The 56,858-nt window shown below is 71.2% G+C and carries 51 protein-coding genes (1 of these 51 only partly in view); 31 read left to right on the top strand and 20 right to left on the bottom strand.

Going from position 1 to position 56,858, the window contains the following annotated elements:
• Positions 1 to 374 precede the first annotated feature (374 nt).
• From ACIBX3_RS17625 to ACIBX3_RS17610, 4 genes are read right to left on the bottom strand one after another with little or no spacing between them, the layout of a single operon-like run.
• On the bottom strand, positions 375 to 2,033 hold the full coding sequence (locus ACIBX3_RS17625; protein ID WP_397118029.1) for a cytochrome bc complex cytochrome b subunit: 1,659 nt from the start codon (positions 2,031 to 2,033) through the stop codon (positions 375 to 377).
• Positions 2,030 to 3,139, bottom strand: coding sequence for a Rieske 2Fe-2S domain-containing protein (locus ACIBX3_RS17620; protein ID WP_397118027.1), 1,110 nt, complete (start codon positions 3,137 to 3,139; stop codon positions 2,030 to 2,032). The genes ACIBX3_RS17625 and ACIBX3_RS17620 overlap by 4 nt, the downstream gene beginning before the upstream one ends.
• The gene (locus ACIBX3_RS17615) at positions 3,136 to 3,945 is read right to left on the bottom strand and encodes a c-type cytochrome (protein ID WP_397118025.1); all 810 of its coding nucleotides are present in this window, start codon (positions 3,943 to 3,945) and stop codon (positions 3,136 to 3,138) included. Before ACIBX3_RS17615 ends, ACIBX3_RS17620 begins: the two co-directional genes overlap by 4 nt.
• A 14-nt stretch (positions 3,946 to 3,959) precedes the next feature.
• Positions 3,960 to 4,616, bottom strand: a complete 657-nt coding sequence (locus ACIBX3_RS17610) for a heme-copper oxidase subunit III (RefSeq protein ID WP_397118023.1) — start codon at positions 4,614 to 4,616, stop codon at positions 3,960 to 3,962.
• 196 nt (positions 4,617 to 4,812) lie between these two features.
• Between ACIBX3_RS17610 and ACIBX3_RS17605 the strand changes: the two genes are divergently transcribed.
• Positions 4,813 to 5,211 carry a hypothetical protein gene (locus tag ACIBX3_RS17605; RefSeq protein WP_397118394.1) on the top strand — a complete coding sequence of 133 codons (399 nt, stop codon included), beginning with the start codon at positions 4,813 to 4,815 and terminating at the stop codon, positions 5,209 to 5,211.
• Between the two features lie 6 nt (positions 5,212 to 5,217).
• Positions 5,218 to 6,264: an anthranilate phosphoribosyltransferase gene (gene trpD, locus ACIBX3_RS17600; RefSeq protein WP_397118021.1), complete on the top strand. Its 1,047-nt coding sequence runs from the start codon at positions 5,218 to 5,220 to the stop codon at positions 6,262 to 6,264.
• Between the two features lie 192 nt (positions 6,265 to 6,456).
• On the opposite strand, the gene ACIBX3_RS17595 is transcribed toward trpD, so the two are convergent.
• The 4 genes from ACIBX3_RS17595 to ACIBX3_RS17580 all read right to left on the bottom strand — a co-directional run bounded on the left by ACIBX3_RS17595 (position 6,457) and on the right by ACIBX3_RS17580 (position 10,710).
• The gene (locus ACIBX3_RS17595) at positions 6,457 to 7,668 is read right to left on the bottom strand and encodes an Ig-like domain-containing protein (RefSeq protein WP_397118019.1); all 1,212 of its coding nucleotides are present in this window, start codon (positions 7,666 to 7,668) and stop codon (positions 6,457 to 6,459) included.
• Between the two features lie 143 nt (positions 7,669 to 7,811).
• Positions 7,812 to 8,225, bottom strand: a complete 414-nt coding sequence (locus ACIBX3_RS17590; protein WP_397118017.1) for a cytochrome c oxidase subunit 4 — start codon at positions 8,223 to 8,225, stop codon at positions 7,812 to 7,814.
• Entirely contained in the window at positions 8,225 to 9,886 is a 1,662-nt protein-coding gene (ctaD, locus tag ACIBX3_RS17585) for a cytochrome c oxidase subunit I (protein WP_397118015.1), read from the bottom strand. The genes ACIBX3_RS17590 and ctaD overlap by 1 nt, the downstream gene beginning before the upstream one ends.
• Complete coding sequence (locus ACIBX3_RS17580) at positions 9,883 to 10,710, bottom strand: cytochrome c oxidase subunit II (RefSeq protein ID WP_397118013.1); 828 nt, start codon at positions 10,708 to 10,710, stop codon at positions 9,883 to 9,885. The genes ctaD and ACIBX3_RS17580 overlap by 4 nt, the downstream gene beginning before the upstream one ends.
• Before the next feature lie 141 nt (positions 10,711 to 10,851).
• Here ACIBX3_RS17580 and ACIBX3_RS17575 point away from each other — a divergent pair, with 141 nt between their 5' ends.
• Complete coding sequence (locus ACIBX3_RS17575) at positions 10,852 to 11,994, top strand: cysteine desulfurase family protein (protein ID WP_397118011.1); 1,143 nt, start codon at positions 10,852 to 10,854, stop codon at positions 11,992 to 11,994.
• Positions 11,991 to 12,236, top strand: a complete 246-nt coding sequence (locus tag ACIBX3_RS17570) for a sulfurtransferase TusA family protein (protein ID WP_090930531.1) — start codon at positions 11,991 to 11,993, stop codon at positions 12,234 to 12,236. The genes ACIBX3_RS17575 and ACIBX3_RS17570 overlap by 4 nt, the downstream gene beginning before the upstream one ends.
• A 90-nt stretch (positions 12,237 to 12,326) precedes the next feature.
• On the opposite strand, the gene ACIBX3_RS17565 is transcribed toward ACIBX3_RS17570, so the two are convergent.
• Together ACIBX3_RS17565 and erpA are read right to left on the bottom strand one after the other, a co-directional pair.
• Entirely contained in the window at positions 12,327 to 13,313 is a 987-nt protein-coding gene (locus tag ACIBX3_RS17565; protein ID WP_397118008.1) for a carbohydrate kinase family protein, read from the bottom strand.
• A 102-nt stretch (positions 13,314 to 13,415) separates the two neighbouring features.
• Positions 13,416 to 13,769, bottom strand: a complete 354-nt coding sequence (erpA, locus tag ACIBX3_RS17560; RefSeq protein WP_125630793.1) for an iron-sulfur cluster insertion protein ErpA — start codon at positions 13,767 to 13,769, stop codon at positions 13,416 to 13,418.
• Between the two features lie 158 nt (positions 13,770 to 13,927).
• Here erpA and nadA point away from each other — a divergent pair, with 158 nt between their 5' ends.
• From nadA to ACIBX3_RS17520, 8 genes are all read left to right on the top strand, one after another.
• Positions 13,928 to 15,085 carry a quinolinate synthase NadA gene (nadA, locus tag ACIBX3_RS17555; RefSeq protein ID WP_397118006.1) on the top strand — a complete coding sequence of 386 codons (1,158 nt, stop codon included), beginning with the start codon at positions 13,928 to 13,930 and terminating at the stop codon, positions 15,083 to 15,085.
• 300 nt (positions 15,086 to 15,385) lie between these two features.
• Positions 15,386 to 16,621 carry a Dyp-type peroxidase gene (locus ACIBX3_RS17550; RefSeq protein ID WP_397118004.1) on the top strand — a complete coding sequence of 412 codons (1,236 nt, stop codon included), beginning with the start codon at positions 15,386 to 15,388 and terminating at the stop codon, positions 16,619 to 16,621.
• Between the two features lie 13 nt (positions 16,622 to 16,634).
• Positions 16,635 to 18,242: an FAD-binding oxidoreductase gene (locus ACIBX3_RS17545; protein ID WP_397118002.1), complete on the top strand. Its 1,608-nt coding sequence runs from the start codon at positions 16,635 to 16,637 to the stop codon at positions 18,240 to 18,242.
• A gap of 120 nt (positions 18,243 to 18,362) precedes the next feature.
• Positions 18,363 to 19,055 carry an EthD family reductase gene (locus tag ACIBX3_RS17540; RefSeq protein WP_397118000.1) on the top strand — a complete coding sequence of 231 codons (693 nt, stop codon included), beginning with the start codon at positions 18,363 to 18,365 and terminating at the stop codon, positions 19,053 to 19,055.
• Positions 19,055 to 20,563, top strand: coding sequence for a GMC family oxidoreductase (locus ACIBX3_RS17535; protein ID WP_397117998.1), 1,509 nt, complete (start codon positions 19,055 to 19,057; stop codon positions 20,561 to 20,563). Before ACIBX3_RS17540 ends, ACIBX3_RS17535 begins: the two co-directional genes overlap by 1 nt.
• 11 nt (positions 20,564 to 20,574) lie before the next feature.
• On the top strand, positions 20,575 to 22,158 hold the full coding sequence (locus tag ACIBX3_RS17530; protein WP_397117996.1) for a GMC family oxidoreductase: 1,584 nt from the start codon (positions 20,575 to 20,577) through the stop codon (positions 22,156 to 22,158).
• Between the two features lie 121 nt (positions 22,159 to 22,279).
• Positions 22,280 to 23,350: an IS701 family transposase gene (locus ACIBX3_RS17525; RefSeq protein ID WP_397117994.1), complete on the top strand. Its 1,071-nt coding sequence runs from the start codon at positions 22,280 to 22,282 to the stop codon at positions 23,348 to 23,350.
• Entirely contained in the window at positions 23,329 to 24,735 is a 1,407-nt protein-coding gene (locus ACIBX3_RS17520) for an ATP-binding protein (protein ID WP_397117992.1), read from the top strand. Before ACIBX3_RS17525 ends, ACIBX3_RS17520 begins: the two co-directional genes overlap by 22 nt.
• Here the strand turns inward: ACIBX3_RS17520 and ACIBX3_RS17515 are convergent.
• The gene (locus ACIBX3_RS17515; RefSeq protein ID WP_397117990.1) at positions 24,717 to 26,345 is read right to left on the bottom strand and encodes an FAD-dependent oxidoreductase; all 1,629 of its coding nucleotides are present in this window, start codon (positions 26,343 to 26,345) and stop codon (positions 24,717 to 24,719) included. The two genes, ACIBX3_RS17520 and ACIBX3_RS17515, sit on opposite strands and share 19 nt — an antisense overlap.
• 150 nt (positions 26,346 to 26,495) lie before the next feature.
• Here ACIBX3_RS17515 and ACIBX3_RS17510 point away from each other — a divergent pair, with 150 nt between their 5' ends.
• Genes ACIBX3_RS17510 through ACIBX3_RS17475 form a run of 8 tightly spaced genes read left to right on the top strand, consistent with a single transcriptional unit; the run spans position 26,496 to position 35,648 of the window.
• The gene (locus ACIBX3_RS17510) at positions 26,496 to 27,320 is read left to right on the top strand and encodes a type 1 glutamine amidotransferase domain-containing protein (protein ID WP_397117988.1); all 825 of its coding nucleotides are present in this window, start codon (positions 26,496 to 26,498) and stop codon (positions 27,318 to 27,320) included.
• A gap of 2 nt (positions 27,321 to 27,322) precedes the next feature.
• Positions 27,323 to 28,912, top strand: coding sequence for a thiamine pyrophosphate-binding protein (locus ACIBX3_RS17505; protein WP_397118392.1), 1,590 nt, complete (start codon positions 27,323 to 27,325; stop codon positions 28,910 to 28,912).
• Positions 28,913 to 28,922: 10 nt separating this feature from the next.
• The gene (locus ACIBX3_RS17500; protein ID WP_397117986.1) at positions 28,923 to 31,319 is read left to right on the top strand and encodes an AGE family epimerase/isomerase; all 2,397 of its coding nucleotides are present in this window, start codon (positions 28,923 to 28,925) and stop codon (positions 31,317 to 31,319) included.
• 1 nt (position 31,320) lies between these two features.
• Positions 31,321 to 31,662, top strand: coding sequence for an STAS domain-containing protein (locus ACIBX3_RS17495; RefSeq protein ID WP_397117984.1), 342 nt, complete (start codon positions 31,321 to 31,323; stop codon positions 31,660 to 31,662).
• Positions 31,659 to 33,674, top strand: a complete 2,016-nt coding sequence (locus ACIBX3_RS17490) for a glycogen debranching protein (RefSeq protein WP_397117982.1) — start codon at positions 31,659 to 31,661, stop codon at positions 33,672 to 33,674. Before ACIBX3_RS17495 ends, ACIBX3_RS17490 begins: the two co-directional genes overlap by 4 nt.
• A 15-nt stretch (positions 33,675 to 33,689) precedes the next feature.
• Complete coding sequence (locus ACIBX3_RS17485) at positions 33,690 to 33,995, top strand: anti-sigma factor antagonist (RefSeq protein ID WP_397117980.1); 306 nt, start codon at positions 33,690 to 33,692, stop codon at positions 33,993 to 33,995.
• Complete coding sequence (locus ACIBX3_RS17480) at positions 33,995 to 34,453, top strand: ATP-binding protein (RefSeq protein ID WP_397118390.1); 459 nt, start codon at positions 33,995 to 33,997, stop codon at positions 34,451 to 34,453. Before ACIBX3_RS17485 ends, ACIBX3_RS17480 begins: the two co-directional genes overlap by 1 nt.
• Entirely contained in the window at positions 34,419 to 35,648 is a 1,230-nt protein-coding gene (locus tag ACIBX3_RS17475; RefSeq protein ID WP_397117978.1) for a PP2C family protein-serine/threonine phosphatase, read from the top strand. Before ACIBX3_RS17480 ends, ACIBX3_RS17475 begins: the two co-directional genes overlap by 35 nt.
• Before the next feature lie 72 nt (positions 35,649 to 35,720).
• On the opposite strand, the gene ACIBX3_RS17470 is transcribed toward ACIBX3_RS17475, so the two are convergent.
• Positions 35,721 to 37,049: an ATP-binding protein gene (locus ACIBX3_RS17470; protein WP_397117976.1), complete on the bottom strand. Its 1,329-nt coding sequence runs from the start codon at positions 37,047 to 37,049 to the stop codon at positions 35,721 to 35,723.
• 169 nt (positions 37,050 to 37,218) lie between these two features.
• Here ACIBX3_RS17470 and ACIBX3_RS17465 point away from each other — a divergent pair, with 169 nt between their 5' ends.
• The 3 genes from ACIBX3_RS17465 (at position 37,219) to ACIBX3_RS17455 (ending at position 42,215) form a co-directional block, all read left to right on the top strand.
• Complete coding sequence (locus ACIBX3_RS17465; protein WP_397117974.1) at positions 37,219 to 38,028, top strand: helix-turn-helix transcriptional regulator; 810 nt, start codon at positions 37,219 to 37,221, stop codon at positions 38,026 to 38,028.
• A gap of 158 nt (positions 38,029 to 38,186) precedes the next feature.
• Entirely contained in the window at positions 38,187 to 41,135 is a 2,949-nt protein-coding gene (locus ACIBX3_RS17460) for a type I polyketide synthase (protein WP_397117972.1), read from the top strand.
• Positions 41,136 to 41,279: 144 nt separating this feature from the next.
• Complete coding sequence (locus ACIBX3_RS17455; protein ID WP_397117970.1) at positions 41,280 to 42,215, top strand: hypothetical protein; 936 nt, start codon at positions 41,280 to 41,282, stop codon at positions 42,213 to 42,215.
• Here the strand turns inward: ACIBX3_RS17455 and ACIBX3_RS17450 are convergent.
• Complete coding sequence (locus ACIBX3_RS17450; protein WP_397117968.1) at positions 42,176 to 43,486, bottom strand: sugar phosphate nucleotidyltransferase; 1,311 nt, start codon at positions 43,484 to 43,486, stop codon at positions 42,176 to 42,178. The two genes, ACIBX3_RS17455 and ACIBX3_RS17450, sit on opposite strands and share 40 nt — an antisense overlap.
• A gap of 199 nt (positions 43,487 to 43,685) precedes the next feature.
• Here ACIBX3_RS17450 and ACIBX3_RS17445 point away from each other — a divergent pair, with 199 nt between their 5' ends.
• From ACIBX3_RS17445 to ACIBX3_RS17410, 8 genes are all read left to right on the top strand, one after another.
• A complete protein-coding gene (locus ACIBX3_RS17445; protein WP_397117966.1) occupies positions 43,686 to 44,684 on the top strand; it encodes an alcohol dehydrogenase catalytic domain-containing protein in 999 nt (332 codons plus the stop codon).
• 13 nt (positions 44,685 to 44,697) lie between these two features.
• Entirely contained in the window at positions 44,698 to 45,981 is a 1,284-nt protein-coding gene (locus ACIBX3_RS17440) for a ferritin-like protein (RefSeq protein WP_397117964.1), read from the top strand.
• Between the two features lie 94 nt (positions 45,982 to 46,075).
• Positions 46,076 to 46,753, top strand: a complete 678-nt coding sequence (locus ACIBX3_RS17435) for a hypothetical protein (RefSeq protein ID WP_397117962.1) — start codon at positions 46,076 to 46,078, stop codon at positions 46,751 to 46,753.
• Positions 46,750 to 47,859, top strand: coding sequence for an NAD(P)-dependent alcohol dehydrogenase (locus ACIBX3_RS17430; RefSeq protein WP_397117960.1), 1,110 nt, complete (start codon positions 46,750 to 46,752; stop codon positions 47,857 to 47,859). The genes ACIBX3_RS17435 and ACIBX3_RS17430 overlap by 4 nt, the downstream gene beginning before the upstream one ends.
• An 18-nt stretch (positions 47,860 to 47,877) precedes the next feature.
• Entirely contained in the window at positions 47,878 to 48,870 is a 993-nt protein-coding gene (locus ACIBX3_RS17425; RefSeq protein WP_397117958.1) for an alpha/beta fold hydrolase, read from the top strand.
• A gap of 2 nt (positions 48,871 to 48,872) precedes the next feature.
• Positions 48,873 to 49,175 carry a Nif11 family protein gene (locus ACIBX3_RS17420; protein ID WP_397117956.1) on the top strand — a complete coding sequence of 101 codons (303 nt, stop codon included), beginning with the start codon at positions 48,873 to 48,875 and terminating at the stop codon, positions 49,173 to 49,175.
• On the top strand, positions 49,172 to 49,492 hold the full coding sequence (locus ACIBX3_RS17415; protein WP_397117954.1) for a Nif11-like leader peptide family natural product precursor: 321 nt from the start codon (positions 49,172 to 49,174) through the stop codon (positions 49,490 to 49,492). The genes ACIBX3_RS17420 and ACIBX3_RS17415 overlap by 4 nt, the downstream gene beginning before the upstream one ends.
• Entirely contained in the window at positions 49,489 to 50,379 is an 891-nt protein-coding gene (locus ACIBX3_RS17410) for an alpha/beta fold hydrolase (RefSeq protein ID WP_397117952.1), read from the top strand. The genes ACIBX3_RS17415 and ACIBX3_RS17410 overlap by 4 nt, the downstream gene beginning before the upstream one ends.
• A gap of 78 nt (positions 50,380 to 50,457) precedes the next feature.
• Here ACIBX3_RS17410 and ACIBX3_RS17405 read toward each other — a convergent pair whose 3' ends face one another.
• The 7 genes in view from ACIBX3_RS17405 to ACIBX3_RS17375 are tightly spaced (at most 58 nt apart) and all read right to left on the bottom strand, a layout consistent with a single transcriptional unit that may run on beyond the window.
• Positions 50,458 to 51,060 (bottom strand): SIMPL domain-containing protein, encoded by a 603-nt coding sequence (locus ACIBX3_RS17405; RefSeq protein ID WP_397117950.1) that lies wholly within the window; start codon positions 51,058 to 51,060, stop codon positions 50,458 to 50,460.
• A gap of 13 nt (positions 51,061 to 51,073) precedes the next feature.
• The gene (locus ACIBX3_RS17400; RefSeq protein ID WP_397117948.1) at positions 51,074 to 53,212 is read right to left on the bottom strand and encodes a serine/threonine protein kinase; all 2,139 of its coding nucleotides are present in this window, start codon (positions 53,210 to 53,212) and stop codon (positions 51,074 to 51,076) included.
• Between the two features lie 58 nt (positions 53,213 to 53,270).
• A complete protein-coding gene (locus ACIBX3_RS17395; RefSeq protein WP_397117946.1) occupies positions 53,271 to 54,641 on the bottom strand; it encodes an alpha/beta fold hydrolase in 1,371 nt (456 codons plus the stop codon).
• A 25-nt stretch (positions 54,642 to 54,666) separates the two neighbouring features.
• Positions 54,667 to 55,224, bottom strand: coding sequence for a hypothetical protein (locus ACIBX3_RS17390; protein WP_397117944.1), 558 nt, complete (start codon positions 55,222 to 55,224; stop codon positions 54,667 to 54,669).
• A gap of 5 nt (positions 55,225 to 55,229) precedes the next feature.
• On the bottom strand, positions 55,230 to 56,087 hold the full coding sequence (gene htpX, locus ACIBX3_RS17385) for a zinc metalloprotease HtpX (RefSeq protein ID WP_397118388.1): 858 nt from the start codon (positions 56,085 to 56,087) through the stop codon (positions 55,230 to 55,232).
• Between the two features lie 45 nt (positions 56,088 to 56,132).
• Positions 56,133 to 56,411, bottom strand: coding sequence for a hypothetical protein (locus ACIBX3_RS17380; protein WP_397117942.1), 279 nt, complete (start codon positions 56,409 to 56,411; stop codon positions 56,133 to 56,135).
• Positions 56,408 to 56,858 carry the 3' portion of a PspA/IM30 family protein gene (locus ACIBX3_RS17375; protein WP_397117940.1) on the bottom strand. It continues 386 nt past the right edge of the window, so the window shows 451 of its 837 coding nt (coding positions 387-837); its start codon lies off the right edge, out of view; the stop codon is at positions 56,408 to 56,410. The genes ACIBX3_RS17380 and ACIBX3_RS17375 overlap by 4 nt, the downstream gene beginning before the upstream one ends.

The raw sequence follows: 56,858 nt of genomic DNA, 5'->3' as shown, positions 1-56,858 counted from the left end.
GTGTGCCGCCGTGATCACCAAGCCTCCCGGGTGGCCTTTCCCGACCGTGGTGTCCGCCGCGGCCGCGGTGATCCTTCGTCCGGCCGGCGTCCCCCTCTGGTGTGCCATCGCCGGGCTGGTCGTCGTGCTGGTCGCCGCATCTCGTGAGCAACTGGCACGGCCGGCACGGCTGGGACCAGTCGTGATCGGTTCGCCACGGAGCCGGTCCAGGATGCGCTCCGTCACGGCGAGCGGCCCGTGAGCCTTCACGACCGGCCATGACGGACGGCCACGGTCTACGGCGTGTGCGGGCAACCCCGGCGAAGCCGTAAGAGATGGCCGGGCAGCAAGCGGACCCGGACGGAAAGATCCGTCCGGGTCCCTTTTACTCACTCTCAGTGGGTGAGGGTGCGATCGTCGTCACCACTGGCGATGGCGGCGTGCTCGTCCTCATGCCCATGCCCGTGCCCGTCGTCCAGCGGGATCTTCTCCCCGCCGTACGCCTTCGACATGCGGGCGCGCAGCTTCCCGAGCGGCCCGCGCATGCCCTTCGGCGGGATGCCCGCGGTGTCCTCGGCCACCGGCAGCATCAGCACCGGCTCCTTGCCCCGCATGTGGGCCTCGATGTCCTCCGCCGGCACCGTGTGGACCTCGATGAACTCACCGTGCGGCAGCCGCTTGATCACGCCGGACTCCACGCCGTGCGAGATGACCGCCGAGTCGGAGCGCTGCAGGCCGAGGCAGATGCGGTAGGTGATCACATACGCCAGCGCCGGCGCCAGGAAGATCAGCACCCGACCGGCGTAGGTCGTCACGTTGAGGCTGATGTGGAAGTTCGCCGAGATCTCGTCGTTGGCGCCGAGCAGCCACAGAACGCCGTAGAACGTGATGGCCGACATGCCGATCGAGGTGCGGTGCGGGTTGTTGCGGGGGCGGTCCGCGACGTGGTGCTCGCGGTTGTCGCCCGTCACCCAGCGTTCCAGGAACGGATAGAGCGCCAAGCCCGTCATGATGATGCCCATCGGCACCAGCGCCGGGATGATCACGCTCAGCGGCAGGGTGCCGGCGTGGGCCGTGCCGAAGAGGTTGATCTCCCACGGCACCATGATGCGCAGCGCGCCTTCGAGGAAGCCCATGTACCAGTCGGGCTGCGAGCCCGCCGAGATGTCGGCCGGCGTGTAGGGGCCGAACAGCCAGATCGGGTTGATCTGGGTGAACGTCGCCAGGCCCGCGACCACGCCGAGCGTGAACAGGAAGTACGCGCCCGCCTTGGCCATGAAGGCCGGGTAGAACGGCGCGCCCACCACGTTGTGGTTGTCGCGTCCCTTGCCCGGCATCTGGGTGTGCTTCTGCACCCACATGAGAACCATGTGCGCCGTGATCAGCGCCAGCAGGATGCCCGGGATGAGCAGGATGTGCAGCGAGTAGAACCGGGAGATGACGTCCTCGCCCGGGTACTCCCCGCCGAACAGGAAGAACGTGATGTACGTGCCGACCAGCGGCAGCGAGATCGCCACGCCCTCGGTGATCCGCAGACCGGCGCCGGACAGCAGGTCGTCGGGGAGCGAGTAGCCGGTCAGGCCCTCGGCCAGCGCCAGCGTCAGCAGCAGCACGCCGATGATCCAGTTGAGCTCGCGCGGCTTGCGGTAGGCGCCCGTGAAGAACACCCGCAACATGTGGACCGTCATGCCGGCCACGAACAGCAGGGCCGCCCAGTGGTGCATCTGCCGCATGAGCAGACCACCCCGGACGTCGAAGCTGAGCTCCAGCGACGACGCGTAGGCCTCCGACATCATGACGCCCTTGAGCGGCGCGTACGAGCCGTCGTAGGCGATCTCCATCATGCTGGGCTTGAACCAGAACGTCAGGAACGTGCCGGTCAGCAGCAGGATGATGAACGAGTAGAGCGCGATCTCGCCCAGCAGGAACGACCAATGGTCCGGGAAGATCTTGCGCAGGTTGCGCTTGAGGGCGTTGGCCCCGCCGAGCCGGTCGTCGAGGAAGGTCGACGGGCCGGAGATCGCCTTGGGAACCGTCTTGAGTTCGGCGCTCATGCCTGGCCTCCCTGCCTGGCCTCGGCCTCGGCGTCACCGCGTTCCCAGTAGCTGGGGCCGACCGGCACGTCGAAGTCTCCCTGGGCGATGAGGTAGCCCTGCTCGTCGACGGAGATCGGCAGCTGCGGCAGCGGCCGCGCGGCCGGGCCGAAGATGACCTTGGCGCCGTCCGCGGCGTCGAACGTCGACTGGTGGCAGGGGCAGAGGATGTGGTGGGTGTTCTGCTCGTAGAGGGCCGCCGGGCAGCCCACGTGAGTGCAGATCTTGGAGTACGCGACGATGCCGTCGTGCGTCCAGTTCTGCCTGACCCCGGACTTGATCTCCTCGGGGCGGAACTTGATGAGGATGAGCGTGGCCTTGGCCAGGGCGTTCAGGTCGTGCTCATAGCCCTCGGGGACCACCGAGAGGATGCCGCCGGGCGAGTTGAAGTCGGCGGCGCGGATCGGCTGCCCGGTGCCCTCGACGATGAGCCTGAGCGGCTTGCCCTCCTTGTTCTTCTCACCCCAGACCGTGTGGCGCAGCACCTCGTTGAACCTGGTGGCCCGCATCGGGCTGTTGTCCAGGTCGCGCAGCAGCACCAGCGGCACCAGGCCCAGCGGCGCGGCCGCCAGCAGCAGGCTGCGGCGCAGCAGCTTGCGCTTGACGAAGCCGCTCTCGTTGGCGCCCCGGACGAAGGTGTCGGCCACGACCTCGCGGTCGGCCTCCGCGGAGGCCATCTCGTGGCGCTCCTGGATCAGGGAGTACTTCGGCATGATCTGGCGGACCCAGATCACGATGCCGACCGCCAGCCCCAGGATCGCGATCGTCAGCGAGCTGCCCAGCGCGAGGTTGGACAGCCCGGTCGTCTCCGGGCTGCCCACCGGGAAGACCACGTAGGAGACGAGGAACGCGATGGCCGCGAGGAAGGTGATCGTGAAGCAGAGCGCCACGACCTTCTCGGCCTTGCGGGCCTTCGCCTCGTCCTGCAGCGTCACGCCGGGGATTTCCGCGTCGGCCTCCGACGCTTCCACGGCGCCGAGCATCGAGGTGCCCGGCGCGGGGGTGCCGATGACGCGCTTGGGAACGCGCTCGTCCGGCTGCTCGATCTCGTGCTCGTTGTCTGTCATGGCTTCTGTCGCTTCTTCGCGGTGATCCAGATGGCGGCGAGGACGAGGGCGGTGATGCCCACGATCCACGCTACGAGACCTTCGGTGACGGGTCCAATCCGCCCGAGGCCGAAGCCTCCCGGGTCCTTCTGCGCACGCACCTGGGTGATGTAGGCGATCATGTCGCGCTTCTCTTCGGGCGTGATCGTCGTGTCGTTGAAGACCGGCATGGCCTGCGGGCCGGTGACCATCGCCTCGTAGATCTGCGTCGGGGACGCCTCGTTGAGGTTGGGGGCGTACTTGCCCTGGGTCAGGGCGCCGCCGGCGCCGACCCAGTTGTGGCACTGGATGCAGTTGGCGCGGAAGAGCTCGCCGCCCTTGCCCGCGTCGCCGAGCTTCGCGTCGACCTGCTCGGCGCCCGGGACCTGCGGGCCGCCGCCGAGCGACTGCACGTAGGCCGCGATCTGGCGGGTCGTCGTCTCGTTGACCCACCGTGCCGGGGGCTTGCGCGGGGCCTGGGCCCCGGGGTTGGCCGCCGGCATGCGGCCGGTGCTCATCTGGAAGTCGACGGCCGCGGCGCCGACGCCGACGAGCGTGGGCGCCGTGGTGGTGCCCTGCGCGTTCGTGCCGTGGCAGCTGGAGCAGTGCAGGACGAACAGGCTCTTGCCCTCGGCCACGTCGTCGACCTTGCCCGCCGCCAGTGCCGCGTCGGCAGGCTTACCCGCCTGGACAAAGGCGGCGTATACCATCCCGACCAGCGACAACGCCAAAATCAGGACGGCGTATCTCGCGAGGGGATGCCGCCGCCAAGCGGTGATCCTAGTCACAGAGATCCCGTTCCTTAACGAATGATGTAGATGGTCGCGAAAAGACCGATCCAGACGACGTCTACGAAGTGCCAGTAGTAGGACACGACGATCGCGCTGGTGGCCTGCTCATGCGTAAAGCGCTTCGCGGCGTACGTGCGTCCCAGCATGAACAGGAACGCGATCAGGCCACCGGTCACGTGCAGGCCATGGAAGCCCGTCGTCAGATAGAACACCGAGGTGTAGGGGTTAGCGGACAAGGTCGCGCCCTCTGACGCCAGCTCGTTGTACTCGTACAGCTGGCCCGCGATGAAGACCGCGCCCATGAGGAAGCTGACGATATACCAGAAGCGGAGCTTGGCGACCTGCCCCTTCTCCGCGGCCCACACGCCCAGCTGGCACGTCACACTCGACAACACCAGGATGATCGTGTTGACCGTCGCGAACGGGATGTTCAGGTGAGCGACTCCCTCGGCGGCCTGCGCCGTCGCGGGGAGGAAGGCGGGGCCCCACTCGATGCCCTTGCCCTCGCTCACTGACCGGATGGTGAAGTACATCGCGAACAGCGCCGCGAAGAACATGAGCTCAGAGGACAGCCAGACGATCGTCCCGACGCTGACCAGGTTGGGTCTGCGGTACGACTGTGCTGTCGTCGTCGAAGTTATTGCGGATGCTGTCGCCACGGGCAGCATTATTGCGGCTCCGGTGGTCGGTCCGGCCAACGACCCCCCGTTAGCAGCTACGAACCTCTACCCAACCTGGGATAATTGCCGCATAACGCCCCTCTCGGGCGCCAGCCTGGGTTTGCACACCCGCGCACCGGTACGATCCAGGGTGACCATACCGCTACGACCGATAGTGAGCGCGACCGTGACCACCGACGACACGATGAGGGTCCTCGTCTACAGCGACGACGCCGCCACCAGAGCCGAGGTGATCCAGGCCATCGGCCGGCGGCCCGCGGCCGACGTGCCCCTCGTTGAGATCGTGGAGTGCGCCACCGAGCCCAAGGTCCACCAGTGGCTGGGCTCCGGCGAGATCGACGTGGCCGTCCTCGACGGCGAGACGCAGCCCGCGGGCGGCATGGGCGTCTGCCGCCAGGCCAAGGACGAGGTCTACGACTGCCCGCCCGTCTGCCTGATCATCGCCCGGCGCGACGACCGCTGGCTGGCCGAGTGGTCCAAGGCCGACGCCGTGGTGGCCCAGCCCCTGGAGCCCATGGTCGTGGCCGACACCGTGGCCGGGCTCATGCGCCGCCGCTCCGCCACCCGACTCAACGCGAAGTAGGTGCCCATGGACTCCCGGACGACCTGGCCTACCCTGCTTTCCGCTCTCCTGTCGGGAGAGCATCTGACCTCGGACGAGACGGCCTGGGCGATGCGGGAGATCATGTCCGGCTCCGCGACGCCGTCCCAGATCGCGGGCTTCGTGATCGCCCTGCGGGCCAAGGGCGAGACGGTCTCCGAGGTGGTGGGCCTGGCCCGCACCATGCTCGACCTCGCCACGCCGCTCAGCGTGGAGGGTCCCGTGGTCGACGTCGTCGGCACCGGCGGCGACCGCGCCCACACCGTCAACGTCTCGACGATGGCCGCCATCGTCGTCGCCGCGACCGGCGCGCGCGTCGTCAAGCACGGCAACCGCGCCGCCTCCTCCTCGTGCGGCGCCGCCGACGTCCTGGAGCACCTGGGCATCCGCCTCGACCTCACGCCGGAGCAGACGGCGCAGGTGGCGCGGGAGGCCGGCATCGCGTTCTGCTTCGCCCCGGTCTACCACCCCGCGCTGCGCTTCGCCGGTCCGACCCGCAAGGAGATCGGCGTGCCCACGGTCTTCAACTTCCTCGGGCCGCTCACCAACCCGGCCCGTCCGTCGGCCCAGGCCATCGGCGTCTTCGACGCCAAGATGCTGCCCGTGCTCGCGGGCGTCTTCGCCGAGCGCGGCGTGTCCGCCCTGGTGTTCCGCGGCGACGACGGCCTCGACGAGCTGACCATCGCGGGCACCTCGACGGTCTGGGTGGTCAAGGACGGCACCGCCACGCAGACCACGTTCGACCCGGCGGTCCTCGGCATCCCGCGCGCCGAGGCGGGCGCGCTGCGGGGCGGGGACGTGGCGTTCAACGCGCAGGCCGTGCACGACCTGCTGGGCGGCAAGACGGGGCCGGTGCGCGACGCGGTGCTGCTCAACGCGGCGGCCGCCTTGGTGTCGTACGACGGTCCTAGTGATGATCTGGACTCGGCCATGATCGGCGCGTACGTTCGCGCGGCCCAGGCCGTGGACTCCGGCGCCGCCGCCGCGCTCCTGAGCCGCTGGGTCGAGGTCAGCGCCTCCTTCCGCCCGGCCTGACCGACGCCCCCGGCGCGCGTCTCCCAACGGAGGCGCGCGCTTTCGCGTGTGCGCCGCCTCGGTTCCCTACCGGCGCGTACCGCTCCGCGTGGCGCCGGCCTCCGCCCCACGGCCTCCCCGCGTCGCCGGTCTCCCGCGGGGGGCACGGCGGCGGGCGGCCGGGCCTGGCGGACGTGACGCCCGGGCCGTGGGTCAGAGGGCGATGGTGGGGCCGGCCTTGAGGGAGCTCCACTTCAGCCACTGCTTCCAGTTCTCCTGCCAGTGCCCCCACCCGTTGGTGGGCTCCAGCTTCCGCGGCGACCCCGTGATGATGATCGGATCCCCGATCAACGTGTTCTTGATGAACCAGCGGGCGTTGTCCGGGCTGATGTTCACGCACCCGTGGCTGACGTTCGCGCTGCCCTGCGAGCCCACCGACCAGGGCGCGCTGTGCACGTACTCTCCGCTGTTGGAGATGCGCACGGTGTTGTAGACGGTCAGCTGGTAGTAGCCCGGCTGACCCGGCCCGATCCCGGGAGAGGTCATGACGGTGGACGGCTCGCGGGACATCGCCAGATGGATCCCCGAGGTCGTGTAGTACTTCCACTGCCCGCCCTGGCCGGCGCTCATCGGTATCGTCCGGACCTTCTTGCCGTCCCGCCGGACCGTGAGCACATGCTCGTCGGTGCTGCCCTTGGTGATCTGCGAGCGGCCGATCTTGAAGTCGAGCGTGACGTCACGCTTCCCGTACATGCCCGGTCCTCCGCGCACGCCGGCCAGCCGCGCCTCCACCCGCACCCGCGTACGGGCGGGCCAGTACTCCTGCGGCCGGAAGTCCACGTGCTGGTCGTCGAACCAGTGCCAGGCCCCCTCGACCGGCTTGGAGCTGCGGACGACGAGGTTGCGCTCGATCGACACCCGGTCGGTGACCGGCTTGTCGAAAGCGATCATGATGGGCATGCCGACGCCGACCGTCAGGCCGGTGTCGTCCTTGTTCGGGGTGATGGTCTCGATGTCGAACGTCTGGTTGGCCTTGACCGTCGTGAACGTGCTGGTGGCCCGGCTCTGCCTGCCCGCGGCGTCCGTGGAGTAGGCGGTGACCGTGTAGGCGGTGCCCGGGCGGGCCGTGGCGGTGCTGCGCCAGCGGGTGCCGTCGGCGCTCAGCACGCCCGGCAGCGGGCCGGACTTGCCGCCGTCCACGCGTACGCTCCTCAGCCTGCCCCCCTGGGCCGCCACGACCACGGGCTGGTCGGTGGGCACGCCCGCGGCCTTGTCCTGCGGAGAGAACGACACAGAGGCGCCCCGCGCCCCTCCCCCGGCCGTGGCGGCGCCCTCAGGGTGCTTCCCGGCCGTGCCGCCCCCCGAGCACGCCGTCAGCAGCGCCAAGGCCAGCAGGCCGGCCGATCCATACGCTCCGCGCTCCACGAGTGACTCCCTCGCCCAAGATCGAACCGCTTCTGCCTCCTTTATTACCCTGCGTGCTCGATTCACCACATCCGGGCACCGTTAAAGAACACCAAAAAGCGGACGCCCTCCCCGAGGAAGGACGCCCGCTTCGAGGCGGTGGCTCAGTGCGAGAAGTTGCCCCGGTAGTACTGGAACACGAACCCGATCATGGCCATGATCACGAGGAACACCCCGATCAGGAACATCCAGAAGCCGATCACGAACCCGGCGAAGGCGAAGGCCGCCGCCAGGCACAGGAACAGCGGCCACCAGCTGCTCGGGCTGAAGAACCCGATCTCGCCCGCGCCGTCGCTGATCTCGGCCTGCTTGTTGTCCTCCGGCTGGGCCCCGATGCGCCGCGCGGTGAACATCAGGTAGTAGCCGACCATGAACGCGAACCCGACCGAGATGGCCATGGCCGTGGTGCCGACCGGCTCACCCTGACCGGTCGCCGCCTTGGTCCAGAACCAGTAGGCGACGTCGACACCGGCGAAGAACAGGCCGCACAGCAGGAACAGCCAGCCTTGGACCTTCATCAGACCTCGACCTCCTTCGCCGGCTTGGCGGACACATGCGGGTAGTGCAGGTCGAACGCGGGACGCTCGGACCGGATGCGCGGCAGCGAGGTGAAGTTGTGCCGCGGCGGCGGGCAGGAGGTCGCCCATTCAAGCGAACCGCCGTAGCCCCACGGGTCGTCGACCGTGACCTTGGGCGCGGTGCGCCAGGTCTTCCAGACGTTGTAGAAGAACGGCAGCGTGGACAGACCCAGCACGAACGCCCCCACCGACGACAGCAGGTTGAGGTCGGTGAAGCCGTCGATCGGGCTGTAGTCGGCGTACCGGCGCGGGAAGCCCACCACACCCAGCCAGTGCTGCACCAGGAACGTGGTGTGGAAGCCGATGAACAGCAGCCAGAAGTGCAGCTTTCCCAGCTTGTCGTCGAGCATCCTGCCGGTGAACTTGGGCCACCAGAAGTAGAAGCCCGCGAACATGGCGAACACGACGGTGCCGAAGACCACGTAGTGGAAGTGGGCGACGACGAAGTAGGTGTCGCTGATGTGGAAGTCGAGCGGCGGCGAGGCCAGGATGACGCCCGTCAGACCACCCAGGAGGAACGTGATGAGGAAGCCGACCGAGAACAACATCGGCGACTCGAAGCTCAGATGTCCTCGCCACATGGTGCCGATCCAGTTGAAGAACTTCACACCTGTCGGCACGGCGATGAGGAACGTCATGAACGAGAAGAACGGCAACAGCACCTGACCGGTCGGGAACATGTGGTGCGCCCAGACCGTGATGGACAGGCCGGCGATCGAGATCGTCGCGGCCACGAGGCTGATGTAGCCGAAGATCGGCTTGCGGCTGAAGACCGGCAGCACCTCGGTCACGATGCCGAAGAACGGCAGCGCGATGATGTAGACCTCGGGGTGGCCGAAGAACCAGAACAGGTGCTGCCACAACATCGCCCCGCCGTTTTCGGAGGCGAAGATCTGGGTGCCCAGCTTGCGGTCGGCCTCCAGGGCCAGCAGCGCGGCGGCCAGCACCGGGAACGCCATCAGCACGAGCATGCTGGTGAGCAGGATGTTCCAGGTGAAGATCGGCATGCGGAACATGGTCATGCCGGGCGCGCGCATGCAGATGATCGTGGTGATGAAGTTGACCGAGCCGAGGATCGTGCCGAGACCGGACAGCGCCAGGCCCATGATCCACAGGTCGCTGCCGATGCCGGGCGAGTAGATCGCGTCCGACAGCGGCGCGTAGGCGAACCAGCCGAACGACGCGGCGCCGCCCGGGGTGAAGAAGCCGGACACGGCGATGATGCTGCCGAACAGGTAGAGCCAGTAGCTCACCATGTTGAGGCGCGGGAACGCCACGTCGGGGGCGCCGATCTGCAGCGGCATCAGCTCGTTGGCGAAACCGGCGAACAGCGGCGTCGCGAACATCAGCAGCATGATCGTGCCGTGCATGGTGAACAGCTGGTTGAACTGCTCGTTGCTGGTGAACTGCAGTCCCGGCTGCGCCAGCTCCGCCCGCATGATCAGCGCCATCACGCCGCCGATCAGGAAGAAGATGAACGACGTGATCAGGTAAAGGTGCCCGATGATCTTGTGATCAGTGGAGGACAGCCACTTGGCGATCACCTGGCCCTTGGTGATGGGCCTGACCGGCGCGCGAAGTGGTTCTTGAATGGCGGTCACTGGGCACTCCCAGCCTGTGTGGCGACGTACTGGTCGAACTCTTGCTTGGAGACGAGCTTCACCGAGAACAACATGCGGCTGTGGTCGACGCCGCAGAGCTCGGCGCAGCGGCCCGCGTAGACGTCTGGCTTGTCGAGGGTCTTGACCTCGAACTTCCGGCCCGGGTTGTCCTCCGGGATGCCGGGGATCACGTCACGCTTGAACAGGAAGGCCGGTACCCAGAACGAGTGGATGACGTCCTCCGACGACAGGTCGAACTCGACCGTCGAGTTAACCGGCAGGACGAGCTGGGGCCCTTGCCTGTAGTCCTGGACGGGCACGCCGGCGACCGGCTGCAGGGTCTTGCCGCCGACCGTCGTGGTGAAGCGCCAGCTCCACTGGAAGGCCTCGACCTTGACCCGCACGTCGGGGTTGTTCGACATGCGGGTGAGGTATTCGCTGTCGCGGGCGGTGAAGAAGAAGAACACCGACACCATGACCAGCGGGATCAAGGTGTAGAGCATCTCGATCGGCAGGTTGTAGCGCACCTGCGGCGGAAGATCGGCCTTCGACCTGCGCTTGCGGTGGAAGAAGGACGCCCACAAGATCAGGACGATGACGACGGCGCCCGTGGCGAGTGCGGCGATCCAGGCCCCGTTCCACAGAGTCTGGATCGGGCCACCCTGCTCGGTGATGTGATCGGGAAGAAGGCCGCGAGACCAGTCGGCCTCGGGGACGTCATTAGCACACGCCGTAGCAGTGGCCAGCAGCAACGCCAAAGCGGCGGCGCGCGGCACCCTGCGCCGGGCCAACGAACGCCGCGTCGTACGGCGAGTCGGACTCACGGATCGCCTACCCCACAGATGAAGCCCAAGAGTCTCTCCCTTGGGCGCTCGTATTTCCAGATGCACAGCTGATTGCAGACACATTAGCGTGCAGGTGCCTTGCCCTACCTCCCGACCCCCGGTGGCACCGGTAGTGGGACGATGAGTCTCGTGGCGTATTTCGACGCGGCCTCGAGCGAGCCGCTCCACCCGCGGGCGCGCGAGGCGCTGCTGGCGGCGATCGATGTCGGCTGGGCCGACCCCGCGAGACTGTACGGCCAGGCCCGCCGCGCGCACCTGCTGCTCGAGCAGGCCCGCACGGAGGTGGCCGAGGTACTCGGGGCGCGCCCGGACGAGGTGTCGTTCACCTCCTCCGGCACGCAGGCCGTGCATCTCGGCGTGCTCGGCACCCTACACGGCAGGCGCAGGGCCGGACGCCACCTGGTGACGAGCGCGGTCGAGCACTCCAGCGTGCTGCACGCCGGCGGCGTGCACGAACGCGACGGCGGCACGGTGGAGACGGTGGGCGTGAGCTTGACCGGGCGCGTGGACCTCGACGGGTTCGCCGAGGCGGTGGCGCGGCCCGGCACCGCGCTGGCCTGCCTGCAGACGGCCAACCACGAGGTCGGCACGCTGCAACCGGTGACGGAGGCGGCCGCGGCCTGCCGGGCGCACGGCGTGCCGCTGCTGGTCGACGCGGCGCAGACGGCGGGCCGGATGCCGATTCCACCGGGCTGGTCGGTGCTCACCGCCAGCGCGCACAAGTGGGGCGGACCGGCCGGGGTGGGCGTTCTGGCGGTGCGCAAGGGCACGCGATTCCGCTCGTTCCTGCCGGAGGACGAACGGGAGCGGCGGCGCGTGCCGGGCTTCGAGAACGTGCCCGCCGCCGTGGCCGCGGCGGCGGCGCTGCGCGCGATGGCCGCCGAGGCGGCTCAGGAGCAGGCGAGGCTCTCCGAGCTCGTCGGGAAGATCAGGGAGACGGTGCCGAAGCTCGTCCCGGACGTGGAGGTCATCGGCGACCCCGCCGACCGGGCGCCGCACATCGTGACCTTTTCGTGCCTGTACGTCGACGGCGAGGCCTTGCTCGGCGAGTTGGACAAGGCGGGATTCGCCGTATCGTCCGGAAGTTCGTGCACCGCTAGTACGCTTCGTCCATCGCACGTCCTCGAAGCGATGGGCGTGCTGACGCATGGGAATGTCCGGGTGTCACTGCCCAGGGGCGCTTCCGCGGCCGAGGTCGACAGGTTCCTCGCCGTGCTGCCCGAGCTGGTGCGCCGCATCCGCCACGACGCAGGAGTCGCATGACCGAGGTTACTCAGCCGGCTTTGACGATCGACGCGCTCGGGAAGAAGTGCCCGATCCCGATCATCATGCTCGCGGAGCAGATCAACTTCGTCCCGTTGAACGCCGTCGTGGCCGTGCTGGCCGACGATCCGGCCGCTTATACGGACGTGCCGGCGTGGTGCAGGCTGAAGTCGCATCGCCATGTCGGCTCGTACGAGCTGCCCGAGGGCGGCTGGGCGATCCACGTCAGACGCAATTACTGAATTGCGCGAACGCGTTCACCCGCGAAGGCGCCCCGCCCGCGCGAGGAGAGCGGACGGGGCGGACACGGCGCTGTGCCGCGCTCGACCTGCTCAGGGGTGGTAGCAGCGGACGTGCTCGGCGATCTCCCCGGCCGCCTCGGCCCCGTAGGCCCCGCTGAAGCGCTCGAGGAAGGCCTGCTGGCCGAGTTCGTACTCCTGCCCGCCGACCCGCTCCAGCACGTGCGTGGCGGTGAGGTTGCCGAGCTGCCCGCACCGCTCCAGCGGCAGCTGCCAGGCGAGCCCCGACAGGAACCCTGCGCGGAAGGCGTCGCCGACGCCGGTCGGGTCGGCCTTGCCGCGCTCCGGGGCGGGCGCGACCTGGATCGACGGCTCGCCCTTGCGGTCGATGACGGCGCCCTTGGGCCCGAGCGTGGTGATCCGGACGCCGACCCGGTCGAGGATCTCCTCGTCGGACCAGCCGGTCTTCTGCTCGATGAGCCCCTTCTCGTAGTCGTTGGAGAACAGGTAGGCGGCGCCGTCGACGAGCTGGCGGATCTGCTCGTCCTCCATGCGGGCGAGCTGCTGGGAGATGTCGGCGGCGAACGGGATGCCGCGCTGGCGGCACTCGTCGGTGTGCCGCAGCATCGCGTCGGGGTCGTTGGGGCTGATGAGCACCAGGTCGAGGCCGCCGACGCGGGCGGAGACGGGCTGCAGCTCGATCAGCCGGGCCTCGGCCATGGCCCCGGTGTAGAAGGAGGCGATCTGGTTGTGGTGCTCGTCGGTGGTGCACAGGAAACGCGCGGTGTGCCGGGTCTCGGAGATGTGCACGGAGTCGCAGTCGACGCCGTGGCGCTCCAGCCAGGACCGGTAGTCGGCGAAGTCGTTGCCGACGGCTCCCACGAGGAGGGGCTTCAGTCCGAGGCAGCCCATGCCGAACGCGATGTTCGCGGCGCAACCACCGCGACGGATCTGAAGGTCATCGACCAGGAACGAGAGTGACACCCGGTCGAGCTGCTCGGCGATGAGCTGGTCGCCGAAGCTTCCTGGGAAGGTCATCAGGTGGTCTGTCGCGATGGAGCCGGTGACGGCGATGCGCACGGGATTCTTCTTCCTCGTTGTCAGCAAGCCAATGAGCCCCACGAGAATACGCGAAGGTCCCGCGCGCACAAAGGCGAACGGGACCTGGCGGCGACCCTGCGACTAGTTGAACGAGTCGCCACAGGCGCAGGAGCCGGTGGCGTTGGGGTTGTCGATGGTGAAGCCCTGCTTCTCGATCGTGTCGACGAAGTCAATGGAGGCGCCCAGCAGGTAGGGCGCGCTCATCCGGTCGGTGACCACGCTGACACCGCCGAAGTCCGTCACCACGTCGCCGTCCATCGAACGATCGTCGAAGAAGAGCTGGTAGCGCAGGCCGGAGCAACCGCCCGGCTGCACGGCGACCCGCAGCTGCAGACCCTCTTCGCCCTGCTGCTCCAGCAGGCTCTTGACCTTGGCGGCGGCCGCGTCAGTCAGGATCAGGCCCTGCGTCGTGGTCTCGCTGCTCTCAACCGTCATCTGCTGACTCCCTAACCCGGCTGTCTGTTTTCGACGTCCTACTAATGACGCTACCAACACCTGGGCGATGCCACACATTCCCGGGGCCACCAACCCCCGGAATAAGCAGGTTCGCCCGTGTGTCATCATGAGTATCGTCAATTCGACGATAAGGGGGTATGGCCATGGCCACCCAGACTGGGCTGCCGCTCTTCGTCCTCGGCCAGGGCGCCGATCCGCACAGCGAGAAGGGGGTCGACTGCCCGGGCGAGCTTCCGCCCGCGTCCGACCCCGGCCTGGTGGAACGCGCCCGCAAGGCGAAGGAGGCGCTCGGCGACCGCCTGTTCGTGCTCGGTCACCACTACCAGCGCGACGAGGTCATCCAGTTCGCCGACGTGACGGGCGACTCGTTCAAGCTCGCCCAGCAGGCGGCGGCGCGGCCGGAAGCCGAGTTCATCGTCTTCTGCGGCGTGCACTTCATGGCCGAGTCCGCCGACATCCTCACGGGCGACGCCCAGAAGGTGGTCCTCCCGGACCTGGCGGCCGGGTGCTCGATGGCCGACATGGCCACGTTCGACCAGGTCGAGGAGTGCTGGGAGGCCCTGGAGGACGCCGGCCTGGCCGGCCAGGTGATCCCGGTCACGTACATGAACTCCAGCGCCGACATCAAGGCCTTCTGCGGCCGCAACGGCGGCGCCGTGTGCACCTCCTCCAACGCCCGCCGGGCTCTGGACTGGGCGTTCGAGCAGGGACAGAAGGTGCTGTTCCTGCCCGACCAGCATCTGGGCCGCAACACGGCGGTGCTGGAGATGGGCATGTCCCTGGACGACTGCGTCGTGTGGAACCCGCACCGCCCGAACGGCGGCCTGACCCGGGAGCAGCTGGAGCGTGCCAGGATGATCCTGTGGCGCGGCCACTGCTCGGTGCACGGCCGCTTCACGGCCGAGTCCGTCGATGACGTACGCTCCCGCATTCCGGGCGTCAACGTGCTCGTGCACCCGGAGTGCCGGCACGAGGTCGTGCTCAAGGCCGACCACGTGGGCTCGACCGAGCACATCATCAAGACGCTGGAGGCGGCCCCCGCGGGCTCGAGCTGGGCGGTCGGCACGGAGCTCAACCTGGTCAAGCGGCTGGCGCGGATGTTCCCCGACAAGAGCGTCTCGTTCCTGGACCGGACGGTCTGCTATTGCTCGACGATGAACCGGATCGACCTGCCGCACCTGGTGTGGGCGCTGGAGTCGCTGGTGCTGGGCGAGGTCGTCAACCAGATCACGGTGGACGAGGACACGACGTACTGGGCCAAGGTCGCCCTGGACCGCATGCTCGCCCTTCCTTAACCGGCCCCGCGTCCGGGAGCAGGCCGCGCCCGGCGAAACCGGCCCGGAGGTCACCGCCGCGACCTCCGGGCCGGCTCAGCGGCGATCGCGGACGGGCACGGCGGCGGTACTTCGTGAGGTCCGCCGCGCTCTTCGTGAGGCAGGCAGGCGGACCTAACGGACTCCGACCCTTTTCCGCGCTGTCCAGCCGGGGGCCGGGACACCATGAGGGTGTTTCCGACGATCAGCTGGAGTGGATCCGACATGTCTCCTCGGAACGATAGGAAAGGGGCGGAAGGCGCGCGGGCGCCGTCACGGAGGTTGTTCCTGAGCGCGGGAGCCGGGCTGGCGGCGGGCGCCGTCGGCGGCGCCGGACTCGTGACCGCCGCGAACGGCGCCACGCCTCCGCACCAAGGCGCGCCCCCGCAGGCGCCCGGGAACGGCCGGGTCGTGCCGGCGTCGTTCAGGGCCGCGCACCAGCCGGGCATCCTTACCGGACCGGCCCTCGCCTGCCTGGTGGCCGCCTTCCACTGCCGCGATCGGAACCGCGCGGCGCTGGCCGGCACGCTGCGCGCGCTGTCGGCCGAGATGGACGCGCTGATGACCGGCCGCGACCCCGCGCCCGCCCCGGCCGGGCAACCGCCCGCGGACAGCTCGCTCCTGCTCGGGCAGGGCAGGCAGCCGGTGCTGGTCACGCTCAGCGTCGGCGCCTCCCTGTTCGACGACCGGTACGGCCTGGCCGGCCGCAAGCCCGCCGAGCTGACGCCGATGGGCGCGCTGGCCAACGACCGGCTCGATCCCGCCCGTACCCACGGCGACCTGCTGGTGCTGATCCAGGCCGACCACCCCGACGTGTGCGTGCACACGCTGCGCCGGCTCACGCGGGCGGCCGGCGGGTCGCTCGCGCCGGCCTGGTCGCAGGACGGCTTCGCCCGCCCGGATCCGGTCGCCATGGCCGGCGCCACGGGCAACCGCAACCTGCTCGGCTTCAAGGACGGCACGGGGAACCCCGACGCGGCGAACGCGGCGCTGATGGACCAGGTGGTGTGGGTGGGCGCCGGCGACGGCGAGCCGGAGTGGGCCGTGGGCGGCACGTACGTCGCCGTACGGCTGATCAGGCTCTTCGTCGAGCGATGGGACCGCACCTCGCTCACCGCCCAGGAACGCGTCATGGGGCGGCGCAAGCAGTCGGGCGCGCCGCTGGACGGTCAGAAGGAGACCGACGTGCCGAGGTACGCCGACGACCCCGACGGCGAACGCACCCCGCTCGACGCCCACATCCGGCTGGCCAACCCCCGCACCGCCGGGCCGGAGAAGGGCATGCTGCGCAAGGGCTTCAACTACGCGCGCGGTCTCGACGCCGACGCCGGGCTCGACCAGGGCCTGGTGTTCGTCAGCTACCAGCGCAGGCTGGCCAATTTCCGGCAGGCCCAGGAGCGGCTGAAGGGCGAGCCGATGGAGGCGTTCACCCGGCCGGAGGGCGGCGGCTTCTTCTACGCCCTGCCCGGAGCCCCCGATCCCGGCGGCTACCTGGGACAGGGGCTCGTCGAATCATGAGGAAGGATCGATCATGAACGGTCCGTCGAGGCGCGGATTACTGGGCGGCGCCGTGCTCGCCGGGGGCGCCGCGGCGTTGCCCGCCTCCCCCGCGCGAGCCGCGGCGCCGGTCGCCGGCCCGGTCACCGTGTACCCGGCCGATCCCCGCTATCAGGAGCTGACCGTGGGCTACAACCAGCGCTGGGTCGGCTCCCCCGACTACGTACGCGTGGTCAGTTCCACCGCCCAGGTGGTCACCGCGGTGCAGGAGGCGGTGGACGCCGGCAAGCGGATCTCGGTGGTCTCCGGCGGCCACTGCCTGGCCCCGTTCGTGTTCAACCCCGAGGTGGAGGTCGTCATCGACCTGTCCGGGCTGGACGAGGTGTCCTTCGACGCGCGGCGCAACGCGTTCGCGGTGGAGGGCGGCGCCCGGCTGTCGGGCGTCTACGACACGTTGTACAAGAAGTGGGGCGTGACCATCCCCGGCGGCATGTGCCCGACGGTCGGGATCGGCGGTCACGCCACCGGCGGCGGGTACGGCTTCCTGTCCCGGCAGTCCGGGGCCGTGATCGACCATCTCGCGGCGGTCGAGGTCGTGGTCGTGGACCGCTCGGGCACGGCGCGGGCGGTGATCGCGTCGCGGGATCCGGCCGACCCCCACCACGACCTGTGGTGGGCGTGCACGGGCGGTGGCGGCGGCAGCTTCGGCATCGTGACCCGGTTCTGGTTCCGCACCCCGGGCGCGAGCGGGGCCGACCCCGGCCGCCTGCTGGTCAATCCGCCCAAGGACGTGCTGCTCAGCGCGGTCGGCATCCCGTGGAGCGCGCTGGACCGGGCGAAGTTCACCACGCTGGTCACCAACTGGGGCGCCTGGTACGAGCAGCACGCCGCCCCTGCCTCACCGGCGAGGATCCTGTCCGGCGTCGCCTCGCTGGCGCACCGCTCCAGCGGCAACGTCTTCCTGCTCACCCAGGTGGACGCCACGGCCTCCGGCGCGGACCGGCTCCTTGGCGACTACCTGGGGGCGCTGACCGCCGGGCTCGGCGTGGACGCGGTGGTCGCGGCCCAGCCGCCGCAGCGGCTCCCGTGGCTGCGCGCGGTCAAGCTGATCGCGGCCGGCATCCCGTCCTTCATCAACCCGACGTTGCGCGGCTCGTCCAAGTCGGCGTACCTGCGCCGTTCGTACACGCCCGAGCAGGCGGGCGCGATGTACGACGCCCTCACCCGCACCGGCTTCGCCAACCCGGCGGCCGCGGTGACCCTTGCCGGGTTCAGCGGCGGCGCGATCAACGCCGTCCCGCCGTCCCGGACGGCGCTCGCGCACCGCGACGCCGCGTTCTGGACGTTGTTCGAGACCCAGTGGCGGGACCCGGCCGGCGACGCCGCCAACATCGGATGGCTGCGCGAGCTGTACGCCTCGGTGTGGTCGGCGACCGGCGGCTACCCCGTGCCGGGCGACCAGGCCGACGGCTGCTACGTCAACAACCCGGACCCGGACATCACCGACCCCGCGTTCAACCGCTCCGGCGTGCCCTGGCACACGCTCTACCACAAGGCCAACTACCCCAGGCTCCAGCAGGTCAAGGCGGCCTACGACCCGCGGGACGTGTTCCGTCACGCGCAGTCCGTCGCCCTTCCGTAGCGGCACCTGGCCAAGTGCCGGGCCGTACTTGACTTTGTCACCGCGACGCCGCCGCTCTCCCTTCTCGTCGCGGACATGCGCTCCTAGCGTCGAACACACCGAGTGACGGAGGAGAACACCGTGATCCATCAACTCATCTTCGCCGCGCCCAAACCGGGAATGACGGAGGAGGAATTCCAGCAGTACTGGCTGAACGTGCACGCCCCCACGTACGCCAGCAAGATCCCCCAGATCAGGAAATACCTCATCGACACGCGGCTCCCGTTCGGGCCGGACGAGGGCGAGCCGCTGTGGAGCGGCGTCGCGGAGATCTGGCTGCGCGACGAGCGGGAGCAGCTGGAGTCGCTGCAGACGCCCGAGTTCCTGGACGGCGCCCGGATGGACGAGCCGCGCTGGGCGGCGTTCTGGCGCACGGTCGTGCTGGACACCGACGCGCACGAGCTGGTCCAGGGACCCGAGCTCGCCCCTCCGGGGGGCGTCAAGGTCATCGTGCTGGTCAAGCGAAGGGAAGGGCTGCGGCGGCCGGACTTCAGGATCGCCAGCCTCGGCTCGCACGCCGAGCTGGTCGCGCTGGTGCCCGGCCTGCGCCGCTATCTCCAGTGCCACGTCAGGGACGGCGCGTACGCCGTCGGCGAGGCCGTGCTCGACGCCGCCCACCTGATGTGGTTCGACGACCGGGAGGCGATGGCGGCGGCGCTCGCCTCGCCGGAGTACGCCAAGGTCGAGGCCGACCTGCAGACGCTGGCCGAGCCGCGCTACGTGCACCGGCTCGCCGTCACCGAGCACTGGATCATCGGACCGGAGAGCCGCTGATGTCCGGCCCCTGCACGTTCGGCTGGGACTACGTCGTCGCGGGCGGCGGAGCGGCCGGCGCGGTGGTCGCGGCCAGGCTGGTCGAGCGGACCGCGGCGCGGGTGCTCCTGCTGGAGGCCGGCGGCGAGGCCGATCTGCCGGCCATCCGCCAGACCGGAATCCCCGGCATGGCCTCCCTCTGGCAGGACCCGGCCGTCACCTGGCCGCACGTCACGCTCCCGCAGGCCGGGCTGAACGGGCGCACGATCCCGCTGCCGCAGGGCAAGGTGCTGGGCGGCGGCAGCTCGGTCAACGCCATGCTGTACGTCCGGGGCAACCGCCGCGACTACGACGGCTGGGCCGCACTGGGCAACGAGGGCTGGGCGTACGAGGAGGTGCTGCCCTGCTTCAAGCGGGCCGAGGACTTCGAGGACGGCGCTGGGCCGTATCACGGGGCGGACGGCCCCATCAAGGTCGCCCGCCTGACCAGGATGTCAGAGGTGTCGCGCGCCTTTCTCCGGGCCGCCCGTGAGCTGGGCTTTCCCGGCGGCGAGGACTGGGACTACAACGGCGCCGCGCAGGAGGGCGCGTTCGCGTACCAGTCCACCAGGACGAAAGACGATCAGCGGTCGAGCACCGCGTTCGCCTACCTCGACCCCCTGCGCGGGAATCCCCGGCTCACCGTCGTGACCGGCGCGGCGGTCACGCGCGTGCTGCTGGACGGCACGACGGCGACCGGTGTGGAGTACGTCCGCGACGGCGTGCTCCATCGCGCCGAGGCGAGCGCCGAGGTGATCGTCTCCTGCGGCGCGCTGGCCACGCCCAAGCTGCTGCAGCTGTCCGGGATAGGCCCGGCCGGGGCCCTGCGCGAGCACGGGATCGCGGTGGCCGCCGACCTGCCGGGCGTCGGCGCGCACCTGCACGACCACGTCATCCTGGGCGTGGCCTACCGCGCGCGCATGGAGCTGCCGCTGCCGGAGCTGCTGGCGGAGGCTGGAATGTTCCCGCCCGGCGACCCCGACCTGCAGCTGCTGTTCGGGCCGGTGCAGTTCGTGTCCGACGAATACCGCGTCGACGGCCCGGTCTTCACCTTCGCTCCCGTGCTCGCCCGGCCGCGCAGCCGGGGAACGCTCGCCCTGCGCTCCGCCGACCCCGCCGACCCGCCCCTCGTCGACCCCCGCTACCTGGAGGAGCCGGAGGATCTGGCGGCGCTCGTGCGCGGGATCGAGCTGTGCAGAGAGCTGGCGCACACCGAGGCGCTGTCCCCCTTCCACGACCGAGAGAGCGCGCCGGGGCGCGAGACCGGCCTGTCCTCCTACGTACGCTCCACCGCGACCACGGTGTGGCACCCGGTGGGCACCTGCCGCATGGGCCGTGACCCGCTGGCCGTGGTCGACGCGGCGCTGCGCGTGCACGGGATCGACCGGCTGCGCGTCGCCGACGCCTCGATCATGCCGTCCATTCCCGCAGGCAACACCGCCGCCGCCACCGTCATGATCGGGGAGCGGGCGGCCGACCTGCTCACATGAAGGAGCCGACCGTGGCAGACAGCTACAGATACATCGTCATCGGCGCGGGCACGGCGGGATCGGTGCTCGCGGCCCGGCTCAGCGAGGATCCCGGCGCCTCCGTGCTCCTGCTGGAGGCCGGCGACGCGCAGGTCACCGACGCGGTCAGGACGCCGTGGCGGTGGAACGAGGTCCTGCTGACCGAGCTGGACTGGGCGTACATGAGCGAGCCGCAGCCGGGCATGGACGGCACCCAGGTCTATTCGGCCGCGGGCCGGGGCCTGGGCGGCACGTCGAACATCTACCACATGATGCACACCAGGGGCCGCCCGCAGGACTACGACGGCTGGGCCCGCCAGGGCTGCCCCGGGTGGTCCTTCGACGACGTGCTGCCCTACCTGCAACGGCTCGAGGATCAGACGGACGGGCACAACCCGCTGGCCGGCAAGGGCGGCCCGATGACCGTGGCCGACGCGGCCGACACCGGCAACCCGGTCTCGCGGACGTTCATCGAGGCCTGCGCAGAGCTCGGCCATCCGATCCTGGACGACTTCAACGCGGGCCTGTTCGGCGCCGGCTGGCATCACGTGAACATCAAGGACGGGCGGCGCAGGGGCGCCCGCGAGTCCTACCTCGATCCGGCGCTCGGCCGGCCGAACCTCACCGTGCTGACCGCGGCCCTGTCCGCCCGGCTGCTGTTCGAGGGGACCCGCTGCGCCGGCGTGGAGTATCTGCGCGGAGGCGTCAGTCACACGGCGCGGGCCGAGGCCGAGGTCGTGGTCTGCGCGGGCGCCATCCAGTCGCCCAAGCTCCTGCTGCTGTCCGGTCTGGGCCCGGCCGCCGACCTGGCGGAGCTCGGCATCCGCGTCGTGGCCGACCTGCCGGGGGTCGGGGCGAACTTCCAGGACCATCCGCTGGTCATCGGGCCGATCGGCTACATGGCCAAACCCGGCGACGACCCGCGCGGCCAGGTGACCGAGGTCGCGCTGTTCTGCGGGTCGGAGGAGGGGCTTCCGGTCCCCGACCTGGAGATCGCGCTGGTGCACCGGGCGCCGTTCGGCGAGAAGTTCTTCGCCAACGTCATCCGCCGGGTGCAGACCGGCCAGCCGGTCGCCCCGGTGCGGGAGCTGGTGGACCCGCACGTGATCCTCAGCCTGTCCGGCCTCATCGCGCCCGTCTCGCGTGGATGGGTACGGCTGGCGGGCACCGACCCCACGGCCTACCCGCTGATCAACGCCAACTACTTCGGCGACCCGTACGACCTGGAGCGCACGGTCACGGTGGTCGAGATCGCCAGGGACGTCTACCGCACCAAGGCGTTCGCCGACACGTGGGGGCTGTCCGAAGTCGCCCCGGGACCGGACGTTGCCACCCGCGACGAGCTGCGGGCCTGGGTGAAGGCCAACACCGGGTCCTACTACCACTTCGCCGGCTCCTGCCGGATGGGCACGGACGAGGCGGCCGTCGTCGATCCCCTGCTGCGCGTGCGCGGCGTCGAGGGGTTGCGCGTGGCCGACGCCTCCGTGATGCCCTCGCTGGTCAGCGCGCATCCGCACACCACGGTCGTGATGATCGGCGAACGCGCGGCCGACCTCGTCATCGGCTCTCATAAATAGAACTGACAGTGCCAGCATAAACCGCTCCTGTCATCCGGCCCCAAGTATTTCGATAATGAGAGAAAGGGGGACGCTCGGATAAACAGGGGTTGGTCGTATGGCCATCTATTCGGTTTCGGATTTGGATTCGCGGGAGATTTGGCTCTCTCCTTTCTGTGAGGATCTGTTCTCGTCCTTCCTCCGCGCCGACCAGCGCCGATGGGGCGAGGTCTACGTCCAGGGCCTGATCGCGGTCCCTGGCCGCAAGTCGATCCGCCGGATCTCCACCCACGTGGTGGGACGGCCGGTCGACCAGTGCCTTCAGCAGTTCGTCAACCAGAGTCCATGGGACTGGGCGCCCGTCCGGCAGCGCCTGGCCCAGCTTCTCGTCGAGGCCGTGCGCCCGAAGGCGTGGGTGCTGGAGGAGGTGGTGTTCCCGAAGAACGGCTCCAAGTCGGTCGGCGTGGCACGCCAATTCGTCCCCTCGGCGGGACGGCTCGTCAACTGCCAGCTCGGGCTGGCCGTCGTGCTGGTGGGAGACGACGGCGGCTGCCCGGTCAACTGGCGGCTCCTGCTGCCCCGCTCGTGGGACGACGACGACGGCCTGCGCAGCCGGACCCGGGTTCCCGCGCACGAGCGCAGCAGGCCGCAGTGGCGCCACCTGCTGGAGGCCGTCGACGAGATGGTGCTCGACTGGGGGCTGCCGCCCGCGCCCATCGTGGTGGACGGCAGGGCGATGCCAGGCGTGGAGCGCCTGCTCGCCGGGCTGGCCGAGCGCGGGCTGCCGTACCTCGTGCGCGTCGCGCCGGGCACCATCCCGGGCACCATGCCGTCCGCCGGGCCTGGCCTGCCCACGCGCCCGATGCTGGAGCCGGCCAGACCGAAGCTGCACGTGGTGCCGGGGCAGGCGGGCCCGCGCCGGCCCGGCCCCGGCCACCACTGGTATCCCCGCGCGGGAGCACGCACGATGTGGCTGACCGACCTGGGCCGCAACCGGGTCCCCGACCTCGCCGGGCTCGTCAGGATGCGCAACAGGGCGGCCACGGTGCTGGGCGCCGTCGCCTCCGAATCGGGCCTGCACCACTTCGAGGGCCGCTCCTACCAGGGCTGGCACCACCACGTCACGATGGTGTCGGTGGCCCACGCCTACCGGCTGCTGCGCGGCCTGGCCGGGCGCGAGACGGAGGAACTGTGCCTGAGCCCGCATGGTTGAGCGACCGGCTGGCCGGCGTCGAGCTGTTCGCGGGCCTGTCCCGCGAACAGCTCGACTGGCTCGCGGGCGCGGGAACGGTCAAGGACCTCTCCGACGGGGAGGTGCTCTTCGTCGAGGGGGCGCCGGCGGACGCCTTCTACGTCCTCCTGGACGGCGAGATCGTGGTCACGAAGCTGGTCGGCGGCCGGGAGCAGGTGCTCGCCCGGCACGTCGGCGACACGCTGGAGCACCAGTTCATCGGCGAGCTGCCGCTGCTGACCAGCGACGAATACCTCGCCACCGCGCTGGCCGTGGGCCGCGCCCAGGTCGTGGTCTACGCCAAGGGCGCGTTCTTCGACATGCTGGAGCGCTGCCCGCAGGTGTGCCGGGTGCTGCTGCCCGTGCTGGCCGGGCGCATCAACGCCATGGAGCGCCAGGCCGGGCGCAGCCGCATGCTGGAGGGCCTCGGCATGCTGGCGGCGGGCCTGGCCCACGAGCTGAACAACCCGGCGGCGGCCGCGGTGCGGGCCACGCGCGAGCTGCGCGGCCTCGCGCCCCGGCTGGCCGCCGCCGCGGTCGAATGGGGCCGCGCCGGCGAGGAGTCCGAGCTGCGGCTCGTCGGGCGCATCCAGGAGCGGCTCGCCCCCAGGACGGACCTGGACCCGCTGGCCGAGGCCGAGGCGGCCGACGACGTCGCGGACTGGCTGGGCGAACGCGGTCTCGACGACCTCGCCGAGCTGGGCGACGACCTGGCCGAGCACGGCGCGGACCGGGCCGTGCTCGACGAGCTGGCCGCGGCGGTGCGGCCGGGCGTCCTGGTCGCGGCGCTGGCGTACCTGGCTTCCGCGCTGCGGGCCGGGATGCTCGCCGGCGACGCCGCCGAGGCGGCCGAGCGGGTGGTGGAGCTCGTCCGGCGCACCTCCGCCTACACCAACCTGGACCGGGCCCCCGAGCGGGACGCCGACCTGCGCGAGGGGCTGGAGGCCACGCTCGCCCTCATGGCGCCCAAGCTGCGCGACGTGCGCGTGCGCCGCGAGTACGGCGGCGTGCCCGACCTGCGGGCCTTCCCCAGTGAGCTCAACCAGGTCTGGACCAACCTCATCGACAACGCCGTGGACGCCATGGGCGGCGAGGGCGAGCTGACGATCAGCACGCGGCGGGAGGGGGACCACGCCGTGGTGGAGTTCCGCGACAGCGGCCCCGGCATCCCCGCGGACGTGCTGCCGATGGTGTTCCAGCCGTTCTTCACCACCAAGGACCTGGGCAAGGGGACCGGGCTCGGGCTGCACGTCAGCATGGACATCGTGGCGCAGCGGCACGGCGGCTCGATGGAGGTGACCTCGCGCCCCGGCGACACGCGGTTCGTGGTCCGGCTGCCGCTGGCCGCTCAGCTCTCCGAGCGATAGCGGTGGATCATCGACACCGCCATGGCGCCCTCGCCGACGCCCGAGGCCAGCCGCTTGACCGAGCCGGCGCGCGCGTCCCCGGCCGCGAACACGCCGGGCACGCTGGTCTCCAGCAGCAGCGGCAGCCTCGGCAGGTCCCAGGCGGGCAGCTCCGGGGCCGGGCCGAGGTCCGGGCCGGTCAGCAGGAATCCGTGGGCGTCCCTGAGCACCAGGTCGTCCAGCCACTCGGTGCGCGGGCGTGCGCCGATGAAAACGAAGACGTGCTCGGCGTCGTGCGTGGTCAGCTCGCCGGTCACGGCGTCGCGCAGCGTGATGCGCTCCAGCCGGTCCGAGCCGCCGGCCTCGGTCACGCGGGTGTTCGTCATGACCGTGATGTTCCCGGTCGCGGCGATCTCGTCCACGAGGTAGGCCGACATGCCGCTGGCCAGGCTCCCGGCGCGCACGACCATGGTGACGTGGCTGGCGTGCCGGGCGAAGTGCAGGGCCGCCTGGCCGGCGGAGTTGGCGCCGCCGACGATCCACACGTGCCGCCCGGCGCACGACTCGGTCTCCGTCAGCGCCGCGCCGTAGTAGATGCCCGCCCCCTCGAAGCGGCCCGCGCCGGCCGCGTCGAGGCTGCGGTAGGACAGGCCGGTGGACAGCAGCACGGTGGCCGCGGTGATCTCCTTGCCGTCGGACAGGTGCAGCACACAGGCCCGGCCGTCCCGGCTCAGCCGCTTGGCCTCGGCCGGGGCCAGGACGTCCACGCCGAACCTGCGGGCCTGGGCCATGGCCCGGTTGGTGAGGTCGACGCCGGAGATCCCGGAGGGGAAGCCCAGGTAGTTCTCGATCCGGCTGGAGGTGCCGGCCTGGCCGCCTGGGACGTACGCCTCGACGAGCAGCGTCGTCATCCCCTCGGAGGAGGCGTAGACCGACGCGGCGAGCCCGGTCGGGCCGCCTCCCACGATCGCCAGGTCGTAGTGGGGGTGACTGATCTCCATGGACAGGCCCAGCGCCTCCACCACCTCGGCGTGTCCGGGGCGGGCCAGGCGGCGACCGTCGGGCAGCACCACCTGGGGCAGCGCCGGGTCGCCCGGCGTGCCCTCCTCGAACCTGAACGGCAGCCGGTAGCGGGTGAGCAGGTCGCGCAGCCGGTGGGTGGCCGGCGCAAATCGGTGCCCGACCAGGCGGATGCCCTGGTACGGCGGCTCGTGCGCGGACTCCCAGTCCGACAGCAGGTCGTCGAGCACGGGATAGAGCCGCTCCTCCGGCGGTTCCCACGGCTTGACCAGGTAGTGGTCCAGCCGCACCTCGTTGATCGCCGCGATGGCGACGCTGGTGTCGGCGTAGGCCGTCAGCAGGACGCGGCGGGCCGCGGGGAAGCGCCGGCCGGCCTCGGCCAGGAACTCGATCCCGGTCATCCCGGGCATCCGCTGGTCGGACAGGATCAGCGCGGCCTCCTCACCGCGTTCGCGCAGCGTGTCGAGGACGCGCATGGCCTCGGCCGGCGACCTCGACACGAGCACCCGGTAGCGCTCCTGGTAGGCGCGCGACAAATCGCGCCGCACCGCGCGGAGCACGTGGTCGTCGTCGTCGACGGCCAGCAGAACCGGCCGGCGCTGCTCGGGCATACGACCCTCCAGAATCGGCTGACGCCCATTCTGCGCCGTTTACCCGGACCGAGTGGCGATACCTGACGAAGTGCGGGAGAATTTCATTGACTTGACGGAATAGCCGGGCCGGCCTTGTCCGCGAATCCCGCCCGTTGCTCCAATTAACGCATGACGCGCACCATTCTTATTGTTCTCTCCGAGTACGGATATTGGGGAGAAGAGCTCGTCGGCCCGCTGGCCGCCTTCGACCGGCAGGGCTACCGGAGCGTGTTCGCCACCCCCACGGGCAAGCGGGCGCGGGCGCTGCCGCCCAGCCTCGACCCGGGGTATGTCGACCCGCCACTGGGCCGTTCGGTGACCACGCCCGAGGTGGCGGTTGCCGCCAGGCGGCTGGACGAATCGGACCGGCTGGACGCCCCGATCAGCCTGGCCGACTGGATTCCCGAGCGGCCCTACAACAGCGAGGACGGATACCTCCGCAAGGTCGAGGCCTACTACCGGGAGCTCGGCCGGCTGGACCGGGACATCGCGGAATACGACGCCCTGGTCATCGTCGGCGGCAGCGGCCCGATCGTGGACCTGGCCAACAACGGGCGGGTGCACGACCTGATCCTCGCCTTCGTACGGGCGGACAAGCCGGTGCTGGCCGAGTGCTACGGCATCGCCTGCCTGGCCTTCGCCCGCGACTGGGAGGACCGCGTGAGCATCCTGCGGGGCAAGCACGTGACCGGCCACTGCAAGGAGTACGACTACAAGGACGGCACCGGCTTCCTCGGCGTCGACTTCAACATGGGGCCGCCGCCGTACCCGCTGGAGTACATCCTGCGCGACGCCACCGCGCCCGGCGGCCGCTACCACGGCAACGTGGGCAAGGAGACGTCGGTGATCGTGGACTATCCGTTCGTGACGGGCCGGTCGACCCCGGACTCGTACCTGTCCGGCGAGAAGCTGGTCGAGGTGCTCGAGTCCGGCCTGCGCCGCTACGGCTGGTGACCATGGACCCCCGCCCCGCCAAGAAGGCGATCTTCGAGCAGTTCGCGGCCGACGGCCTCACGGTGATGTTCGGCAACCCGGGCACCGTGGAGCAGGGCTTCCTCGACGTGCTGGAGGAGACACCGGGCTTCAGGTACGTGCTGGCCCTGCAGGAGTCCGCGGCGGTCGGCATCGCCGACGGCTACGCCCGCGCCACCGGCGGCCCCGCGCTGGTCCAGCTGCACAGCGGGGTCGGCCTCGGCAACGGCGTCGGCCTGCTCTACCAGGCCAAGCGCGGCCACTCGCCGCTGGTGGTGATCGCCGGCGAGGCCGGGGTGCGGTACGAGGCGATGGACGGCCAGATGGCGGTGGACCTGGTGGCGATGGCCCGCCCGGTGACCAAGTACGCGACCAGGGTGACCCACCCCGGCTCGGTGCTGCGGGTGCTGCGCCGCGCGGTCAAGACGGCGATGACGCCGCCGCGCGGGCCGGTCTTCGTGGCCCTGCCGATGGACGTGCTTGACGAGGACACCGACGAGCCCGCCGTGCCCAGCACGATCCCCAGCCGGGCCACGCTGCCGGTGCCGGAGGAACTGGAGCGGGCCGCGGCCGCGCTGCGGGCCGCCCGGCGGCCGGTGGTGCTGGCCGGCGACGGGGTCGCGGTGTCGGGCGCGCAGGAGGAGCTGGCCAGGACGGCCGAGGCGCTCGGCGCCCCGGTGTGGACGGTGAACTCCTCGGAGCTGACCATCGACACCACCCACCCGCTCTACCGGGGGGACCTCGGGCACATGTTCGGCGAGCACAGCGCCGCCGCGCTGGCCGGCCACGACGCCGCGCTGGTCGTCGGGACGTACCTCTTCCCGGAGGTGTTCCCGCTGCTGGCCGGCCCCTTCGAGGAGGACGCGGCGATCGTCCACGTCGACCTGGACGACTACGAGATCGCCAAGAACTTCCCGGCCGACGTCGCGCTCGTCGCCGACCCGAAGCCGACCCTCGCGGCGCTGGCCGGCGTGCTCGGCCCGGCCCGCCCCGCGCCCGCCCGCGAGCCCGCCGAGCCGTACGGCGAGACGATGATGGACCTGTTCGCCGCCGAGCTGGCCGCCCGGGCCCCCGAGGGCCTGGTGGTCTTCGACGAGGCGCTGACCGCCTCCCCCGCGTTGCTCAGGCGGCTGCCGCCGCGCCGGCCGGGCACCTACTTCCAGACCCGGGGCGGCTCGCTGGGCGTCGGCATCCCCGGCGCTATCGGGATCAAGCTGGCCCGCCCCGAGGCCGAAGTGGTGGCCTTCACCGGCGACGGCGGCAGCATGTACACCATCCAAGCCCTGTGGAGCGCCGTCAGGTACGGCGTCGCCGCCCGGTTCGTGATCTGCGACAACCGCCGCTACCAGCTGCTCGACGACAACCTCGAACAGTACTGGCGCGAGCGCGGCATCGCCCCGCACCCCCATCCCGAGGGCTTCGACCTGTCCCACCCCGAGATCGACTTCGTGCGGCTGGCCGCGAGCCTGGGAGTCCCCGGCGTCAAGGTGAGCAAGCCCGCCCAGGTGGAGGCGGCGGTCCAGCGCATGCTGGCGGCGCCGGGCCCGTTCCTCGTCGATCTGATTACCACCTGAGAGGTACATCGTGCGTGAGAAGCGACTGGCCGGGCGCACCGTCGCCATCCTGATGGAGAGCGACTTCGTCGAGCATGAGCTGCACTACTACCAGCGGCGCTTCGCCGAGGAGGGGGCGCGGGTCGAGTTCCTCACCCGGTTGTGGGGCCACGACTCGCTCACCTTCCACGGCCACGAGTACAAGATGCCGTTCACCGTGACCGGCGATCTGGAACGCGCCGACCTGAGCGGGATCGACGTGCTGATCGTGCCGTCCGGCATGGTGTCGGACCGGTTGCGTTACACCGAGGACGTCCACGGGCTCGCCCCCGCCGTGCGGCTGCTGAAGGACGCCTTCGCCGACCCGAGGATCGTCAAGGGGATCATCTGCCACGGTCTCTGGCTGGCCGCACCCATCGCCGAGGCCGTCAAGGGCCGGCGGGTGACCTGCCACAACAACCTGATCGCGGACGCGCGCAACATGGGGGCGGTCTACACCGACCAGGACGTCGTGGTGGACCGTGACCTCGTGACCGGCCGGACCGCCGACCACTGCGCCGCCTTCGCCCGCATGATCATCGACCTGGTGGCGGCCGACCGGAGCACCGAGACCGTCTACCGGCCCGACTTCACCTTCTCCGACCTGGTGGCCGGCTACGTCACCGGATTCGAGCACGGCGAGATCAGGCTGCGCACCAACGACGGGCGGCCGATGCGGGTGCGCCTCACCGGCACCACCTCCGCCGAGTTCGTCCGCAACCTGGCAGAGCCGTACCTGGACGCCTCGGCGCACCTGGAGCAGTTGCTCGCGCCGGGCGGCTACGTGTTCGTCAAGGGGATCTTCTACCACGAGAACGGCGCCTACACGGTCGAGGCCAAGGCGCTGACGTTCCTGGGCCGGCAGCCCGGACAGTACGCCTTCGAGCAGCCCGACTGGTGGGTCAAGCAAATCCGTGAGCTGGGCCGCTTCTACCGCAAGGCGCAGTTCGGGGCCGACGGGCCGATCGACTACTCCGCCTACCGGACCATGCTGCGGCTCGGCGGTGAGAAGGCCGACCAGTACGTCCAGGAGACCGACACGATCTCCCGGATGGTCTACGGCATGTCGTCGGCGTACATGCTCACCGGCGAGGAGGACTTCCTGGAGGTGGCCGAGCAGGGCGCCGCCTACCTGCGCGAGCACATGCGCTTCGTGGACCGCGACGAGGACGTCGTGTACTGGTACCACGGCATCGACGTGCGCGACGGGGCCGAGCGCAAGCTGTTCACCTCGGAGTTCGGCGACGACTACGACGCGATCCCGATGTACGAGCAGATCTACGCCCTGGCCGGCCCCACCCAGCTCTACCGGCTGACCGGCGACCCGCGCATCGCCGCCGACATCGACGGCACGTTGCGGCTGTTCGCCAAGTTCTTCCACGACCCCGAGCAGGGCGGCTACTTCTCCCACATCGACCCGATCCTGCTCAGCCCGCACCACGAGTCGCTGGGCCCGAACCGGTCGCGGAAGAACTGGAACTCCGTCGGCGACCACGCGCCCGCCTACCTGATCAACCTGTTCCTGGCGACCGGCGACGAGCGGCACGCCGACATGCTGGAGGAGACGTTCGACCTCATCGTCCGGCACATGCCCAGGAAGGACAGCCCGTACGTCCAGGAGCGCTTCCACGCCGACTGGACGCCGGACACCACCTGGCACTGGCAGCAGGACCGGGCGGTCGTGGGCCACAACCTCAAGATCGCCTGGAACCTCATGCGGATGATGTCGATCCGGCCCAAGGAGCGCTACCGGGCGCTGGCCACCGAGATCGGCGAGAAGATGCCGGCCCTCGGCAGCGACCCGCAGCGCGGCGGCTGGTACGACGTGGTCGAGCGCAGGCTCGCGCCCGGCCAGCACGTGCACCGGTTCGTCTGGCACGACAGGAAGGCCTGGTGGCAGCAGGAGCAGGCGATCCTCGCCTACCAGATCCTGGCCGGAATCGGCGGCGAGGAGGAGTTCCTGCGCCGGGCGCGCGAGTCGGCCGCCTTCTACAGCGCCTTCTTCCTCGACCACGACGAGGGCGGCGTCTACTTCAACGTGCTCGCCGACGGGCACCCGTACCTGCTCGGCACCGAGCGGTTCAAGGGCAGCCACTCGATGAGCATGTGTCACGCGGCCGAGCTGTGCTTCCTGGCGACCGTCTACCAGCGGCTGCTGCTCGACAGGCAGCCGCTGACGCTGTGGTTCCGGCCGCGGCCCGATGGGTTCACCGACCGGGTGCTGCGGGTCGCGCCCGACGCGCTGCCGCCCGGCCGGGTGCGGCTGGAGTGGGTGGAGGTGGACGGGGCGCCGTACCAGCTGTTCGACGCGGCGGCGATGACGGTGAAGCTGCCCGACTCGGCGTCGCCGGTGACTGTGCGCGCCCACCTCGCGCCGGTGGAGGAATGACATGACCATGCGACTGCGGAAAGAGCCGCGCGGCGGGGTCACCGTCATCAGCATGGACGGCCGTCTGGACAGCGAGACCGCGCCCAGGGTCCAGCAGGACCTGCGGGCTCTCTTCCCCGAGGAGGGCCTGGTCGTGCTGGATCTGAGCCGCACCGCGTACATGTCCAGCGCCGGCCTGCGGGTGCTGCTGCTGGTCTACCGGCAGGCCCAGAGCAGCGCGGTCCGCCTGGTGCTGACCGGGCTCTCGCCCGACGTGCGGACGATCATGGACGCGACGGGGTTCCTCGGCTTCTTCACCGTGGTGGAGTCGGTCGAGGAAGGTGTGGAGGCATTGACCGTATGACGATCCTGGAGCCGATCGACGCCTACCCCACGCAGCGGATCGCCGGGTTCCCCGTGCGCGCGGGGCGGTCGCTGCCGTTCGGCGCCACGCGGGTGCCCGGGGGCGTCAACTTCTCCGTCTACTCCAACCACGCCACCTCGGTGACGCTGGTGCTCTACCGGGAGGGGGAGCCCGAGCCGATGGCCGAGCTGCCCTTCCCTGAGGCGTTCCGGGTGGGCAGCGTCTACGCGATGACCGTGTTCGGCCTCGACGCCGAGAGCCTGGAGTACGGCTACCGCGTGGACGGCCCGCACGTGCCGTGGCAGGGCCACCGCTTCGACCCGTCCGTCGTGCTCAGCGACCCGTACGCCAGGATGCTGACCGGCCATGGCCCGTACCGGCACCGCTCGCGGGTCGCGCTCGACGACTTCGACTGGGAGGACGACCGCCCGCCGCATCTGGCGCACGAGGACCTCGTGATCTACGAGCTGCACGTGCGCGGGTTCACCAGGCATCCGTCCTCGGGGGTGTCGGCGCCCGGCACGTACGCGGGGCTGGTGGAGAAGATCCCGTACCTGAAGGAGCTGGGGGTCAACTGCGTCGAGCTGATGCCGGTGTTCGAGTTCGACGAGACCGACAACGTGTTCACGGGAGTCAACTACTGGGGCTACAGCCCGATCGGGTTTTTCGCGCCCAAGGCCTCCTACGCGGCCACCGGCCGGGACCACATGCAGGTCGACGAGTTCAAGCACATGGTCAAGGAGCTGCACCGGGCGGGCATCGAGGTGCTGATCGACGTGGTGTTCAACCACACGGCGGAGGGCGACGAGCGCGGGCCGGCGATCAGCTTCAAGGGTCTGGACAACGCCACCTACTACATGCTCACGCCGGACGGGCACTACTACAACTTCAGCGGCACCGGGAACACGCTCAACTGCAACCATCCCGTGGTGCGCGGGTTCGTGCTCGACTGCCTGCGTTACTGGGCGGCCGAGTGCCACGTGGACGGGTTCAGGTTCGATCTGGCGGCGATACTCGGGCGGGGTCCCGACGGCGAGCTGCTGCACAATCCGCCGCTGCTGGAGTCGCTGGCCTACGACCCGATCCTGCGCGACCGCAAGCTGATCGCCGAAGCGTGGGACGCGGCCGGGCTCTACCAGGTGGGCAGCTTCCCGCACTACAGCAGGTGGTCGGAGTGGAACGGCCGTTACCGTGACACGGTCCGCAGGTTCGTCAAGGGCGACCTCGGCGTCACCGGGGAGCTGGCCACCCGCATGGTGGGCTCCCCAGACATGTACAGCCGCCGCGGCACGGCGGCCACGGTCAACTTCGTCACCTCGCACGACGGGTTCACGCTGCGCGACCTGGTCTCGTACGACCACAAGCACAACGAGGCCAACGGCGAGGGCAACAGGGACGGCGACGACGCCAACCACTCGTGGAACTGCGGGCGCGAGGGCGAGACGGACGACCCCGCGGTGCTGGCCCTCCGCGCCCGGCAGCAGCGCAACGCGCTGCTGCTCCTGCTGTCCAGCAGGGGCGTGCCGATGCTGCTCGCCGGTGACGAGATCGGGCGCACGCAGCGCGGCAACAACAACGCCTACTGCCACGACGGGCCGCTGACGTGGCTCGACTGGCGGTTGCTGGAGGAGAACGCCGACCTTTTCCGCTTCACCCGGCGCGCCACCGCCTTCCGGCGCGCGCACCCGGTGCTGCGGGGCGGCTCGCCCGCCTCGGTGCACTGGCACGGCGTGCGCGCCTGGTCGCCGGACTGGTCGGCGCACTCCCGGGTGCTGGCCGCGATGTTCGACGGGGGCGGGGACGACTGCGTGTACGTCGTCGCCAACGCCCACTGGGAGCCGCACGCGCTCGAGCTCCCCGAGCCGCCACGCGGGCAGACCTGGCATCTGTTCGCCGACACCGCCGCCGCCCCGCCGATGGACGCCTTCGAGCCGGGCGCCGAGCCGCCGCTGGCGAACCAGTCACAGCTGGTCGCCGGTCCCAGAAGCGTCGCGATCCTGGTCACGCACTAGCGAAGGGAAACAGTCATGGCTTTCAAGATGAAGATGAACGTGGAGGGCGACACCGCCACGATCCGGCTGGCCGGCGAGCTCGACGGCAGCTCCGCGCCCGAGCTCAACGACCTCGTGACGCAGGCCGTGGGGCGGCAGGTGGGCAAGCTGGTCCTGCTGCTCGACGAGCTGACGTACATGTCGTCGGCGGGCGTGCGCTGCCTGGTGTTCGCGCACCAGAAGCTGCCACGCGGCTCGGAGATCATGCTGGTGGGGACCAATCCGGAGGTCGCGGAGACGATCCGGCTCACCGGCTTCGACCGCAGCATCGTGATGCGGTGATGCTCGCCTGCCGGCTCAAGATCGACGTTCAGCACACGTCCCTGCCGGGCGTGGTGGCCGATTTCATCGAGGCGCTGGCAGACGAGGCGGGGCTGACCTCCCGGCAGGCCTACTGGCTGCGGCTGGCCACCGACGAGATCACCACGAACATCGTCCAGCACGGCTACCGCGGCGGAGCGGGTGTCGTGGACCTGGCCGGTGAGATCGAGCACGACCGGCTGCGCGTCAGCATCGAGGACGACGCGCCGCCGTTCGACCCCGCCGGCTACGACCCCGCGCCGCGGCTGGCGCTGCCGCCCGGGCAGCGCGACGAAGGCGGTTACGGACTGCTCCTGGCCATGGGCAAGGTCGACGAATTCCGCTACGAGTACGTCGGCGGCCGCAACCGCAACATCCTGATCATGCGTTTGATTGGAGGCTCGAATGCCGACGGCCCTGGTGGTCGCCGAACCGGCTAACCCCGCGTCCCCGGCGGTGCTCGAACTCGACGGCGCACTGCGCCAGGAGGGCTTCGAGGTCGCGCACGTTATCCCGGACGACCTGGTCCTGCGCCATCCCCACCCCGATCTGCTGCTGATCTCGGCGGCGCTCGGGCTGCAGCGGATGGCGCTGGTGAGCCAGCGGTTCCTGATCGACGGGCGGATGCCCACCATCGTGGCCTTCCCCGACGACGACCTCGGCGCGCTGGAGGAGTGCGTGCGCGGCGGGTTCGACTTCGTGACCCGCCCGTTCCTGCCCAGCCTGCTGCGCAGCAGGGCCAACTCCTGCTGGGAGCGGTGGCAGCTGAGCACCGCGGTCGAGGAGATGGCGGCGCTGGCCAGCCTGCGCGAGTACGAGCGGGAGCTGCGCATCGCCCGCGACATCCAAGCAGGGTTCCTGCCGGAGTCGATGCCCCTGCTGGACGGCTGGGAGATCGCCGCCAGCTTCCGCCCGGCCCGGCAGGTGGCGGGCGACTTCTACGACGTGTTCACGATCGTGAACGGGCGCCGGCTGGCGCTGGTGGTGGCCGACGTGTGTGACAAGGGCGTGGGCGCGGCGCTGTTCATGGCCTTGATCAGGACGCTGCTACGGCACACGGCCGAGCACACCGGGCTGGTCCAGGACGTCGGCGACGAGGCCGCCCTGGCGCTGAACGGCTCCACGGGTGACGGCGCGCTGCCGCTGCTGTCGCTGGGCGCCGGGCCGCTCATCCAGGCGGTGGTGGGGACCAACCGGTACATGGCCCGCAACCATCTGAAGCAGGCGTACTTCGCCACGATGTTCTTCGGGGTGCTGGATCCGTGCTCCGGGGATCTCGTCTACATCAACGGGGGGCACAATCCGCCGATCATGGTACGCGCCGACGGGCGGCAGACGTTGCTGCCGCCGACGGGGCCCGCGGTCGGGATCCTGGCCGACAGCTCGTACACACTGGGACACGTGCAGCTCCGCCCGGGCGACGCGTTGTTCGCCTACACCGACGGCGTCGTCGAGGCCAGGAACACCGCGCACGACCTGTACGGCACGGCCCGCCTCCAGGAGGTGCTGGCCGGGGCGGGGGCGCACGCGCAGGACCTGCTCGCGGCGGTGGACACGGCGGTGCGGGACTTCGTGGGCACGGCGGAGCAGTCCGACGACATCACGACCCTGGCGCTGAGCAGGAACCCCGCCTGACGCCGCCACCCAGACGAACGCCGCGCCATGGAGCGGCCTCCCGGACGAAGGCCGCCCCGCACGGGCCCGGCTTCAGGCGGCGACCATCGACATCGCGACGGCCACGTCCCAGCCCGAGCCCGGCTCGCCCCGGTGGAATCCGGCCGCCAGCAACGTCGCCTCGCCCGCCCGGCCGGCCAGCAGCAGCGCGTCGATCAGGCATGCCGTCAGATGCGGCGGCAACCAGGGCGGCCCCGCTTCCACTCCCCCGGCGGTCAGCGCGAGCGCGCGGCGCAGGTAGAAGACCGCCTCGTGAGGCCGCGTCCGGAGGGTCGCCATGGCCTGCGCCGCATGCACGAACAGGGCCGTCTCCCGGTCCGGCCGCTCGATCGCGCCCGCGTCCCCCGCCGACCGGCCGGTCAGCGCCAGGATCCACGCCCGGTAGGCGAGCAGCAGCGGCCGCGGCCGGGACCCGCCGGAGACGGCGGTACGCAGCAGGAAGTCGGCGGCGGCCTCCGGCCGCCCCTGCCCGCAGGCGAGGTTGACGGCGCGGGCGAGCACCAGGTGCGGCGTGCTCTCCACCTCCCCGTCGGGCAGCGAGTCCAGGAACGACATGCTGTCGCGACCCCTGCCACGCAGCAGCAGCAGGTGGGCCAGCGGCACGGAGACGGTGTGCCCCTCGCCACACCAGGCGGCCGCCTTGCACAGCTCGAAGGCCCGGTCGAAGGCCAGCCCCGCCCACGCCTCCCACGTCGCCCGCACCAGGTGCGGGGTGGCCCCGGCGGGCTCGGCCGCGTGCGGCCACTCGGTGGCGCACTGGAACTCCCACCCGGCGGCTCCGCGGGTCAGGCGCTCGGTCAGCCCGCGCCCCACCAGGAACTCGTGCAGCAGGCCGGGGTTTCCGCCGGTCGCCGCGTGCAGGGCCTCGGCGGTGGCCTGCCGTACGTGCCCGCCGGCCAGCCCGCTCAGCAGGGCGCTCATCTCCCCGGCCGTGAGCGGGGGCACCTCGACGATGTGCGCGCCCGGCTCGAACCGCAGGCAGTCCACCGGATCCGGGCGCCGTGCCGCGGGCCCCGACAGCGTGGTGACCAGCGCCCTGGCGCGCGGGGCGGATTCGGCGGCCGCGCGCAGCGCCAGCAGCCTCGCGTCGTCGCCCGCCTGCGCGTCGTCCATGAACAGCAGCAACGGGCGCCCGCCCGCGGCCGCTCGCACGCGGGCGGCGATGTCGCCCGGGCTGTCCCCAGCGCGCAGCCGGACGATCTCGTACGCCGCCGCCTCCGGCGATTCGAGCACGTGCTCGGCCAGCCGGGTACGCCCGACGCCCGGCTCCCCGGTGACGATAATCGGACCGCGGCCGGCGGCTCCGAGGGCTAACCGAATTGTGGCGAGCTGCTCGCTGCGCCCAACGAAATGCCACTTCATGCCATTCATCCCTCACAATCATCTTCAAAATTCATGCTTTTGGTACAACGCCGTAATGTCAATGCCAAATTGACGAAATCAGCTTCTCGTGACAAATGTCCGCCAAGGCCCATAGACTCGGCACAAACTGTCGGATCTGCTGCCGCAGCGGGGTCAACCAGGGGGGGCTGTGTCAGGCGACGGCTGGAGTCGGCAGGAGCTCGCCCGGTTCTTGCGAAGCAGACGAGCACGGGTCATGCCAGGGCACGTGGGCCTTCCCGAGGGCGGGGGACGCCGGACGAAGGGGTTGCGACGCGAGGAGGTGGCGGTCCTCGCCGGCCTCAGCCCGACCTGGTACACCTACCTCGAACAGGGCCGTGACATCAAACCCTCGGTTCAGGTGCTCGACAGCCTGGCCAGGGTGCTCGACCTCAGCGAGGACGAGCGCCGCTACATCCACACGCTCGTGCACGGCCAGGTGATCAACCCGCAGCCGCTCGACGGGCAGAAATGGACCGGCGACGTGATGCGCCCGCTGGTCAGCATGATGAACGGCATCGAATACCCCGTCTACGCCACCGACATCCACTGCGACCTGACGGCCTGGAACGAGGCGGCCACCGAGTGGTACGACGACTGGGGCAAATACTCCCCCGACCACCGCAACATGTTGCGGTGGCTGCTGCTCGCGCCGAAGGCCAAGGAGCGGCTGCCCGACTGGGAGCACGTCACGCGCGACGTCGTCGCCCGGTGGCGTTCGGAGCTGGCCAAGTGGCCGCACGACGAACGCCTGACGGAGAAGATCGCCGAGTTCACCCGGCTGAGCCCGCTGTTCGCCAGCCTATGGCGGCGGCACGACGTGCAGGAGCACCGCACCCTCACGCGCCGCTTCCGGCACCCCCGGCTGGGCCTGCAGACGCTGCGCATGGCCCTCATGGTCACCCCGGACGAGCCGCTCGTCGGGCTCGTCATCCATTTCCCGGCGCACGCGGCAGAATAGCTCGATTTTCACGCGCCGGTATTTCGTCATCTATTAATTGACACCCACCTGCCCGATCCGGACCTTAGGTGATGTCGTGGAGCCAATCAACGAGGGCGCCCGGGGCATCGTAAATTTCCGATGCCCCGGGCGCGGAGGGGAAACGGGGACTCATGCACGTGAATCGCGGGCGAGATCCCATCGCCATTGTCGGCGCCGCGTGCCGGCTGCCCGGCGCGCAGAGCCCGGACGCCCTCTGGGGGATCGTCAGTGAGGGCCGGGACGTGGTCGGCGTCATCCCCCGGGAGAGGTTCGAGCTGGACACGGCCCCTGGCCGCCGCAGGCCGGATGTCCTGGAGGGCGCGGGCGGCTACCTGGACGACATCGCGGGCTTCGACGCACGCTTCTTCCGCGTCACGCCGTTCGAGGCCCTGCGGATGGACCCGCAGCAGCGGGTCCTGCTGGAGGTCATCTGGGAGGCGCTGGACGACGCCGGCATCCCGGCCGAGAGCCTGGCCGGGAGCGCCACGGGGGTCTACACGAGCCTGCTGCCCTCGGGGTACTGGGACCTGCTGCGCCGCTCGGGGATGTACGACATGCACGCCGCGCTCGGGGCGGCCGTCAGCGGCATCTTCCCCGGCCGCGTCTCCACCCGGCTCGATCTGCGCGGCCCCAGCATGGGCGTGGAGGCCGCGTGCGCGACGTCGCTGCTGGCGGTGCACGTGGCCTGCCGGGCGTTGTGGTCGGGCGAGATCGATCTGGCCATCGTCGGCGGCGCCAACCTGCAGATCGTGCCCGACCTGTACTTCTCTCTCGCCGACGCCGGGGTGTTGTCGAGCTCGGGGCGGTGCCGGTTCGGCGACGTGTCGGGAGACGGCTACGTCCGCAGCGAGGGCGTGGTGGCCGTCATGCTCAAGCCGCTGTCGCGGGCCGTGGCCGACGGTGACCGCCCCTACGCGGTGATCCTGGGCAGCGCCGCCACCCATGACGGGCGTACCGGTGGTTCCATGGTCGCCCCCGGGCTGGAGGGGCACGAGACGATGCTGCGCAGCGCGTACGCCGACGCCGGGGTCTCGCCCGGCGACGTCGACTACGTCGAGGCGCACGGGCCGGGCACCCACGTCGGCGACCCCACTGAGCTGGCCGCGCTGGACGCGGTCATGCGGGAGGGCCGGGATCCCGGACGGCGCTGTCTGGTCGGGTCGGTCAAGTCCAACATCGGGCACACCGAGTTCGTGTCGGGGCTCGCGGGGCTGCTCAAGACGGCCCTGGCGCTGCGGCACCGGACCATCCCCCCGACCCTGCACGTGGCGGAGCCGCACGCCGTCGTGCGCCGGCCGGACGCCGCCGTCGAGCTCGCGCTGCGCGGGCGCGAATGGCCGGAGCGGGAGGGGCCCGCCCTGGCGGGCGTCAACTCGTTCGGCATGTCGGGGGCCAACATCCACGTGGTCCTCTCCGAGGCTCCGCGCCCGGACGCGCGTGCCGCGGCACCGCGGCCGGCGCCCGCCCGGGCGAGCTACGTCCTGCCGCTCTCGGCCAGGGACCCCCAGGCGCTCGACGCGCTCGCAGACGCGTACGCCGGCTTCCTCGGCACTGGGCCGGACCTGGGCGACGTGTGCTTCAGCGCGGGCGACAGGCGCTCCCACCACGAGTACCGGCTGGCCGCGGTCGGCCGGGACGCGCGGTCCCTGGCCGCCTGCCTGCGTGAATTCCGCGAGAGCGGCCAGAGCACGCTCGCGGGCGGGCGCCGCGTGACCAGGCAGCCGAAAGTCGTGTTCGTCTTCCCCGGCCAGGGCGGCCAGTGGGCCGGCATGGGCCGGCAGCTCCTCGCGGCCGAGCCCGCCTTCGCCCGTCACCTGCAGCCGTGCGCGCAGGCGGTGGAGGCGGAGCTCGGCTGGTCGCCCGTGGACGTCCTGCTGCGCGGGGAGCGGCTGTCGCGCGTGGACGAGATCCAGCCGACCCTGTGGGCGATGCAGGTGGCGCTGGCCGCCGTCTGGCGCGAGTGGGGCATCGAGCCCGACCTGCTCATCGGCCACAGCATGGGCGAGATCGCCGCGGCCGTCACCGCGGGCGCGCTCAGCGTGGCCGACGGCGCCGCCGTGGTGGCCAGGAGAAGCCGGCTGCTGCGCGAGCTGCCCGTGCCCGGAGCCATGTGGGCGGTGGGACTCGGTGAGGAGGCCGCCCGCCAGGCCATCGGCGAGCACGCCGGACGGGTGTGCGTGGGGGTGGTCAACAGCGGCCATTCCACGGTGTTGTCCGGCGACCCCGCCGCGCTGGAGCGGGTCGTGGAGCCGCTGCGCCGCCGCGGCGTCTTCTGCCGCCGGGTGGACGTGGACTACGCCTCGCACGCGCCGCAGGTGGAGCCGGTGCGCGAGGCGCTGCTGGACGCGTTGTCCGGCATCAGGCCGGACTCCTGCGCCGTGCCGATCCACTCCAGCGCGTGGGACCGGATCGTCGGCGGCGCGGAGCTGGACGCCGGTTACTGGTTCGAGAACCTCCGGTTGCCGGTCCGCTTCGCCTCCGCCGCCAGGGCCGCGCTCGCCGGCGACCGGCCCACGGTGTTCATCGAGATGAGCCCGCACCCGGTGCTGCAGTCGTCGCTGGAGGACGAGGTGGAGGCGGCGGGCGCGGCCGCGGCCGTCGTGCCCTGCCTGCGGCGCGACGAGCAGGACGCCGCCGCCCTGGCGACCGCGCTCGGACAGGCGTACGTGCTGGGCTGCCGCCCCCGTTGGGACCGCGTCCACCCCGGCGCGGAGTACGTCCGGCTGCCCGGTTACCCGTGGCAGCGGCGGCGCTTCTGGCCCGGCGCCGCCACGACCGCGCTCCCGCCCGAGGCCGCCCGCGAGCCCGCCTCCCCACCCGGTGAACGCCCGGATCCGGCGGGCATGCCCGAGGGCGAGCTGGCGGCGCGCGTGGCCGAGCTGGCGGCGCAGGTCCTGGCGGTGCCCGGCCACGACATCGGGCTGGACGTGCCGCTCACGCTGTTCGGACTGGACTCCGTGCTGGCCACCAGGCTGCGCGAGCGGATGCGGCGGGAGCTGGGCGTGGACGTGCCGGTCCGCAGTCTGCTCGGCCCGGGTACCCTGCTCGACCTGACCGCGGAGTTACGCGCGGCGCCGGCCGGGTGAAGTCAGCGCATTCGGAAAGCGATATCCGGAAACGAGGCTCCGCGTTCGTCGGAGCCTCGTTTCCGCTCATATGAAGGTGGCATTCCGACTACTAGCACTAACTGATTCTTGGGTCTTCGTGTCAGGAGCCGGAGGATACGTGGCATGGTGACAGCCGTGGTGGGAGCTCTGGCCGGCGCCGTCCTCGTGACGGTGGTCTGGCTGAGCGTGGTGCTGACCGTGTTCACGCCCAGGGGCCGGCCGACGCGGCTCGTCCGCGGCGTCCTGCGGATCTTCGCGAGCCCTCTGCTCGCGGCCGCCGGCCGGGTCCCGCCGGCCGTCCGCGAGCCGCTGCTCGACCTGTGCGGGCCGCTGGCCGTCCTGACCGTGGCCGGGATCTGGCTCGGCGTGTCCTCCGCCGGGTTCGCGCTGATGGACGGCACGCCGCTGCGCGAGGCCGAGTGGGCCTCCAGGCTGCTGATGGTGGCGGCCATCACGACGTACCTGCTGGGGCTGGCCGCCGCGTACAGTCGGCGCGAGCGGCTGGTGGCCAGGCTGGCGGGCAGCGTGTGCAACCCGCGCGACGCCGAGACGCTGCTCGCGGTCTACCTCAAGACCGGCTCGCGCGACCACCTCGACACTCTGTTCGCCGAGTGGACGGGGTGGATGACCGAGGTGGAGCACTCCCACCTCGCCCACCCGGCGCTGACCTTCCGCCGGCCCGCGGGCGATCTGGACTGGCTCAAGGCGGCGGTCATCGTCCTGGACGTGGCGACGCTCATCGAGGCGCTCGCGCCGAGCTGGGCCCCCGCGCACACCAAGGCCCTGCTCATGACCGGGACGCGCTGCATGCGCCGGCTGGCCGCCGGGATGTGCATCACGCTGCCGCCCATCCCGGTGAGCCTGCAGGGGCGGGAGGAACGCGACTTCTCCGACTCACTGTTGCTGGCCTGCGAGGCGGGGCTGCCGGCCGAGCGCGACCCGCAGGAGGCGTGGACCGTGTTCCAGGACCTGCGCACCGGGTACGCGCCCCTCGCCTACGCCATGGAGACCCGGCTGCTTTACGACCGGGTCGACGAGCCGGACGACGTCGGCGACTGACGTTCGCCGGTGAGCCTGGTCCCGGCGGGCACGGCGCCGCCGGCGCACACGGTCAGGCCCGGATAGGCGATGACGCCGCGGAGCCTGGCGCCCGCCATGACCCGCACCTCGTGCCCGAGCGCGGTGAAGCCGTCGACGACCGTCGGCCGCTCCAGCGAGGACTCCACCCGCGCCATCACGCCCACATGGGCGTCGGTGAGCCGGGCGCCGGGGCCGATGATCGCGCCGTCCAGGCAGGCCACCCGCTCCAGGCGGCACCAGGGGTGCAGGTCGGCCTCGTCGCCGACGCACGCGTGGCGCACCGTGACCCCCGGGCCGATCTCGACGTCCCTGCCGATCCACGCGCCGGGGCCGACGTGGACGAGCCCGCCCGCCAGCTTCTCGGCCAGCGTCAGCCCGCTGACCTCGTCGCGCCGCTCCAGCGAGGAGGGGTGGATCACCGGCTCGCGCGGCAGCCGGAGGCTCGGGTATCCGCCCGCCAGGGCCTCGGCCATGGTGATCAGGTAGTCGCGCGGGTTGCCCAGGTCGCCAGCCTTGGCCAGGGGCGCGCACATGACCGGGTGGCCGCGCGCGACCAGCCACGGCAGAAGGTCACCGCCCCAGTCGAGGGCCCGTCCGGCCAGCGCCGCCAGTTCCCCGGTGGCGCCCAGCTCGCGCAGCCTGTCGCAGTCGACCAGGTAGAGCCCGGCGTTGATGGGCACCCGCCCCGGGTCGGCGGCCAGCACCTCGACGACCGCCGGCGGCGGTTTCTCGACGAACCGCTCGATGCGCCCGGAGCCGTCGGCGACCAGCGTGCCATAGGTGCCCGCCACCTCGTCCGCCGTCCTGTGGACCATGCCAACCGTCACGACCGCCCCGCTCGCCAGGTGGTCGAGCAGCAGCCCCGCCAGGTCGCACTCGAAGAGGGAGTCGGTAGGGAAGACGACGGCGTGGCCGCGCAGGTCGTGCTCCTGGATCAGGCGGAGCGTGGCCTGCCCCGAGCCCGTGTTGAACCGGTCGGCACTCGGCCGCGAATAGCGGACCGAGACCCCGAGCCGCTCGCCGTAGCCCAGGGCCTCCTTGATCTGATAGCGATTCTCCCGGCCGTTGGCGGCCACGTGGAAACTCGTTATTCCCTGGTCGCGGAAAGCCGCGACGAGCCATTCGATGAGCGGTCTTCCCAGAAAAGAGACGACGGCTTTGCTGCGTATGTGGCCGGAACCCTCCAGGGTGAGCGGCCGGGCGCGGAGGCCACGGCCTCCGGCCAACGCGATGGCGGCGAGAGAAGGCATGGAAATCTCCAGAAAGCGAGCGGTGATTCATTCGTACCACCTGCCCCCGGGATGCAGCGGGTTTCGGCCGCCGATCGCCGGGATTTCGTCAGGTCCCGGTCCGACAAAAGCGTCACGGCTCCGTTAAGTCGGGGTGCCGCGGACACATGCCCGATATTTATCGTGGGCCTTCTCATCTGTCCGCGCGAAGGAGGAGACCGTGCGCGCAGCCGTCATCACCGCACTCAACTCGCCATGGGAATTCCAGGACCTCGCCGATCCCGAGCCGGGGCCCGGCCAGGTCGTCGTGCGCATCCACGCCTGCGGCATGTGCTTCAGCGACGTGCTGGTCCACCGCGGCCACTGGCCCGTCCGCCTGCCGATCGTGCCCGGCCACGAGCCGGTCGGCGAGGTCGTGGCGCTCGGGCCCGGAACCACGACGCTGAAGGTGGGCGACCGGGTCGGCGTCGCGTGGATGCAGCGCGGCGAGGGGCGCTGCGTCCACTGCCAGAGCTGGCACCCGGTCGCCTGCCCGCACACCCAGACCTGGATGGACCTCGGCGGCGGCTACGCCGACCTCATGGTGGCCTGGGAGTCCGGGTGCACGCTGCTGCCCGACGGCCTGGACTACACCGACGCCGCCGTGGCCTTCTGCGCCGGCTTCACCTCGATGAGCGGCCTGCGCAACGCCGCGCCCCAGCCGGGCGAGCGCGTATGCGTGCTCGGCGTCGGCGGGCTCGGGCACATGGCGGTGCAGCTGGCCGCCGCGATCGGCCTGGAGACGGTGGTGCTCACCACCTCGCCCGACAAGGCCGAGTACGCCAGGGAGCTGGGCGCGGTGGAAGGCGTCGTCGTGAGCGACGACCCGGGCAAGGCGCTGGCCGACGCCGGGGGCGCCGACATCATCCTGGCCACGACCACCTCCGCCGACCTCGTCGCCCGCGTCCTTTCCGGCCTGCGGTACGGCGGCCGGCTGGTCACGATGGGCGTCACGGGGCCGCTCCGGATCGACGACATGATGACGCTGCTGTTCAAGCAGTGCTCCATCAAGGGCAGCACCCACAACAACCGCTCCGACCTGGTCGAAGTGCTCACCCTGATGGCCGCGGGCAAGGTCCGGCCGCGGGTGGAGACCTACCCGTTCGCCGAGATCAACGAGGTGCTCAAGCGCGTGGAGGCCGGCCAGGTGCGCTACCGCGCCGTACTCCAGCCGAACTGAGGAGGATGCCCGCATGTCCGAGCCCCCGATCGTCGTCGCGAACCGGGAGCACCTGTGGTGGCTGCTCAACGAGGCCTCGCAGCTGGAACACATGATCCTTTGCCAGTACCTCTTCGCCGAGGCCAGCCTCAAGAGCGGCACGGACGAGGGCTTGACGGCCGAGCAGGCGGAGGCCGTCGCCGGCTGGCGCTCGGTGCTGAGCGCCATCGCGGTCGAGGAGATGCTGCACCTGGCGCTGGTCTCCAACCTGCTGGCCGCCATCGGGGCGGCGCCCATCTTCGGCCGCCCCAACTTCCCCCAGCGCTCCGGGTATTTCCCGTCCGGCATCCAGCTCGACCTGCTGCCGTTCGGCGAGCAGGCGCTGCGCCACTTCCTGTACCTGGAGCGCCCGGAGGGGATGGAGCTGCAGGACGCCGAGGAGTTCGAGCCGATACCGCCCGCCCGCACCCGCCTCGACCCCGCCGAGCTCATGCCTCGCGGCCAGGAGTACGAGACGATCGGCCACCTGTACCGCGGGCTGGAGAGCGGACTGCGCGCCCTGTGCGACCGCCTCGGGGAGCACGCGGTGTTCGTGGGCTCCCCGCGCGCCCAGGCCACGCCGGAGCTGTTCCGCTGGCCGCAGCTCGTCGCCGTCACCGACCTGAAGTCCGCGCTCACCGCGATCGAGCTGATCATCGAGCAGGGCGAGGGCGCGCGGGGTGACTGGCAGGAGGCCCACTACGGGCGCTTCCTGGCGATGTGGCGGCAGTACGGCGAGTTGCGCGAGCGGGATCCGGGCTTCGAGCCCGCGCGGCCGGCGCTGGCCGGCTACCTGCGGCAGCCGTACAACATCGCCGAGCCCCAGCCACTGATCACCGACCCCGGTGCCCGGCAGGCGGCCGAGCTGGCGACCGTGGCCTACGAGCTGGTCCTGCACCTGCTGACCCGCTTCTTCACGCACACCGACGAGAGCGACGAGCAGCTCGGCCTGCTCGTCGGCACGTCGATCAGCATGATGGCCGACGTGCTGCGGCCCCTGGCCACCGCCATGGCGAGGCTCCCCATCGGCCCCGAGCACCCCGGCCGCACGGCGGGATTCGCGTTCGAGATGTACTACGCCATGAGCAACTTCGTGCCGTGGCGCGAGCCCTCCTGGGCGCTGCTGCACGAGCGGATGCGGATGCTCGGGGAACGCTGCCGGGACGCCGCGCGGGCCGGAGGGCCCGCGGCCGCGGTCGCCTCGGCGGCCGGGACCCGGGTGGCCGAGCTGGCCGAGCGGGTGCGCGCGCACGTGCCGCCCGCGCTGCTCCCGGACTAAGACCTCACGAATTATCGTGCGCCGCCCGGCCGACTTGCCAATGTACGGCCCGCTTCTTTGACGCCGGCCGGGCCGCCGGAAAAAGAATTGATTCATGCGAGCTGTGATGGACATCAGCGCCGATTTCACGGTCGGAGAGCTCTCCGGCCGGTGGCGCAGCCCGGCCGCCGCCGAGGTATTCCCGGGGATATTCGGCGTCGACGACTTCTGGCTGCACAGTCCTTTCTGGGCCATTCATTTCAATGCTTACAAGGACCCCGGCTGCGACGGCCGGCTTTTCGAACTCATCATCATGGGCATGTTCGAGCTGCTCGGGCCGAGCGGGAACACGCCCGAAGCGCGCGACGCGGATTTCTCCCGGGTCAAGGTCTGCCTGCGCCTGTTCGACACCGGGCTGGTCGCCGGCGCCGGCGAGGTGAAGGCGGGCGACGGCCACTGGCGGCTCGGCGAGTGGCAGGACGTCTCGCGCGGCGGCTGCTCCATCCTGGACCTGCCGGGCGTGGACGAGTGCCCGATCGAGTACGACCTCCTCGGCCTGGCCCGCTCGGGCGCCGCGGACGGGGACGGCGACCGGCTGTACTTCGGCCAGCGCCACCACGACGAGCTCGGCTCGATCTGGACCCGCCGCGCCCCCGGCCTGCTGGACTACCACGTCGTCCGCGTGGTCGGAGAGCCGCCCAGGGCCGGGCACGGCGCCGAGTGGGGGCCGGCGGAGTGGACCCACGTCACGAGCACGTACACCCTCACCCCCGACGATCGGAGACACTCGTGACCATTACGCAAGCGGCAGTCGTCGAGTCGCCAGGAGCGCCCTTCACCGTACGGGACGTCGAGCTGGACGCCCCGCGCCCCGGGGAGGTCCTCGTCCGGATGAAGGCGGCCGGCATCTGCCACACCGACCTCACGGTCGCCGCAGGGCACATCCCCTTCCCGCTGCCCGGGGTGCTCGGGCACGAGGGGGCCGGGGTCGTCGAGGAGACCGGCCCCGGCGTGACCAAGGTCCGGCCCGGCGACCACGTGGTGCTCACCTTCACCTCGTGCGGGAACTGCGCCTCCTGCCGGATCGGCCACCCGGCCTACTGCACCACGTGGATCCCGCAGAACCTCATCGGCGGCAAGCGCCGCGACGGCAGCTCGCCGATCAGCAGGGACGGCGTCGCGCTCGGCGGCCGGTTCTTCGGCCAGTCGTCGTTCTCGCGGCACTCCATCGCCGACGAGCGCAGCGTGGTCAAGGTCGATCCCGGCCTGCCATTCGAGCTGCTGGCCCCGCTGGCCTGCAGCGTCCAGACCGGCGCCGGCGCGGTCTGGAACACGCTGCGCCCGGAGCCCGGCACGTCGATCGCGGTGATCGGCACCGGCGCCGTGGGGCTGGCGGCCGTCATGGGCGCGGCGCTCACGCCCGTCGGCCAGATCATCGCCGTGGGCCGCCGGCCGGCTCAGCTCGAACTGGCCGCCAAGATCGGCGCCACCCACACTGTCGACGCCACCGACCTGGACGTGGCCGCCGAGCTACGCGAGATCACCGGCGGCGCGGGCGTGGACTACGTGGTCGAGGCGGTCGGCAACCCCGAGGTGCTGCGCGCCGGCATCGAGGCGCTCGCGCCGCGCGGGGCGGTCGCCGTCGTGGGCGCTCCCCCGTACGGGGTGGAGGTCTCGATCGACGTGCACCGGCTGCTGCCGGGCCGCCGCGTGCTGGGCGTGTGCGAGGGCGACAGCGACCCGGACCGGCTGGTCCCGCTGCTGGCCCGGCTGATCCGCGGCGGCCGGCTGCCCGTGCAGCCGCTCATCAAGGAGTACGACTTCGCCGACATCCAGGCGGCGGCGGAGGACTTCAGGTCCGGCAAGAACATCAAGACGATTCTGCGGTTCGACGCGTGACGACGTAGGGAGCCACGAATGAACATCTTCGAACTCGGCGACTTCCCGCTCACCACCGGTGCCATGCTTCCCGGCGCCCGGCTGGCCTACCAGACCTTCGGTGAGCTCAACCCGGCCAAGGACAACGTGGTCGTCTTCCCGACCTTCCTCGGCGCCCCCGCCGAGGTGCTCAACGGCTGGATCGGCGAGAACCGGGCGCTCGATCCCCGCACCCACTTCATCGTGCTGCCCGGCCACTTCGGCCTCCCGCCGTCGTCCGCGCCCAGCAACACCCCGGCGCCGTTCCCCGCCGTCTCCGTCGCCGATGACGTCATCGCCCAGCAGCGCCTGCTGGAGGAGGTCTTCGGGGTACGCGAGGTCCGGCTGGCGCTCGGCTGGTCGATCGGCGCGATCCAGGTGTACGAGTGGGCGCTGCGCTTCGGCGACATCGTACGGAGCATCGCCCCCATCGCCGGGGCGCCGACCCCGCCGACGTGGACCAAGCTCTGGCTGAAGACGGTGGTGGAGGAGCCCATCACGGCGGATCCCGGCTACGCCGGCGGCGCCTACACGGACGCGGCCCACGTACGCGGCGGTCTGGCCCGCGTCGCGCACGGCAGCGCCCTGACCGCGCCACCGCGCACGTTCTACTACGACAGCGCGGAGGTGTGGCGCAACCTCGGCTTCGACAGCGTGGACGCGTTCGTCGCGGGCTTCTGGGAGGGCTTCTGGCTGCCGCAGGACCCCAACGACGTGGTCACCCAGGCCCGCAAGGCCCACGCGGCCTGGCCGGGCGCCGAGGGGGAGTCGCTGCGGGAGGTCCTGGGCCGGGTCAAGGCCAAGACCACGATCGCCGCGTTCACCGGCGACGCGCTGTTCCCGCCCGACGAGCTCAAGCAGTACGCCGAGTGGATCCCCGGCGCCACGTTCCGGCAGATCGACAGCGTCTTCGGCCACCTGGCCACGTTCGGGCTGGCCGAGCCGGACGTGAAGGCCATCGACGACGTGATCAGAAACGCGCTGGAGAGCTGACCGTGTCCGAGGCGGAGTTCGTCAGATTTCTCCAGGCGGCCCGGTCGGATCCCGGCCTGCTGGCCCGCTACTCCTCCATGGACCTGCCCAGGGTCCTGTTCCACGCCCGCAACGAGGGGTTCGCCTTCACCCAGGCCGACGCCCAGCGGGTCATCGGCCGGCTGGAGGCGAGGGTCATCATCGACAAGGACAAGGAGCCGTTCGACGGCGGCAGCACCCTGTGGCGGCACATGTGGGGCACGCGCTACCTGGACTACCTGGCCGGCCACGTGGTGGCGCGTTACACCGACGAGGAGCTGCCATGAGCGAGGTCAACCTCATCGGCTTCCTGCGCGGCCTGGCCGAGCGGCCCGAGCTGTGCGACCGGCTCAAGGACAAGACCAAGGACGAGGTCATCGCGGCCGCGGCGGCCTCCGGGCTGCCGTTCACCGCGGAGGAGTTCAACTCGCTCATCTGGGAGCTGGAGGAGCGGCTGGCACACGAGCGCGGCGAGAAGTTCGACGAGCGTTTCCCGCTCTGGGACCTTCTGTGGGGCCGCTACTACCTGGAGTTCCTCGTCTTCGATCTCGTGCCCAGCCTCGACGAGACCGGCCTGCTGGCCGGATTGGAGCGCAGACCATGACGCGAAACGCCCTGTACATCGGGCGCGAATGGAACGTCGAGCACGACCGGCGCGCGCAGGTGAGCGACGCCGAGCTCAGATACGCCGTGCTCGGCGAGGGCGAGCCCGTGCTGTGCATTCACGGCACCAGCATCGCCGACAGCCTCATCACCCCGATGCGGTTCTATCCGCCGTTGCTGGAGGACTATCAGCTCATCAGCTACTACCGGGCCGGCTACAACGGCAGCACTCTGGACAAGCCCGAGCTGAGCATCGAGGGCGGCGCCCAGCACGCCCGCGAGCTGCTCGACCACCTGGGCATCGAGAAGGCGCACATCATGGCCTTCTCCTTCGGCGGCGTGATCGCCTTCCAGTTCCTGCTGTCCTATCCCGAGCGGGCGCACAGCGCGATCCTGCTGGAGCCGTACCTGCCGCGTGAGGAGCCGGATGCGATCGCCGCCAACGTCGACGCGTTCACGAACGCGATGAAGCTGTACGAGACGGGCGACAAGCTCGGGGCGGCCCAGCTGTACATGGAGGCGGTGTGCGGGCCGAGCTTCCTGCCCGCCGTGGAGATGACGGGGCCGCTCGACGTGTGGGACCGCGTCGAGGCGTGCGTCGACACGACCGTCACCGTCGACTTCCCGGCGATCTCCCAGTGGGGTTTCAAGCCGTCGGAGGCCGACCGGCTGGTCACGCGGAAGCCGGAGATGCCGGTGCTGGCGGTGATGGGGCTGGACAGCGAGTCGGCGATGCCCGGGTTCCGCGAGACGCAGCGCTTCCTCATGAGCTGGCTGCCGCAGGCGGAGCGGGCCGGGATCCCGAACGCCACACACGGGTTGCAGAGCATGAACCCGGTGGCCGTGGGCGAGGCCGCCCACGCCTTCCTCAAGCGCCACCCCATGTGAGCGCGCCATCCCTCGCGGCCCCGCCCGGCACACTCCCGGGCGGGGCCCCGCATTTCCGCCGCCGGCACCCTCGCGTCCCTAGGCGAAGTCGTAGCCGAGCCGGACGGTGACCGTGAGGGTCTGGCGGCCGGGGCTGATCGAGGCGCTGTCCTCGGCCGCCATGGTGGCGGCCATGCGCATCGGCTGCGGCCCGCCCTTGATCTCCTCCGTCACCGAGACCACCCGCCCCAGCGGCCGTCCCGCCAGCCCGGCGTACTGGGCGGCCTTGTCGGCGGCGTCGCGGAACGCGCCGGTCCTGGCCTCCCGCAGCGGGCCGGCCGGGTCCGACACCTCGAACGCCACCCCGTTGAGCCTGGCCTCCTCCCCGATCCCGGCCACCGTGTCGATGATCCGGTCGGCCCGGGCCAGGTCGCGGACGACGACCTCCACGCCCTGCGCCGCCCGGTAGGCGGCCACCTTCGGGTACGCCTCGTACTCGGGTCCCAGGGACAGCTCGGTCGTCCGCACGTCCCCCGCCGCGATCCCCTCCTGGCGCAGCGCCCCGGCGAGTCGGGCGGCTGCGGCCCTGGCGGCGGTGAAGGACTCCGCGGCGGACGCCCGGCGCACCTCGACGCCCGCGTACAGCCGCAGGATGTCGGGCGCGGCCAGGACGGTGCCCTCGCCGACGACGGTGATGTCCACTGTTGGATCCTCCCTATGAGCCGGTACGGGTGAAGCGGAAGCCCATCTTGTCGAACTCGGCCTTGTCCGGAGCGGTCGCCAGCACCCTGCTGACCCGCCCGGACAGGTCGATCACCACGGCCTCGTACCCGGCATTCCTGGTCCGCCACACGGCCAGGTGGTCGTCGTCCCACCATCCGATGAGGCGGTTGCTGGCGAACGGGACGGTGACGGGCCGGGTGTCGTCCCCGGAGGTGGAGCGGGCGCACAGCGAGGTGCCGGCGGACGTGCAGTGGGCCAGGAAGCGGTTGCCGGACGGCGAGATGTCGTCGCCCTCGACCCACACCGGCGACCCCACGTCCGGCAGGGTGCGCACGAGCTTGCCGTTCAGGTCGTAGAACTTCATCTTGCCGCCCACCCACGTGCCGACCGCCTGGCCGCCGGCGTCCCAGAAGAAGCGCCATTCACCCGCGCCCTTCTCCTTGATCTCGAACGCGCGCCCCTTCTCGCCGGAGACGTCGATGATGCCGTACCCGTACTCGGCCGCGTTGCCTTCGGTGCCCTTGTAGAGGGTGACCAGGCCGTGCCTGCCGTCGGGCGACCAGCGGGGCGTGGTGGGGAAGACGGGCTTGGGGCTCACCTTGACGATCCGTCTGGTGCCGGTGACGTGGTCGATGATCGACACGGTGGCGAAGTAGTCGGTGGTGTAGTCCACGTCGGTGCCGAGTGCCCGGTTCGTCTTGGCGTCCAGGGCGTACTCGAAGTAGCGGGAGTCGGTGGTGAAGGCGTTGGTGGCGTGTTTCCTGACGTAGAGCCGCTTGCCGCTGTTCACCGTGTAGGAGGCGAGCTTGACGGGGTCGGCGTCGGTCTCCTGGATGCGGACGGACGTGCCGGGGAGGGCGATCGAGCGGGTCGTGGGGGCGGTGGGGGCCGGCGTGGCCGGAGTACTGGAGGCTGAGGTCGTCAGGGCGGTGGTGGGGGTGGGCGATGTGGTCCGGCCGCCGGGCAGGCCGCTGACGCGGATGGCGACGAAGGCCGTGACCGCCACGAGGACGAGCGCGCCGGCGGTGCTCCCGGCGACGATCCAGCCGGTGGCCCGGCGCGGTGTGGGCCCGGTGGGCGGGCCTTGGTAGAGCGGCGGATGGTGGGTCGCAGGCGGCGTCGGGTACGCGCCCCCTGGCCCGGGAGCGCCCATCCCCCGCGCGCCCGGCGCCTGTCCTTCCGGCCCGGAAGCGCCAGGGACGGGTCCCGATCCGCCGAGGCCGGCACCGGGCCCGCCCGGGATCGGCCCCGACGTGCCGAGAGGCCCTGAGGTGGCCGCGGCGGTGCCCTGTTGAAGGAGCCCGGGGAGCTGGGTGGCGGGGGCGTGGCCGAGGAGGCGCATCAGGGCCTCGCCGGCCGCCGGCCGCCGGGACGGGTCCTTGGCCAGGCAGTCCCGCACCAGCGCCCGCAACCCCGGATCCTCGACGGAGCTCACGTCGGGCTCGGCGTGCAGGATCCGGTTGACCACCGCCGGCAGGCTGTCATGCCCGAACGGCGCCTGCCCCGACGCCGCGTACAGCAGCGTGCACGCCCACGCGAACATGTCCGACTTCGGCCCGGGATTGGACTCGGTGAGCTGCTCGGGCGCCATGTACGAAGGCGTGCCGATCACCGCGCCGGTGAGCGTCGAGGTGAAGTCGAGCGCCCTGGCGATGCCGAAGTCGATCACCCGGGGCCCGTCGGAGGCCAGGACCACGTTCGACGGCTTGAAGTCGCGGTGCACGATCCCGGCCTGGTGGATGGCCACCAGGGCGGTCACGGTGCCGATCGCGAGCCGGTGCAGGGAGGCGCCCGAGCGGGGCCCCTGGGCGCGTACGACGTCGTCGAGGGTGGGGCCGTCGATGTACTCGCTCACGATGTACGGCCGCCCGCCGAACAGCCCGGTCCCGATGACCTGCGCCGTGCAGAACGGCGCGACCCGCCGGGCCATCGCCACCTCGCGGACGAACCGCTCCGACGCCTCGGCGTCGCCGGCCAGGTCGGCGCGCAGCAGCTTGAGCGCGACCTTGGTGCCGCCCGGGGCGGTGGCCAGGTAGACGATGCCCTGCCCACCCTCGCCGAGGCGGCCGGCCACGGCGTACTCACCCACCGACGCGGGATCCCCTGGCCTCGGGTCCGCGAGGTCCGGCATGGACAACCCCCACCTGTGGCGACTTTCTCGCCATTCTGGTGCGTCGCGCGGCTCGCCGTCACCCGTTGCCGGGTACGGCTAAGACCGCGTCCACGATCGCCGCCGGCTCCACGAGCTGGAGCTGCCGCGCCGCCCGCGGCAGGCGTACGAACCGGGCGCGGAGGTCTCCGGCGAGCCGCTCCGCGCAGCCGGCCCGCCCGCCGGCGGCGATCACGGTCACCGGAACGTCGGGGAACGGCTTGTCCTCCCTGATGCGGCGCAGGTCGGCGGCCATGTCACGGCGGGCCAGCCACTCCCCCGCCACCGCCGCGGGCACCTTGCCCATCCGGTAGACGCCGAGCGGGTCGGGCACGCCGGCGAGCCGCCGGTGCGCGGTGGGTCCCGCCAGGCGGGCCAGCGCGGTGGCGCCCCAGGTGCCGCCCAGGGCGGGCAGCCACCTGGCCGCGGCCCTGGCGGCGGCCAGCGGCCGGCGGCCGTCCGGGCAGGCCGGGTCGACGAGGACGAGTTTGGCCACGCACAGCGGGTGCAGCCGGGCGAACGCCTCCGCGTGCCAGCAGGACACGCCGTGGGCGACGACGGTGACCTGCTCCGGGTGGGCCGGGGACAGCGCGGCCAGGCGGGCGACCTCGGCGTACAGGGTGGGCGGGGCCGGCGAGTGCGGGCTGAGGCCGAGCCCGGGGCGGTCGAAGCGGATGACGCGGCGGCTGCCGGCCAGTTCGCCGGCGACGGCGTCCCAGTGGAACCAGGCGCCCGCGGGTCCGGCCGTGATGAGCACCGCCGGACCGGCGCCCTCCTCGATGACGTGCGGCGTGCCGTACCCGGATGGGCGCCGGTCGGCGAGGAGCAGGCGCAGCGCCACGTACACGAGCCAGACGGCGATGAGCGTGAGCTGCGCGCGGTGGGCGAGCCCCGCGCCGCGCCCGGCGGCGAGGGCGACCGCGGCGAGCGCCGTCACGGCCAGGGTCAGCCACATGAGCAGCCACGCCGCCCGCGCCCGCCACCGCGCGGCGAGCAGCGCCATGGCGGCCAGCACCGCGCCGGTCGCCAGCGTCCCGGCCGTGAGGTGCGCGTGATGGCCGATCGACAGGCCGCCGATCCCGCAGCCGGGGTCGCTCAGCGCGGCGCAGTCCAGCGGGAACACCGCGACCGCGACGGTGAGGAACCCGTACCCGGTCAGTGCCAGCCAGCCCGGCCACTCGCGCGCCACCCTGGGCACGAGTGCCACGCCGAGCACGCACACCAGTCCGGCCAGGGCGTCGCTGATCCGGAACAGAAACGTCCACGGCTGGTCGCGGGCGGCCAGCTCGCTGACGTACCCGTTGGTCCTGTCGACCTCCGGCGTGGTGAACTGGCCGGTCACCCAGGCGCTGCCCAGCACGGCCGCCACGATGAACGCGGAGGCCGCGAGCACGTACAACCTTCGCTCCACGTGATCATTAGATCACCTGGGGCGATCACAACCCAGGAGCGCCCCAGACCGGGAACCATCGGGTCAGCTCCGCCTCCAGCGGCAGCTCGCCCTCCAGCACCCCTCTGACCTGCAGCTCCAGCGCGGTGTCGCGCTTCTGCTCCTTCAGCGGCGCGAACGGGTAGAACGTGCCCCGCTTGTACAGGTAGACCAGCGCCAGCCGCCGCCCGTCCGGATCGGCGAACGACACCAGCGAGCACAGCAGCGAGGGCCCGAACCCGGCGGACTCCAGCGAGGAGTTGACCGCGTGCAGCTCGGTGACGAGGTCGCTGACCGCGTCGGGCTCGCGGCGCACCAGCAGCCAGGTGTAGCCGTAGCCGTCGTCGGACTCCTCGACGCGGTCGCCGAGCAGCGCCTTGACGTCGCGTTCGAGCGTGGCGAAGGCGGCGCCCTCGGCCGCGCGGAAGGACACCGAGCCGAGGCCGGTGGGCGCGAGGCCGGTCGCGGCCTGCAGGGTCACGGCCGCGGACGGCAGCGCGAACAGCGCGTCGAGGTCGGGCTTGGCCGGCTTCGCCCGGCCCAGCAACGCGTCGAGCCAGCCCATGTGGTTCAGCCCCTTCCGAGCTGCTCGGAGATGGCGGCCAGCTGCTCCAGCCGCCGCTCCAGCGGCGGGTGGGTGGCGAACAGGTTCGCGATCGACCGGCCGCCGGCCAGCGCCGGGGCGAAGAAGAAGGCGTTGAACGGCTCCGCCTCGCGCAGGTCGCGGGTCGGGATCCTGGCCATCTCGCCGGTCACCTTGGTCAGTGCGCCGGCCAGCGCGGACGGGCGTTGCGTGAGCAGCGCGCCGCCCCGGTCCGCGGCCAGCTCGCGGTAGCGCGACAGGGCGCGGGTGAGCAGGAAGCTGATGGCGTACACAAGGGCCGAGACCAGCAGGATGATCGCCCCGATGGGCACACCGCCCTGACCGCCGTTGCGGCGGCCGCCGAACCCGCTGTAGAGGGCGAACCTGGTCATGAGACCGGCCACGATGCCGAGGAACGAGGCGATCGTCATGACGGCGACGTCGCGGTGCGCGACGTGCGAGAGTTCGTGGGCGAGCACGCCTTCGAGCTCTTGAGGCTCCAGGCGGCGCAGCATGCCGGTCGTCACGCAGACGACGGCCTTCTTCTGGTTGCGGCCGGTGGCGAACGCGTTGGGGACGTCGGAATCCGCGATCGCCACCCGCGGCTTGGGCATGTCGGCGAGCGCGCACAGCCGGTCGATCAGGCCGTGCAGCTCGGGGGCCTCCTGCGGCGAGACCTCCCGCCCGTGCATCGCGAACAGGGCGATGCGGTCGGACAGGAAGTACTGCACGAGCAGCAGACCCCCTGCGAGGACCAGCACGGTCAGCGCCCGTACGCCGAGAGCGATCAGGACGCCGACGAACACCACGTAGAGCAGCCCGAGCAGGAACATCGTCACGACCATGCGGCTGGTCAGGCCGCGGTCGGACGCGAACCGCGTGCTCACGGCTCAGCCCGGGATGAGGCCCTGATCGCCTAGCATCTCCCGGACCTCCTCGATCGAGGCGTCCGCGGGGGGAAGGATCAGCTCAGACGGCTCAAGGCTGTCGTCGGGGAGCGCCTTGCCCACGTGGCGCACCTTGTCGAGCAGCGCGTGCAGCTTGACGCGGAAGGCCTTCTCGTCGCCGACCTCGATGGCCGCCTCGAGCTCGCTGTCGAGCTCGTTGAGTATCGAGATGTCGTCGGCGGAGATCTCCACCTGGCCCTCGCCCATGATCCTGACGATCATGCGCCCTCCCCGGGCTGGCGCAGCTGCTGCGTCCCGCTCTGGCCCTGCTGGGGCTGCGACTGCTGCTGCGGCTGGGCCTGCTGCTGGGGCTGGCCCTGCTGCCCCTGCTCGATCGCGCTCTTCGGCGCCGGGCCCTGGCCCAGCTCGGACTTCATCCTGGCCAGCTCCAGCTCGACGTCCATGCCGCCGCCCATGCGGTCGAGCTCGGCCTGGATGTCGTCGCCCTTGGTGCCGGTGAAGTCGTCGAGCGCGCCGCTGGCCAGCAGCTCGTCGATGGCGCCCGCGCGGGCCTGCATCTGCGCGGTCTTGTCCTCGGCGCGCTGGATCGCCAGGCCGACGTCGCCCATCTCCTCGGAGATGCCGGAGAACGCCTCGTTGATGCGCGTCTGCGCCTCGGCGGCGGTGTAGGTCGCCTTGATCGTCTCCTTCTTCGTGCGGAAGGAGTCG

It is taken from the genome of Nonomuraea sp. NPDC049480, from assembly GCF_044465905.1.
In the GTDB taxonomy this organism is placed as follows: Bacteria; Actinomycetota; Actinomycetes; order Streptosporangiales; family Streptosporangiaceae; genus Nonomuraea.
Note: the sequence above shows the minus strand (reverse complement) of the source record. Positions and strands in the feature narration are given on the sequence as shown.

Bases quoted from the DNA above. Each gene is read 5' to 3' on its own strand.
- ACIBX3_RS17455 (WP_397117970.1), top strand. From the start codon at position 41,280: ATGGTGACAGCCGTGGTGGGAGCTCTGGCCGGCGCCGTCCTCGTGACG.
- ACIBX3_RS17620 (WP_397118027.1), bottom strand. From the start codon at position 3,139: ATGACAGACAACGAGCACGAGATCGAGCAGCCGGACGAGCGCGTTCCC.
- ACIBX3_RS17570 (WP_090930531.1), top strand. From the start codon at position 11,991: ATGACCGAGGTTACTCAGCCGGCTTTGACGATCGACGCGCTCGGGAAG.
- nadA (WP_397118006.1), top strand. From the start codon at position 13,928: ATGGCCATGGCCACCCAGACTGGGCTGCCGCTCTTCGTCCTCGGCCAG.
- ACIBX3_RS17545 (WP_397118002.1), top strand. From the start codon at position 16,635: ATGAACGGTCCGTCGAGGCGCGGATTACTGGGCGGCGCCGTGCTCGCC.
- ACIBX3_RS17480 (WP_397118390.1), top strand. From the start codon at position 33,995: ATGCTCGCCTGCCGGCTCAAGATCGACGTTCAGCACACGTCCCTGCCG.
- erpA (WP_125630793.1), bottom strand. From the start codon at position 13,769: ATGACGGTTGAGAGCAGCGAGACCACGACGCAGGGCCTGATCCTGACT.
- ACIBX3_RS17410 (WP_397117952.1), top strand. From the start codon at position 49,489: ATGACGCGAAACGCCCTGTACATCGGGCGCGAATGGAACGTCGAGCAC.
- trpD (WP_397118021.1), top strand. From the start codon at position 5,218: ATGGACTCCCGGACGACCTGGCCTACCCTGCTTTCCGCTCTCCTGTCG.
- ACIBX3_RS17625 (WP_397118029.1), bottom strand. From the start codon at position 2,033: ATGAGCGCCGAACTCAAGACGGTTCCCAAGGCGATCTCCGGCCCGTCG.
- ACIBX3_RS17485 (WP_397117980.1), top strand. From the start codon at position 33,690: ATGGCTTTCAAGATGAAGATGAACGTGGAGGGCGACACCGCCACGATC.
- ACIBX3_RS17610 (WP_397118023.1), bottom strand. From the start codon at position 4,616: ATGCTGCCCGTGGCGACAGCATCCGCAATAACTTCGACGACGACAGCA.
- ACIBX3_RS17425 (WP_397117958.1), top strand. From the start codon at position 47,878: ATGAACATCTTCGAACTCGGCGACTTCCCGCTCACCACCGGTGCCATG.
- ACIBX3_RS17590 (WP_397118017.1), bottom strand. From the start codon at position 8,225: ATGAAGGTCCAAGGCTGGCTGTTCCTGCTGTGCGGCCTGTTCTTCGCC.
- ACIBX3_RS17515 (WP_397117990.1), bottom strand. From the start codon at position 26,345: ATGCCCGAGCAGCGCCGGCCGGTTCTGCTGGCCGTCGACGACGACGAC.
- ACIBX3_RS17400 (WP_397117948.1), bottom strand. From the start codon at position 53,212: ATGCCGGACCTCGCGGACCCGAGGCCAGGGGATCCCGCGTCGGTGGGT.
- ACIBX3_RS17435 (WP_397117962.1), top strand. From the start codon at position 46,076: ATGCGAGCTGTGATGGACATCAGCGCCGATTTCACGGTCGGAGAGCTC.
- ACIBX3_RS17440 (WP_397117964.1), top strand. From the start codon at position 44,698: ATGTCCGAGCCCCCGATCGTCGTCGCGAACCGGGAGCACCTGTGGTGG.
- ACIBX3_RS17605 (WP_397118394.1), top strand. From the start codon at position 4,813: ATGAGGGTCCTCGTCTACAGCGACGACGCCGCCACCAGAGCCGAGGTG.
- ACIBX3_RS17415 (WP_397117954.1), top strand. From the start codon at position 49,172: ATGAGCGAGGTCAACCTCATCGGCTTCCTGCGCGGCCTGGCCGAGCGG.
- ACIBX3_RS17450 (WP_397117968.1), bottom strand. From the start codon at position 43,486: ATGCCTTCTCTCGCCGCCATCGCGTTGGCCGGAGGCCGTGGCCTCCGC.
- ACIBX3_RS17505 (WP_397118392.1), top strand. From the start codon at position 27,323: ATGGACCCCCGCCCCGCCAAGAAGGCGATCTTCGAGCAGTTCGCGGCC.
- ACIBX3_RS17490 (WP_397117982.1), top strand. From the start codon at position 31,659: ATGACGATCCTGGAGCCGATCGACGCCTACCCCACGCAGCGGATCGCC.
- ACIBX3_RS17535 (WP_397117998.1), top strand. From the start codon at position 19,055: ATGTCCGGCCCCTGCACGTTCGGCTGGGACTACGTCGTCGCGGGCGGC.
- ACIBX3_RS17390 (WP_397117944.1), bottom strand. From the start codon at position 55,224: ATGGGCTGGCTCGACGCGTTGCTGGGCCGGGCGAAGCCGGCCAAGCCC.
- ACIBX3_RS17470 (WP_397117976.1), bottom strand. From the start codon at position 37,049: ATGAAGTGGCATTTCGTTGGGCGCAGCGAGCAGCTCGCCACAATTCGG.
- ACIBX3_RS17575 (WP_397118011.1), top strand. From the start codon at position 10,852: ATGAGTCTCGTGGCGTATTTCGACGCGGCCTCGAGCGAGCCGCTCCAC.
- ACIBX3_RS17510 (WP_397117988.1), top strand. From the start codon at position 26,496: ATGACGCGCACCATTCTTATTGTTCTCTCCGAGTACGGATATTGGGGA.
- ACIBX3_RS17475 (WP_397117978.1), top strand. From the start codon at position 34,419: ATGCCGACGGCCCTGGTGGTCGCCGAACCGGCTAACCCCGCGTCCCCG.
- ACIBX3_RS17380 (WP_397117942.1), bottom strand. From the start codon at position 56,411: ATGATCGTCAGGATCATGGGCGAGGGCCAGGTGGAGATCTCCGCCGAC.
- ACIBX3_RS17495 (WP_397117984.1), top strand. From the start codon at position 31,321: ATGACCATGCGACTGCGGAAAGAGCCGCGCGGCGGGGTCACCGTCATC.
- htpX (WP_397118388.1), bottom strand. From the start codon at position 56,087: ATGGTCGTGACGATGTTCCTGCTCGGGCTGCTCTACGTGGTGTTCGTC.